Annotated in this window: 47 protein-coding genes and 1 tRNA gene (2 of these 48 cut by a window edge); 39 read left to right on the top strand and 9 right to left on the bottom strand. The window is 66.6% G+C overall.

From position 1 onward, the window contains the following. The 15 genes from NQ038_RS15665 to pyk form a co-directional block, all read left to right on the top strand. A protein-coding gene (locus tag NQ038_RS15665) for a PH domain-containing protein (protein ID WP_257046424.1) crosses the window boundary here: on the top strand, positions 1–107 show its final stretch. The gene continues 346 nt to the left of window position 1, outside the view; the window shows 107 of its 453 coding nt (coding positions 347–453); its start codon lies off the left edge, out of view; it ends in the stop codon at positions 105–107. Positions 108–132: 25 nt separating this feature from the next. Next, positions 133–1335 (top strand): CaiB/BaiF CoA-transferase family protein, encoded by a 1203-nt coding sequence (locus NQ038_RS10795; RefSeq protein ID WP_257046423.1) that lies wholly within the window; start codon positions 133–135, stop codon positions 1333–1335. A 39-nt stretch (positions 1336–1374) separates the two neighbouring features. Next, entirely contained in the window at positions 1375–2880 is a 1506-nt protein-coding gene (locus tag NQ038_RS10800) for an acetyl-CoA carboxylase carboxyltransferase subunit alpha/beta (RefSeq protein ID WP_257046422.1), read from the top strand. Next, entirely contained in the window at positions 2880–3650 is a 771-nt protein-coding gene (gene hisF, locus NQ038_RS10805) for an imidazole glycerol phosphate synthase subunit HisF (RefSeq protein ID WP_257062561.1), read from the top strand. The genes NQ038_RS10800 and hisF overlap by 1 nt, the downstream gene beginning before the upstream one ends. After that, the gene (hisI, locus tag NQ038_RS10810) at positions 3647–4018 is read left to right on the top strand and encodes a phosphoribosyl-AMP cyclohydrolase (RefSeq protein ID WP_257062562.1); all 372 of its coding nucleotides are present in this window, start codon (positions 3647–3649) and stop codon (positions 4016–4018) included. Before hisF ends, hisI begins: the two co-directional genes overlap by 4 nt. Before the next feature lie 40 nt (positions 4019–4058). Next, positions 4059–5510, top strand: a complete 1452-nt coding sequence (gene trpE / locus NQ038_RS10815) for an anthranilate synthase component I (protein ID WP_373456811.1) — start codon at positions 4059–4061, stop codon at positions 5508–5510. Next, positions 5507–6004: a Trp biosynthesis-associated membrane protein gene (locus NQ038_RS10820; RefSeq protein ID WP_257062566.1), complete on the top strand. Its 498-nt coding sequence runs from the start codon at positions 5507–5509 to the stop codon at positions 6002–6004. The genes trpE and NQ038_RS10820 overlap by 4 nt, the downstream gene beginning before the upstream one ends. 91 nt (positions 6005–6095) lie before the next feature. Further along, on the top strand, positions 6096–6377 hold the full coding sequence (locus NQ038_RS10825; protein ID WP_257056865.1) for an HGxxPAAW family protein: 282 nt from the start codon (positions 6096–6098) through the stop codon (positions 6375–6377). An 11-nt stretch (positions 6378–6388) separates the two neighbouring features. Continuing rightward, entirely contained in the window at positions 6389–7174 is a 786-nt protein-coding gene (locus NQ038_RS10830; protein WP_257062568.1) for an indole-3-glycerol-phosphate synthase, read from the top strand. A 45-nt stretch (positions 7175–7219) separates the two neighbouring features. Continuing rightward, entirely contained in the window at positions 7220–8446 is a 1227-nt protein-coding gene (gene trpB, locus NQ038_RS10835) for a tryptophan synthase subunit beta (RefSeq protein ID WP_257046415.1), read from the top strand. Beyond that, positions 8443–9267, top strand: coding sequence for a tryptophan synthase subunit alpha (gene trpA / locus NQ038_RS10840; RefSeq protein ID WP_257046414.1), 825 nt, complete (start codon positions 8443–8445; stop codon positions 9265–9267). Before trpB ends, trpA begins: the two co-directional genes overlap by 4 nt. 8 nt (positions 9268–9275) lie before the next feature. Further along, positions 9276–9641: a hypothetical protein gene (locus NQ038_RS10845; RefSeq protein WP_257046413.1), complete on the top strand. Its 366-nt coding sequence runs from the start codon at positions 9276–9278 to the stop codon at positions 9639–9641. 113 nt (positions 9642–9754) lie between these two features. Next, positions 9755–14401, top strand: coding sequence for a glutamate synthase large subunit (gene gltB / locus NQ038_RS10850; protein WP_373456812.1), 4647 nt, complete (start codon positions 9755–9757; stop codon positions 14399–14401). Next, entirely contained in the window at positions 14394–15839 is a 1446-nt protein-coding gene (locus NQ038_RS10855; protein ID WP_257046411.1) for a glutamate synthase subunit beta, read from the top strand. The genes gltB and NQ038_RS10855 overlap by 8 nt, the downstream gene beginning before the upstream one ends. 42 nt (positions 15840–15881) lie before the next feature. Next, complete coding sequence (gene pyk, locus NQ038_RS10860) at positions 15882–17366, top strand: pyruvate kinase (RefSeq protein ID WP_257062569.1); 1485 nt, start codon at positions 15882–15884, stop codon at positions 17364–17366. A 60-nt stretch (positions 17367–17426) separates the two neighbouring features. On the opposite strand, the gene NQ038_RS10865 is transcribed toward pyk, so the two are convergent. After that, a tRNA-Leu gene (locus tag NQ038_RS10865) sits at positions 17427–17508 on the bottom strand. A 119-nt stretch (positions 17509–17627) separates the two neighbouring features. Here NQ038_RS10865 and NQ038_RS10870 point away from each other — a divergent pair. Continuing rightward, entirely contained in the window at positions 17628–18242 is a 615-nt protein-coding gene (locus tag NQ038_RS10870) for a response regulator (RefSeq protein WP_257046409.1), read from the top strand. Positions 18243–18254: 12 nt separating this feature from the next. Here NQ038_RS10870 and NQ038_RS10875 read toward each other — a convergent pair whose 3' ends face one another. Then, positions 18255–18719, bottom strand: a complete 465-nt coding sequence (locus NQ038_RS10875; protein WP_257046408.1) for a hotdog fold thioesterase — start codon at positions 18717–18719, stop codon at positions 18255–18257. A 63-nt stretch (positions 18720–18782) separates the two neighbouring features. Between NQ038_RS10875 and polA the strand changes: the two genes are divergently transcribed. Further along, positions 18783–21464 (top strand): DNA polymerase I, encoded by a 2682-nt coding sequence (polA, locus tag NQ038_RS10880; RefSeq protein ID WP_257062570.1) that lies wholly within the window; start codon positions 18783–18785, stop codon positions 21462–21464. 231 nt (positions 21465–21695) lie between these two features. Continuing rightward, entirely contained in the window at positions 21696–22115 is a 420-nt protein-coding gene (locus tag NQ038_RS10885; RefSeq protein WP_257046406.1) for a MarR family winged helix-turn-helix transcriptional regulator, read from the top strand. Positions 22116–22122: 7 nt separating this feature from the next. On the opposite strand, the gene NQ038_RS10890 is transcribed toward NQ038_RS10885, so the two are convergent. Further along, complete coding sequence (locus NQ038_RS10890; RefSeq protein ID WP_257046405.1) at positions 22123–22980, bottom strand: class I SAM-dependent methyltransferase; 858 nt, start codon at positions 22978–22980, stop codon at positions 22123–22125. A 205-nt stretch (positions 22981–23185) separates the two neighbouring features. Between NQ038_RS10890 and rpsA the strand changes: the two genes are divergently transcribed. From rpsA to coaE, 3 genes are all read left to right on the top strand, one after another. Then, the gene (gene rpsA / locus NQ038_RS10895) at positions 23186–24658 is read left to right on the top strand and encodes a 30S ribosomal protein S1 (protein ID WP_257046404.1); all 1473 of its coding nucleotides are present in this window, start codon (positions 23186–23188) and stop codon (positions 24656–24658) included. A gap of 128 nt (positions 24659–24786) precedes the next feature. After that, positions 24787–26577 carry a hypothetical protein gene (locus NQ038_RS10900; RefSeq protein WP_257062571.1) on the top strand — a complete coding sequence of 597 codons (1791 nt, stop codon included), beginning with the start codon at positions 24787–24789 and terminating at the stop codon, positions 26575–26577. A 19-nt stretch (positions 26578–26596) separates the two neighbouring features. Further along, complete coding sequence (coaE, locus tag NQ038_RS10905) at positions 26597–27799, top strand: dephospho-CoA kinase (protein WP_257062572.1); 1203 nt, start codon at positions 26597–26599, stop codon at positions 27797–27799. Here the strand turns inward: coaE and NQ038_RS10910 are convergent. Continuing rightward, a complete protein-coding gene (locus NQ038_RS10910; protein ID WP_257062573.1) occupies positions 27796–28230 on the bottom strand; it encodes an OsmC family protein in 435 nt (144 codons plus the stop codon). The two genes, coaE and NQ038_RS10910, sit on opposite strands and share 4 nt — an antisense overlap. A 233-nt stretch (positions 28231–28463) precedes the next feature. Here NQ038_RS10910 and NQ038_RS10915 point away from each other — a divergent pair, with 233 nt between their 5' ends. The 7 genes from NQ038_RS10915 (at position 28464) to NQ038_RS10945 (ending at position 36959) form a co-directional block, all read left to right on the top strand. Next, a complete protein-coding gene (locus NQ038_RS10915; RefSeq protein ID WP_257062575.1) occupies positions 28464–29687 on the top strand; it encodes a branched-chain amino acid ABC transporter substrate-binding protein in 1224 nt (407 codons plus the stop codon). 100 nt (positions 29688–29787) lie between these two features. Beyond that, complete coding sequence (locus NQ038_RS10920; RefSeq protein ID WP_257046399.1) at positions 29788–30768, top strand: branched-chain amino acid ABC transporter permease; 981 nt, start codon at positions 29788–29790, stop codon at positions 30766–30768. Beyond that, positions 30768–31958, top strand: coding sequence for a branched-chain amino acid ABC transporter permease (locus NQ038_RS10925; RefSeq protein ID WP_257046398.1), 1191 nt, complete (start codon positions 30768–30770; stop codon positions 31956–31958). The genes NQ038_RS10920 and NQ038_RS10925 overlap by 1 nt, the downstream gene beginning before the upstream one ends. Before the next feature lies 1 nt (position 31959). Further along, positions 31960–32823 carry an ABC transporter ATP-binding protein gene (locus NQ038_RS10930; protein ID WP_257046397.1) on the top strand — a complete coding sequence of 288 codons (864 nt, stop codon included), beginning with the start codon at positions 31960–31962 and terminating at the stop codon, positions 32821–32823. Beyond that, positions 32816–33520 (top strand): ABC transporter ATP-binding protein, encoded by a 705-nt coding sequence (locus NQ038_RS10935; RefSeq protein WP_373456815.1) that lies wholly within the window; start codon positions 32816–32818, stop codon positions 33518–33520. Before NQ038_RS10930 ends, NQ038_RS10935 begins: the two co-directional genes overlap by 8 nt. 75 nt (positions 33521–33595) lie before the next feature. Next, positions 33596–35779, top strand: coding sequence for an excinuclease ABC subunit UvrB (gene uvrB, locus NQ038_RS10940; protein ID WP_257046396.1), 2184 nt, complete (start codon positions 33596–33598; stop codon positions 35777–35779). A gap of 202 nt (positions 35780–35981) precedes the next feature. Then, positions 35982–36959, top strand: a complete 978-nt coding sequence (locus NQ038_RS10945) for a TerC family protein (RefSeq protein WP_257056860.1) — start codon at positions 35982–35984, stop codon at positions 36957–36959. Positions 36960–37027: 68 nt separating this feature from the next. Here the strand turns inward: NQ038_RS10945 and NQ038_RS10950 are convergent, their stop codons facing one another. After that, positions 37028–37321, bottom strand: a complete 294-nt coding sequence (locus tag NQ038_RS10950) for a YciI family protein (protein WP_257046394.1) — start codon at positions 37319–37321, stop codon at positions 37028–37030. A gap of 106 nt (positions 37322–37427) precedes the next feature. On the opposite strand from NQ038_RS10950, the gene NQ038_RS10955 reads away from it, so the two are divergent. The 10 genes from NQ038_RS10955 (at position 37428) to secG (ending at position 51158) form a co-directional block, all read left to right on the top strand. Continuing rightward, positions 37428–39950, top strand: a complete 2523-nt coding sequence (locus tag NQ038_RS10955; protein ID WP_373456813.1) for a DEAD/DEAH box helicase — start codon at positions 37428–37430, stop codon at positions 39948–39950. A gap of 9 nt (positions 39951–39959) precedes the next feature. Then, positions 39960–42854, top strand: a complete 2895-nt coding sequence (gene uvrA / locus NQ038_RS10960) for an excinuclease ABC subunit UvrA (protein ID WP_257062576.1) — start codon at positions 39960–39962, stop codon at positions 42852–42854. Beyond that, positions 42844–44805 carry an excinuclease ABC subunit UvrC gene (uvrC, locus tag NQ038_RS10965; protein ID WP_257046391.1) on the top strand — a complete coding sequence of 654 codons (1962 nt, stop codon included), beginning with the start codon at positions 42844–42846 and terminating at the stop codon, positions 44803–44805. The genes uvrA and uvrC overlap by 11 nt, the downstream gene beginning before the upstream one ends. Then, the gene (rapZ, locus tag NQ038_RS10970) at positions 44795–45694 is read left to right on the top strand and encodes an RNase adapter RapZ (protein ID WP_257046390.1); all 900 of its coding nucleotides are present in this window, start codon (positions 44795–44797) and stop codon (positions 45692–45694) included. Before uvrC ends, rapZ begins: the two co-directional genes overlap by 11 nt. A 2-nt stretch (positions 45695–45696) precedes the next feature. After that, a complete protein-coding gene (yvcK, locus tag NQ038_RS10975) occupies positions 45697–46704 on the top strand; it encodes a uridine diphosphate-N-acetylglucosamine-binding protein YvcK (protein ID WP_373456814.1) in 1008 nt (335 codons plus the stop codon). Positions 46705–46750: 46 nt separating this feature from the next. Then, positions 46751–47734: a DNA-binding protein WhiA gene (gene whiA, locus NQ038_RS10980; protein WP_257046389.1), complete on the top strand. Its 984-nt coding sequence runs from the start codon at positions 46751–46753 to the stop codon at positions 47732–47734. Positions 47735–47820: 86 nt separating this feature from the next. Beyond that, positions 47821–48825 carry a type I glyceraldehyde-3-phosphate dehydrogenase gene (gap, locus tag NQ038_RS10985; RefSeq protein WP_257046388.1) on the top strand — a complete coding sequence of 335 codons (1005 nt, stop codon included), beginning with the start codon at positions 47821–47823 and terminating at the stop codon, positions 48823–48825. A 23-nt stretch (positions 48826–48848) separates the two neighbouring features. Then, entirely contained in the window at positions 48849–50069 is a 1221-nt protein-coding gene (gene pgk, locus NQ038_RS10990; RefSeq protein ID WP_257046387.1) for a phosphoglycerate kinase, read from the top strand. Beyond that, the gene (tpiA, locus tag NQ038_RS10995; protein WP_257046386.1) at positions 50069–50869 is read left to right on the top strand and encodes a triose-phosphate isomerase; all 801 of its coding nucleotides are present in this window, start codon (positions 50069–50071) and stop codon (positions 50867–50869) included. Before pgk ends, tpiA begins: the two co-directional genes overlap by 1 nt. 43 nt (positions 50870–50912) lie before the next feature. Next, on the top strand, positions 50913–51158 hold the full coding sequence (gene secG, locus NQ038_RS11000; RefSeq protein ID WP_257046385.1) for a preprotein translocase subunit SecG: 246 nt from the start codon (positions 50913–50915) through the stop codon (positions 51156–51158). Between the two features lie 106 nt (positions 51159–51264). On the opposite strand, the gene NQ038_RS11005 is transcribed toward secG, so the two are convergent. The 3 genes from NQ038_RS11005 to tkt are packed head-to-tail and all read right to left on the bottom strand — an operon-like array spanning position 51265 to position 56070. Then, the gene (locus NQ038_RS11005) at positions 51265–52860 is read right to left on the bottom strand and encodes a glucose-6-phosphate isomerase (protein WP_306427934.1); all 1596 of its coding nucleotides are present in this window, start codon (positions 52858–52860) and stop codon (positions 51265–51267) included. A 34-nt stretch (positions 52861–52894) separates the two neighbouring features. After that, a complete protein-coding gene (gene tal / locus NQ038_RS11010; RefSeq protein WP_257046383.1) occupies positions 52895–53992 on the bottom strand; it encodes a transaldolase in 1098 nt (365 codons plus the stop codon). Continuing rightward, positions 53989–56070, bottom strand: a complete 2082-nt coding sequence (gene tkt, locus NQ038_RS11015) for a transketolase (RefSeq protein WP_257046382.1) — start codon at positions 56068–56070, stop codon at positions 53989–53991. The genes tal and tkt overlap by 4 nt, the downstream gene beginning before the upstream one ends. A gap of 260 nt (positions 56071–56330) precedes the next feature. Between tkt and NQ038_RS11020 the strand changes: the two genes are divergently transcribed. Continuing rightward, positions 56331–57260 (top strand): heme o synthase, encoded by a 930-nt coding sequence (locus NQ038_RS11020; protein WP_257046642.1) that lies wholly within the window; start codon positions 56331–56333, stop codon positions 57258–57260. 3 nt (positions 57261–57263) lie between these two features. On the opposite strand, the gene NQ038_RS11025 is transcribed toward NQ038_RS11020, so the two are convergent. Further along, on the bottom strand, positions 57264–57671 hold the 3' portion of the coding sequence (locus NQ038_RS11025; protein WP_257062577.1) for a L,D-transpeptidase family protein. The gene runs 393 nt beyond the window's last position; 408 of the gene's 801 nt are visible here — the last part of the coding sequence; its start codon lies off the right edge, out of view — the gene reads right to left on this strand; the stop codon is at positions 57264–57266.

Raw genomic sequence — 57671 nt, forward strand, 5'->3', positions numbered from 1 at the left:
ACGGCACCACCTTCGCCCTGCACGCGATCCAGGTATCGGAGGGCGAACGGGCACAGGAGGCCTGCCGGGAGTTGCGTAGACTCGTGGATGTCCACGGGAGACCCTGACAACCGATTCACAGAAGGAGACACAATGCCGGACACACAGCCCACCGGGGCGCCTGGCCTGCCGCTGAGCGGCTACACCGTCGTCGACCTGTCCCGCGCCCTCGCGGGACCGCACGGCGGCCAGATCTTCGGCGACCTGGGCGCGCGCGTCATCAAGGTCGAGAATCCCAAGGGTGGTGACGACACGCGTCGTTGGGGGCCCCCGTTCGTCGGCCCCGAGGACGATCCGCAGGCCACCTACTTCTTCTCCTGCAACCGCAACAAGGAGTCGATCGCCCTCGACCTGAAGAGCGATGACGGCCACAGCACCCTGACGGAGCTGATCAAGCGCGCCGATGTGCTGATCGAGAACTTCCGCGGCGGCGTACTCGACCGGCTGGGCTTCTCCACCGCGCACTGCATGGAACTCAACCCGCGGCTGGTCATCGTCTCCATCACCGGCTTCGGCCACGACGGCCCCGAGGCCGCGCGCGCCGGCTACGACCAGATCGCCCAGGGTGAGGCCGGCCTGATGTCGGTGACCGGCCCCGGGCCTGAGGACATGCAGCGGGTGGGCGTGCCGATCGCCGATCTGCTCGGCGGCATCCACGGCGTGCTCGGTGCCCTGGCCGCCCTGCTCGAACGCGAGCGCACCGGCCGCGGCAAGATCGTGCGGACCTCGCTGATCGCGGGCATCGTGGGCGTTCAGGCATTCCAGGGGACCCGCGCGACGATCGCCGGGGAGACCCCCGAACCGCAGGGCAACCACCATCCCTCGCTGGCCCCCTACGGGCTGTTCCGCTGCGCCGACGGAGCTGTGCAGATCTCGGTCGGCAATGAGAACCTGTGGGCCAAGTTCTGCGCCGCCTTCGACCTCGACCCACAGGCCGAGGGCATGACGGGCAACGCCGAGCGCGTGGCCAATCGCCAAGCCGTGATCGAGGTCGTGGAGTCCGCCTTCGCCTCCTGGAACGCGGCGGATCTGCTGGCCAAGCTGGGCGAAGCGGGGATCCCCGCCGGTACCGTGCGCACCATTCCGGAGGTCTACGAGTGGGAGCAGGCGCTGTCCCAGCACCTCAAGGTCACGGTCGACCACCCGGTCCTCGGCGAGGTCGCGCTGCCCGGTTCGCCGCTGCGCTTCTTCGACGTCGAAGACGGCGCCGAGGTCGAAACCACTCGGCTGGCGCACACCGCCCCGCCGTTGCTCGATGCCAATGCCCAGGCGATCCGCAGCTGGCTCGACGCCTGATCCGGCAGTAACCACCCCGAACCCCTAGGAGGCACGCAGATGGCACAGCGCCTGAGCGCCCGAGAGCTCATCACAGAGGTCGTCGACGACGGCAGCTTCATCAGCTGGGACACCGCCCCGGTGACCCCGGCCGCCGGGATCAGCGAGTCCTATGCCGCGGATCTGGCCGAGGCCCGCCGCAAGTCCGGCGAGGACGAGGCGGTGCTCACCGGCGAGGGCCTGCTCGACGGGCGCCGGGTGGCGCTGGTCGTCTGCGAGTTCAAGTTCCTGGCCGGTTCGATCGGCGTGGCGGCGGCCGAACGCCTCGTCACGGCGATCGAACGGGCCACGGCGGAGGGGCTGCCGCTGTTGGCCGGCCCAGCCTCCGGGGGGACGCGGATGCAGGAGGGCACACTGGCCTTCCTGTCCATGGTCAAGATCACCACGGCGGTCAAAGCCCACCGCGCCGCCGGACTGCCCTTCCTCGTCTACCTGCGCCACCCCACCACCGGCGGGGTGTTCGCCTCCTGGGGCTCGCTGGGCCACTTCACCGCGGCGGAGCCGGGAGCCCTCATCGGGTTCCTGGGGCCACGCGTATACGAAGAGCTCTACGGTGAGAAGTTCCCCGAGAACGTGCAGAAGGCGGAGAACCTGTTCCGCAAGGGACTCGTCGACGCCGTGCTCAGCCCCGACCGGCTGGGCGCCTACGCCTCGCGGGCACTCGACGTGCTGTTGGCCAGCCAGGAGGTTCCGGCGCCGGTTGCGGAACCGGACACCGCACCGGATCCCGGCGCACCAGCCGCCTCCGCCTGGGACGTCATCACGGCCTCCCGCAATCCCGAGCGGCCCGGGGTCCGCGATCTGCTGCGCATGGCGGCAGACAACGTCCTGCCGCTCAACGGCACCGGCCAGGGCGAGAAGGACCGGGGCCTGCTGCTGGCCCTGGCGAAGTTCGGCGACGCCCCGTGCATCGTGCTCGGCCAGGACCGGTACCGGCAGAACTCGCGCTCTCCCATGGGCCCTGCGGCCCTGCGCGAAGCCCGGCGCGGCATGGCGATCGCAGAGGAGCTCAAAGTACCGCTGGTGACCGTCATCGACACGCCCGGCGCGGCCCTGTCGCAGAGTGCGGAGGAAGGCGGCCTGGCAGGGGAGATCGCCCGGTCGCTGGGCGACCTCGTGACGCTCAAGGCACCCACCGTCTCCGTGATCCTCGGCGAGGGCTCCGGCGGTGGAGCCCTGGCCCTGATCCCGGCCGACCGGGTCATCACCGCACAGAACGGCTGGCTCTCCCCGCTGCCGCCGGAGGGGGCCTCGGCCATCGTCCACCGCGACACCGCGCACGCGGCCGAAATGGCGGAGGCCCAGCAGGTCCAGGCCGATAGGCTGCTGGCCAATGGAATCGTCGATCGGATCGTCGCGGAACGCCCCGATGCCGCAGCCGAGCCGCGCGAGTTCGTGCAGCGGATCGCACAGACCTTGGAGTACGAACTGATCGAACTGATGCGGATCAACCCCGCGCGGCGCTTCTTCCAGCGCGTTGAGCGCTACCGCGGGCTGGGGCTGTAATGCCGGCGGTACGGGTCATCCCGTGCTTGGACGTCGATGCCGGACGCGTCGTCAAGGGAGTGAACTTCCAGGGCCTGCGCGATGCCGGGGATCCCGTCGAACTGGCCAGGCGCTACGGCGCCGAGGGCGCCGATGAACTGACCTTCCTCGACGTCACGGCCTCCTCGGCCGATCGCAGCCCGACCCTCGACATCGTCGCCCGCTGCGCCGAACAGGTATTCATCCCGCTGACCGTCGGCGGCGGCGTGCGCAGCGTGGCCGATGTCGACAGGCTGCTGCGGGCCGGCGCCGACAAGGTCGGGATCAACACCGCGGCCTTGGCCCGTCCGGCCCTGCTCACCGAGGTCTCCCGCCGGTTCGGAGACCAGGTCATCGTGCTCTCCGCCGATGTCCGCCGTGTGCCGGCGGGCGCTGCGCCGACCGCCAGCGGCTTCGAGGTCACGACGCACGGCGGGCGCACCGGCACGGGGCGCGACGCGCTCGAGTGGATCGCCCGGGCCGCCGAACTGGGGGCGGGCGAAATCCTGCTCAACAGTATGGACGCCGACGGCACGAAGGCCGGTTTCGACCTGGAGCTGATCCGCGCCGCCCGTGCCAGGGTCGACATCCCGCTCATCGCCTCGGGTGGCGCCGGGCGGATCGAACACTTCGCCCCCGCAGTCCACGCGGGGGCCGACGCGGTCCTGGCGGCCAGCGTCTTCCACTACGGCGATATGACGATTGCAGCGGTCAAGGACGCGCTGCGGGCAGAGGGGATCGAGGTCAGATGAACACTGTGGGGGAGTCCGGCCCGGACCCGGAGGCATTCGACCCGGAGTCGTTGACCTACAACTCGGCCGGCCTGCTGCCGGCAGTGGTGCAGGAGGCGGGCACCCGCGACGTGCTGATGTTGGCCTGGATGGACGCCGAGGCCCTGCGCCGGACCCTGGCCACCCGCCGGGCGACCTACTGGTCGCGCTCCCGCGGCGAGTACTGGGTCAAGGGGGAGACCTCTGGACACGTCCAACACGTGCGCCGGGTCAGCGTCGACTGCGATGGCGACACCGTGCTGCTCGAAGTGGAGCAGACGGGCGCGGCCTGCCACACCGGCACGGCCACCTGCTTCACGGGGAGGCGTATCGATGCGGATCACGCCTGATCTCGAGGGTTTTCGGGCCAGCGGGCGGGAGCACCGAGTCGTGCCCGTCTACACCACGGTGCTGGCCGATTCGGAGACCCCTCTGAGCATTTACCGGCGCATCGCGCACGGCCGGCCCGGCGGATTCCTGCTGGAGTCGGCCCAGCACGGCGCCTGGAGCCGGTACTCCTTCATCGGCCGGAACCCGGTGGCCACGCTGACGGCCGACGCCGGCGGTGAACTCGTCTGGCTGGGCACGGTGCCCACCGGCGCGCCGACGTCCGGGGACCCGGTCGCCGCCGCCGACGAGCTGCTGCGCGTGCTGCGCAGCGAGCCACATCCGGATCTTCCGCCGATGATCTCCTCCCTGGTCGGGTATCTGGGCTGGGATGCGGTACGGCGTTTCGAGCGCTTGGGACCGGGGCCCGCCGCCGATGCCCCGATGCCGCTGTTGAGCCTGTCGATTCCCGGAGACGTGGTCATCTTCGACCACTACACCTCCGAGCTGACACTGGTGGCCAATGTCATCAACGTCGACGGGCTGGACACCGGCATCGAGGCAGCCCACGCCGGCGGCGTCGAACGTCTGCACGGACTGTTGGACGATCTGCGGGCACCGCTGCCGGCGAGCATCTCCCAGTGGAGCCCGGCGGACCCGGTCGTGACCACGACGACCGCCCACGCAGACTACCTGGACTCCGTGCGCGAGGCCCAGCGCCGGATCGTCGACGGTGACATCTTCCAGGTCGTCATCGGTCAGCGCTTCACCACGGAGTGCCCCGCCGATCCCCTGGAGGTCTATCGTGCCCTGCGCCGGACCAATCCCAGCCCGTATATGTACCTGATGGACATCCCCGTGCCCGATGGGCCGTCTCTGGCGGTCGTCGGTTCCTCTCCCGAGGCGCTGGTGACCGTTGCCGACGGCCTGTTGTCGACCCACCCGATCGCGGGGTCGCGGCCGCGCGGTGCCACCGGCGCCCGGGACGCGGCGCTGGCGGCCGAGCTGTTGGCCGATGAGAAGGAACGTGCCGAGCACCTGATGCTGGTCGACCTGGCCCGCAACGACTTGTCGAAGGTGTGCGCCGCCGGCAGCGTCGACGTCACCCAGTTCATGGAGATCGAGCGCTTCAGCCACATCATGCACATCTCCTCGACCGTCACGGGCCGCCTGCGCGAAGGGCTGACCGGCATCGACGTGCTGCGCGCGACCTTCCCCGCCGGCACCCTCTCCGGGGCTCCGAAGCCGATGGCGCTGCAGATCATCGACGAACTCGAGCCGGTCGCCCGTGGCCTCTACGGCGGGGTTGTGGGGTATCTCTCATTCAGTGGGAACCTCGATATGGCGATCGCAATCCGCACCGGAGTCATCAGACAGGGCCTCGTCCACGTCTACGCCGGTGGTGGAGTCGTCGCCGACTCGGTGCCGCAGGCCGAATACGAGGAATCACAGAACAAGGCCGCCGCCGTGCTGCGGGCGGCCGCGGCGGCAGCAGGACTGCAGGAGGACGTATGACCAAGGGCAGGGGGGTCCTGGCGCTGTTGGTGGCGGCGGGACTGATGTGGATCGTTGCGAGTCGGCCCTGGACACCGGCAGTCGTCGACAATGCGCAGACCATCGCCGGGGTGGCCGGGACCTCGACCAGCCAAGCCGGAACGTCGCCGCTGCTCATCGCCTGTGCTGCGATCGTGGCGGTGTGCGCACTCCTGCTGGCCCTGTTGCGCGGTTTCGGACGCCAGGTGATGGGCGTACTGGCGGGCCTGGCGGGCCTGGGTTTCGCCGCCGAGGCGATCGCCGTGCTCGCAGCCGGCGGCGCCACCGCGTGGCCCTGGGCGGGACTCGTCCTGGGCCTGCTCACAGCGGGGACCGCCGGTTGGGTCTGTGCTGCGGCCCGGACCTGGAAGACCAGTTCGCGCTATGAGCGCACGACGGTGGGCTCGGACCCCGATGATCCGGCCGCCACCTGGGACGCCCTGAGCCGTGGCGACGATCCCAGCGAGCGGGACTGATCGGTCCATATTCGGCGCCCGGCTTTTCGCTTCTGCAGCGGCGCGTGAAATAATGACCCCGTAGACCCCTGTGTAATTCTTTGGAGGAATGATGTCAGCTTTGGCCACCCGCAACGGTGCAACGGACCTCGACAAGTCGAGCATCGACTACGAGGCGATCCAGGACCCGGGAGAGGGTCACTCCATCGCCGGGTGGACGGGCACGACGATCATGCTCATCGGCACCATCGTCGGCGTGATCGGCAACCTGATCTTCAGCTGGCCCGTCTTCTGGGCCGGTGCGATCATCCTGGTCGTGGGCTTCGTGCTGGGCAACATCCTGAGCAAGGCCGGTTTGGGCGCCAAGCCCCACCACCACACGCTGAACCGCTGAGGGCGGCTGCGTTGACGGTACTCGACGACATCATCGTCGGCGTCCGCGCCGATCTTGCAGCCCGCCGCGCGGACCTCGGTCTGGCCGAGGTCCGCGCCCGTGCGCTCACCCGGGGCCCCGCCCGGCGCCTGCGGCCCGGGCCCGGCCTGATCTGCGAGGTCAAACGCGCCTCCCCGTCCGCCGGCGCCCTTGCGGTCATCGACGATCCGGCGGCCCTGGCAGCGGCCTATGCGCGCGGGGGCGCCGCCGCGATCTCGGTCCTGACCGAACGCCGCAGGTTCCACGGCAGTCTGGCCGACCTCGACGCCGTGCGCGCAGCGGTGGACGTGCCGATCCTGCGCAAGGACTTCGTCGTCGACGAATACCAGGTCTATGAGACACGCGCCCACGACGCCGACCTCCTCCTGCTGATCGTCGCCGCGCTGAGCGACGACCAACTGTCCCATCTCTACGGACTGGGCCGCGAACTCGGCCTGACCGTACTGGTGGAGACGCATACGCCCGAGGAGATCGACAGGGCCGCCGCACTGGACCTCGAAGGCGCTCTGCTGGGGGTCAATGTGCGCAATCTCAAGGATCTGAGCGTGGACACCGGACGATTCGCGCCCCTGGCGGCACTCGCGCCCACCGGCCCGGTGCTCGTCGCGGAATCCGGGGTCAGAACCGCTGCAGACGTCGCCGCCTACGCCACAGCCGGTGCGGGCCTCGTGCTCGTCGGCGAGGCCCTGGTCAAAGCGGGCGAACCGGCGGAGGCAGTGACCTCCTTCACCGCCGCTGCCCGGGCGTCGCACGGCTAGGACGCCAGGGCCCGCCCCCACCATCAACTGAGGAAAGTGACTCCCATGTCAGACACCGTGCCAGCGCCGACTCTGCCCAGTGGCCCGTATTTCGGGGACTTCGGCGGCCGGTTCATCCCCGAGGCCCTCGTCCCGGCCCTGGACGACATCGCAGAGGCTTGGCAGAAGTCCCTGGTCGACGATGAGTTCCAGGCCGAGCTCAAGCGCCTGCAACTGGACTACATCGGCCGGCCCAGTCTGCTCACCGAGGTTCCGCGGTTCGCTCAGCATGCGGGCGGTGCCCGGGTGTTCCTCAAACGCGAGGACCTCAACCACTCCGGCAGCCACAAGATCAACAATGCGATCGGCCAGGCTATGATCGCCAAGCGCCTGGGCAAGACGCGGCTGATCGCCGAGACCGGGGCGGGACAGCACGGGGTGGCCACGGCCACCGCCGCGGCCCTGTTCGGCCTCGAATGCACCGTGTACATGGGCTATGTCGACACCCAGCGCCAGGCCCTCAACGTGGCCCGGATGAGGTTCCTCGGCGCACAGGTGGTCGCCGTCGAGCAGGGCACCAAGGTGCTCAAGGACGCGATCAACGAGGCCATGCGCGACTGGGTGACGAATGTGGAGGACACCCACTACGTGCTCGGCACCGCCGCTGGCCCGCACCCCTTCCCGGCGATGGTCCGCAGTTTCCAGCAGGTCATCGGGACCGAGGCGAGGGCACAACTGGCCGCCATCACCGGGGGCCTGCCCGACGCCGTCTGCGCCTGTGTGGGCGGCGGCTCGAACGCGATCGGCTTGTTCTCCGCCTTCATCGACGAACCCACGGTGCGTCTCTACGGCTTCGAAGCCGGTGGCGAGGGCATCGAATCGGGCCGTCACGCGGCCAGGTTCGCCGGTGGGCGCCCCGGAGTGCTGCAGGGCGCGGCCAGTTATGTGCTGCAGGATGAAGACGGACAGACCCTGCCGTCCCATTCGATCTCCGCGGGGCTGGACTACACCTCGGTCGGCCCCGAGCACGCCCATCTGTTCGAAACCGGTCGGGCGACCTACGCCCCGATCATGGACGGCGAGGCGATGGACGCTATGCGGCTGTTGGCCCGCACCGAGGGAATCCTCCCGGCCATCGAGTCCTCACACGCCCTGGCCGGCGTCCTCAAGGTCGGCCGGGAGCTCGGTCCGGACGCCGTGATCGTCGCGAACCTCTCCGGGCGCGGCGATAAGGACATGACGACCGCTGCCACATGGTTCGACCTGATCGACGAAGGAGCACAGCAGCTATGAGCACGCCAATCGAAGGCGCCGCCGGTCCGACCCACCGTGGGCGGCGTACCGCCGAGACCCTCGACGCGGCCAGGGCCGCCGGCCGCACCGCGGGCCTGATCGGCTACCTGCCGGTGGGCTACCCCGATGTGCCGGGCTCACTGGAGGCGGTTCGCGAACTCGTCGCCGGCGGGGTCGACATCGTCGAGGTCGGGATGCCCTATTCGGATCCGGGGATGGACGGACCGGTCATCCAGGCCGCCTCGGAGGCCGCGCTGCGCGGCGGAGTGCGCACGCGCGATGTGTTCCGCGCCGTCGAAGCGGTGGCCGAGGCCGGCGGTACCGCCGTCGTCATGAGCTACTGGAACATCGTGCTGCAGTACGGGGTGGAGAACTTCGCACGCGATCTGGATTCCGCCGGCGGCGCCGGCATCGTCACCTCGGACCTGATCCCGGAGGAGGCCGGCGCCTGGACCGCGGCCAGCGACGCCTACGATCTCGACCGGATCTTCCTGGCAGCGCCGTCCTCGACGACCGAGCGGCTGGCCACGATCGTGGGAGCCCACCGCGGCTTCGTGTACGCGGCCTCGACCATGGGTGTGACCGGCACCAGGAGCAGCGTCGACACGCACGCCCGCGAATTGGTCGCCAGGGTCCGCACGGCCGGCGCTGCCCACGTGTGCGTTGGCCTGGGGGTCTCGAGCGCCGCACAGGCCGCCGAGGTCGCCGAGTACGCCGACGGAGTGATCGTCGGCTCGGCGCTGGTCAAGGCGCTGAGCAGTGGAGGACCGGCGGCCGTTGGAGCTTTGGCCCGCGAACTGGCGGAGGGAGTCGGGAGGTGAATCCGGCGGTGACGATCGCCATAGTCGCATGCGTCTTCGTCATCGCGGTGCTGGCGGGAGTGCTCCTGGCCCTGCGGCGGTCGAAAGCGGCAGCTGCCGCCGAGGACGCGGCCCTCGACGCGGCGGAGCGCCAGCAGGCGGCGCAGGGACCAGAGCTGGTCGGCTTCGGCCCGCAGACCTCCTCATTGCCGCAGATCACCCCGGAAATGCTGCAGCCCGGCGGCTCCACACAGGTTCCCGGCGGCGCGGCAGAGGACCCCGAGATATTCGGACAGCGTTCTTTTGGCTTTTTCGGAGCCGTCACCTCGGCTATCTCAATCGTCCCTCAGGTCGACCGTCTGCCGCAGTCCTCGAGACCGAATGATGAACCGTGAATTAGACATGAACGCGAATAGTTGTATCCTGGCCTCCCACATTTTTAAAATGTGACCTAGGGGACAGCGCCGTCCTCGCTTGTAGATGATTCGAGTGATTGGAGGACGGTGCTATGACTGGTGACCCCAGACCGTCTGTGCCCTTGTTCACGGATATGCCTGACAAGCAGGGACTGTACGATCCCGTGGCCGAACACGATGCCTGCGGCCTGGCGATGGTCGTGCGCTACCGGGGTGCGGCCGACCACCAGGTCGTCCAGCAGGCACTGACGGCGCTGCGCAATATGGAGCACCGCGGCGGCGTCGGCGGAGACGAGGGCACCGGTGATGGCGCCGGCATCACGGTCCAGATCCCACACGGCTTCTTCACCGACGTCGTCGACTTCGATCTGCCGGAGCCGGGCCACTACGCCGTCGGCACGGCCTTCCTCGACTCCGCGGATCCGGCCGCGGGCCAGGCGACGGTGACCAGTTTCGCCGAACAGGAGGGCCTGCGCATCCTCGGCTGGCGCGACGTCCCCGTGGTCCCCGACGTCGTCGGGCGCAGCGCCCGCGCCGTAATGCCGCAGTTCAAACAGGTATTCCTGGCCCTGGACCCGCGGATCCCGGTGACCTGCGATGAACACGGGAATCCGGCTCCCATGGAGCTGGAGCGCCGTGCCTGGGCCACCCGTAAGCGCTCCGAGCACTCGGGGGTGTACTTCCCCTCCCTGTCCAGTCGCACCCTGACATACAAGGGGATGTTGAGCACCGGCCAGCTGGCGCCCTTCTACCCGGACCTGGAGTCGGGCCGATTCATCTCCAAGATCGGCCTGGTCCACTCGCGGTTCTCCACGAACACCTTCCCGTCCTGGCCCCTGGCCCAGCCCTTCCACATGATCGCCCACAACGGCGAGATCAACACCGTGCGGGGAAATCGCAACTGGATGCGCGCCAGGGAGAGCCTGCTGTCCTCGGTCGAACTGGCCAGCCCCTGGTCGGACGGTTCGAACCGCGACCTGTCCCGGCTCTTCCCCATCGTCGATCCGGGTGGATCCGACTCCGCATCCTTCGACGAGGTCCTCGAACTGCTCGTGATGTCGGGCCGCTCGCTGCCCCACGCCATCATGATGATGATCCCAGAGGCGTGGCAGAACGATCCGCTGATGAGCGAACAGCGCCGGGCCTTCTACGAATACCACTCGATGCTCATGGAACCGTGGGACGGGCCCGCGTGCGTCGCGTTCACCGACGGCACCCTGGCCGGAGCCGTGCTCGACCGCAACGGCCTGCGTCCGGCCCGTTATGTGATGACCGAGGACACGATCGTACTGGCCAGCGAGGTTGGCGTCGTCGACCTGCCGGACGAGCAGATCGTCAAACGCGGCCGCCTCATGCCAGGGCGCATGTTCCTCATCGACACGGCAGCCGGCCGGGTCATCTCCGACACCGAGATCAAGAACGAACTCGCCACGGCCCAGCCCTACCGCGCCTGGCTCGACGATGCGGCGATCGACCTGGCCGACCTGCCCGACCGCGAACACGTCGTCCACCCGCAGAGCTCGGTGGAGCGCCGCCAGCGCACCTTCGGCTATACCGAGGAGGATCTGCGCCTGCTCATCGGCCCAATGGCGACCACCGCCGCCGAACCCCTGGGTGCGATGGGCTCCGACACCCCGATCGCCGCCTATGCACAGCGTCCCCGCCTGCTGTTCGACTACTTCGTGCAGAACTTCGCCCAGGTGACTAATCCGCCACTGGATGCGATCCGCGAACAGCTCGTGACCTCGCTGAAGTCCTCGACCGGCTCCGAGCACAACCTGCTCTCCGGCGGGCCGGAGCACACAGCACGCGTACTCCTGCCACACCCGGTGATCAACAACGACGAACTCGCGAAGTTCGAACACATGAGCCCCAAGCGGTTCGCCGGCCTGCGCTCGGCCCAGAGTCCGACGAAGGTGCTGCGCGGGCTCTACCGGCCCGGCGGCGGGGGAGTCAACCTGGCCCGCCGGATCGAGGAACTGTGCACCGAGGCCTCCCGCGCAGTGGCAGCCGGCGCCCAGTTCATCATCGTCTCCGATCGCGATTCGAATGCGGAATTCGCCCCGATCCCCTCCCTGCTGCTGACCTCGGCCGTCCACCAGCACCTGATCAGGGAGCGCACCAGGACCAGGGTCTCCATCATCGTGGAGGCCGGCGACGTTCGCGAGGTCCACCACGTCGCAACCCTCATCGCATTCGGCGCTTCGGCCGTCAACCCCTATTTGGCGATGGAATCGGCCGAGTACATGGTCAGGCAGGGCCGCCTGCCCGGCATCGACGAGGCCACCGCCGTCACCGGAGTGCTCAGGGCCCTGGGCAAGGGCCTGCTAAAGATCATGTCCAAGATGGGCATCTCGACAGTGCAGTCCTACCACGGGGCCCAGACCTTCGAAACCCTGGGCCTGAGCGAGGATTTCGTCGAACGCTACTTCACCGGCACCTCGGCCCGCCTGGGTGGCATGGGCGTGCAGGGAGTCGCCGCAGAGGTCGAGGCGCGCCACGGCGCGGCATATCCCGGCGAACACCCCAGACTGCAGGACCGGGTGCTCGAAACCGGCGGGGAATACCAGTGGCGCAGGGAGGGCCCGCCCCACCTGTTCAATCCGGAGACGGTCTTCAAGCTCCAGCACTCCACCCGCACCGGCCGGATGGACGTGTTCCGCGAATACACGAAGAAGGTCGACGACCAGGCCGCGGAGCTCATGACCCTGCGCGGGCTCTTCGACCTCAAGCCGGGACCGGACGGACCCATCCCCCTGGACGAGGTCGAATCGGTCTCCAGCATCGTGAAGCGCTTCTCGACCGGGGCGATGAGCTACGGCTCACTCTCGCAAGAGGCCCATGAGACCCTGGCGATCGCCATGAACCGCCTGGGCGCGAAGTCGAACACCGGCGAGGGCGGCGAGGACGCCGACCGGCTGATGGACCCCGAACGCCGCTCGGCGATCAAACAGGTCGCCTCCGGCCGCTTCGGCGTGACCAGCCTGTACCTGACGCAGGCCGACGACATCCAGATCAAGATGGCCCAGGGCGCCAAACCGGGCGAGGGCGGACAGCTCCCACCCTCGAAGGTCTACCCCTGGGTGGCCAGGACCCGCCATGCCACCCCCGGCGTCGGCCTGATCTCGCCGCCACCGCACCACGACATCTATTCGATCGAGGACCTGGCGCAGCTGATCTACGACCTCAAGCGGGCCAACCCCTCGGCCCGGGTCCACGTCAAACTGGTCTCGAGCGTGGGCGTGGGCACCGTCGCCTCCGGCGTGGCCAAGGCCGCAGCCGATGTCGTGCTGATCTCCGGCCACGACGGCGGGACCGGCGCCAGCCCGCTTAACTCCCTCAAGCACGCCGGCGCCCCATGGGAGCTGGGCCTGGCCGAGGCACAGCAGACCCTGCTGCTCAACGGGCTGCGCGAACGCGTTTCCGTCCAGGTCGACGGTCAGCTCAAGACCGGACGCGATGTCGTCATCGCCGCCCTGCTCGGCGCAGAGGAATTCGGCTTCGCAACGGCACCTCTGGTGGTCTCCGGATGCATTCTGATGCGCGTGTGTCACCGGGACACGTGTCCCGTGGGCGTGGCCACCCAGAACCCAGAACTGCGCTCGCGTTTCTCCGGCAAACCGGAGTTCGTCGTGAACTTCTTCGAATTCATCGCCCAGGAGGTCCGCGAGTATCTGGCCGAACTGGGCTTCCGGAGCCTCGACGAGGCAATCGGCCAGGTGGAGCGTCTCGATATGAAGAGGGCGATCGGGCACTGGAAGGCGCAGGGACTGGACCTGGGCGATGTGCTCCACGTCCCGCACACCATCGACGGTGCCGTCGCCGCGGTGCGCAAGCACACGACGGGGCAGAACCACCGGATCGAGGAGCACTTCGACCAGCAGTTCATGGCGGAGGTCGAACAAGCGCTGAAGACGCGCGAACCCGTGACGTTGACCGCCCATGCGACGAATGTGGATCGCTCGATCGGCACCCTGCTCGGACACACGGCGACCCTGTCCTGCGGGACAGAGGTCCTTCCCGAGGACCTCATCAGGGTCGAACTCGATGGCTACGCCGGCCAGTCCCTGGGCGCCTTCCTGCCGGCTGGAATCACCCTGCGACTGCGGGGTGACGCCAATGACTACGTCGGCAAGGGTCTGTCGGGGGGCACGATCGCGGTGGCGCCCGCTGCCGGAGTACGGGGCCTGCCACAGGAGAACGTCATCGCCGGCAATGTGATCGGATACGGTGCCACCGGTGGGCGTCTCTACCTGTCCGGACAGGTCGGTGAGCGCTTCCTGGTCCGCAATTCCGGGGCCACCGCAGTCGTCGAGGGCATCGGAGACCACGGGCTGGAGTACATGACCGGCGGAACCGCTGTGATCCTGGGTCCCGTCGGTCGGAACTTCGCCGCCGGGATGTCCGGCGGCACCGCCTATATGTTGGACTTCAATCCCGGTCGGATCAACGCGGCGGACAGGAGGGCCGGGAAATTCCAGCTCAGTGCGCTCTCGGACTCCGATGCGCTGTTCATCCGCGAGATCCTCGTGGCGCACGCGGATCGGACCGATTCCCCGCTGGCCGGCGGACTGCTGGACCAGCTCGAACGCGGCGAGGACGTGATGAGCCGCTTCACCAAGCTCGTTCCCGTCGACTACGCCAGTGTGCTGGAGATCCAGCAGATGTTCACCGGTTCCGGCCAGGACCCCGAGGGTGACGAGGCCTGGAACAAGATTCTGGAGGCTACTCATGGCTGATCCACGCGGATTCCTCAAGGTTCGCAACCGCGAACTGCCGTCCAAGCGACCCGTAGCACTGCGGTTGCTCGATTTCAAGGAGATCCCGACAGACCTCGGGGACTCCGCCTTCGTCGGGCAGGCCGGACGCTGTATGGACTGCGGCATCCCGTTCTGCCATCAGGGCTGCCCACTGGGCAACCTGATCCCCGAATGGAACGACGCGATGTACCGTGACGAGCTGCCGCGGGCGCTCAAACTCCTGCATGCGACGAACAACTTCCCGGAGTTCACGGGGCGGGCCTGCCCCGCACCGTGTGAGGACTCGTGCGTGTTGGGGATCAACCAGCCGCCGGTGACGATCAAGAACATCGAGGTCACGATCATCGATCGGGGCTTCGCCGCCGGCCTGGTCCGCCCGGAGACCCCCGAGCGGATCTCGGGTAAGACCGTGGCCGTCGTCGGTTCGGGCCCCGCCGGCCTGGCCTGTGCCCAGCAGCTGACCCGGGCGGGGCACACCGTGGTCGTCTACGAGGCCGATGATCGGATCGGTGGCCTGCTGCGCTATGGCATCCCCGATTTCAAATTGGAGAAGCCCACCATCGACCGCAGGATCGAGCAGATGCGTGCCGAGGGCACCCGCTTCCGCACCGGGGTGCGGATCGGAACGGATATGTCCTGGTCCGACCTGCGCGAGCGCTTCGATGCGGTGTGCGTGTGCACGGGTGCGACGGTTCCCCGTGATCTGCCGGTGCCCGGCCGGGACCTGGCCGGAGTCGAGTACGCGATGGACTATCTGGTGCCGGTCAACCGGGCACAGCACGGTGACGAGGTCGACATCATCGACGCCAAGGGCAAGAACGTCATCGTCATCGGGGGCGGCGATACCGGATCGGACTGCCTGGGCACAGCACTGCGCCAGCAGGCGAAGTCCGTGACCACCCTCGCCATCGGCGCCCAGCCGCCGGTCGAGCGGCCGGCCGAACAGCCCTGGCCCACCACGCCGCGCGTCTTCGAGATCTCCTCGAGCCACGAAGAGGGCGGGACGCGCGAGTTCCTGGCCTCGACCGTGCGCTTCCTCGGCGATGACGCGGGCCACGTCCGTGCGGTCGAGGTTGCCGAAACCCAGTTCGTCGACGGCCGGCGGGTTCCCACCCCGGGGACCGAGCGGGAGATCCCGGCGGACCTGGTGCTCATTTCGATGGGCTTCACCGGTCCGCAGTTGCCGGCTGCGGAAACGGGCATCCGGTCGCAGGGCAGTACCCTTGCCAGGGACGCTGCGTGGCAGAATCCGGCCGAGGGCGTCTTCGTCGCAGGTGATGCCGGGCGCGGGCAGTCGCTCATCGTCTGGGCGATCGCCGAGGGTCGTGCGGCGGCCGCCGCAATCGATCAGCACCTCACGGGTTCGACCCTGCTGCCGGCTCCCGTCACACCCGATCAGCAGGCATTGCGAGCCTGAGCGGGCGGACACGGATGGACCGGAGCGTATAGGGTTGAGCGTATGAGGCATGCAAAGATCGTGGCGACCCTGGGTCCCGCGCAGAAATCCTATGAGGACATCCGTGCCCTGATCGAGGAGGGGGTCAACGCCGCCAGGTTCAACTTCAGTCACGGCAGTCATGCCGACCATCAGCGGCTCTATGACTGGGTCCGCCGCGCCGCGGCGGACACTGGTCGTGCGGTTGCAGTGTTGGCGGACCTGCAGGGGCCGAAGATCCGACTGGAGACCTTCGCGCAGGACGCCCCGGTCGAACTGGTCAAGGGCCAGACCTTCACCATTACCACCAGGGACGTCCCCGGCAGCGCGGAGGTGGTGGGCACGACCTACCACGGTCTGCCGGGCGATGTGCAGATCGGCGATCCACTGCTGATCGACGATGGCCGGGTGCGCCTGCGCGCCGTGGAGGTCACCGATACCGATGTCGTCACCCAGGTGGAGATCCCCGGCCGGGTATCCGATCACAAGGGCATCAACCTGCCGGGTGTGCCGGTTTCGGTGCCGGCGATGAGCGAGAAGGACGTGGCGGACCTGCGGTTCGCCCTGAACATGGGCGCCGACTGGATCGCCCTGTCCTTCGTCCGGTCGCCGGAAGATGCGGACCGGGTGCGTTCGGTGATGGCCGAGGAGGGCATCACGGTGCCCATCATCGCCAAGATCGAGAAGCCGCAGGCGGTCGAGAACATCCGCTCGATCGTCGACGCCTTCGACGGCATCATGGTGGCCCGCGGCGATCTGGGCGTGGAATTGCCACTCGAACAGGTGCCGATCGTGCAGAAGCAGACGGTGGAGCTGTGCCGCAGGCAGGCCAAGCCCGTGATCGTCGCCACCCAGATGCTCGAGTCGATGATCGGCGAACCCCGTCCCACCAGGGCCGAGGCCAGTGACTGCGCGAATGCGGTGCTCGACGGCGCCGACGCCCTGATGCTCTCGGGGGAGACCTCGGTGGGCGAATACTGGCTGGATTCGGTGCGCACCATGGCGCGGATCATCGAATCGACCGAAGACCACGGTCTGGACCGGGTACCCCCGTTGGGCACCGAGCCCCACACCAGGGGTGGTGCCATCACGGCTGCGGCGGTGCTCATCGCCAAGCAACTGAACATCGGCGTGCTGTGCACGTTCACCCAGTCGGGTGATTCCGTGCGCCGAATGGCCAGGCTGCGGCCGCCACGGCCCATCCTCGCCTTCACCCCGATCGATCGGGTGCGCAATCAGCTGGCCCTGTCGTGGGGAGTTGTGGCCTTCAAGGTGGCCGCCGTTCACCACACCGATCAGATGGCCAAACAGCTCGATGCCGTACTGCTGGGGGAGGGCCTGGCAGAAGAGGGCCAGTACGTTGTATTGGTCGCGGGTTCTCCGCCCGGAATCATCGGTTCGACCAATGCCCTGCGGGTGCATCGGCTCGGCGACGCGGCCAAGGGGCTGGCGCCGGCGTATGACGATTCGCAGGTGACCTCGGAGGATCCGCTGGCCGGATACAAATAGGAGGAGCGAGAAAGGGGGCCTGCCCGGTTGGAAACAACCGGGCAGGCCCCCTCGTGTTCGTACCGGATGTGGGACTCGAACCCACACATCTTTCGATAACGCATTTTGAGTGCGCCGCGTCTACCGATTCCGCCAATCCGGCCGGGTACCCCGTAATTACATCACATGTCGGGGCCACCGCGCCAATCCCGGCCCGGGTCGTGCCGAGGACCACCGGGCCGTGGCATTGGTCCTCGGGCCTCAAGGGCTTAAGATGTAACGGTGACTTCCAGTGAAACGAATGCCGAACAACAGCCGGTCCGCCGCGTCGTCGTAGCCGAAGACGAATCCGTCATCCGCCTCGACATCGTCGAGATGCTCCGGGAGGTCGGCTACGATGTGGTCGGCGAAGCCGCCGACGGGGAATCCGCCGTCCACCTGGCGGAGGAATTGCGTCCCGATGTCGTCGTGATGGACATCAAGATGCCCAAGCTCGACGGGATCTCGGCCGCCGAACGTATCACCCGTGCCCATATCGCGCCGGTCGTCCTGCTCACGGCCTTCAGCCAGCGGGAGCTGGTGGAGCGGGCCCGTGACGCCGGCGCCATGGCCTATGTCGTCAAGCCCTTCACCGCCGCCGATCTGGTGCCCGCGCTGGAGATCGCCCTGAGTCGGCATGCGGAGATGGCCGCCCTCGAGGCCGAGATCGCCGACCTGTCCGATCGCTTCGAGACCCGTAAGCTGGTCGAGCGCGCCAAGTCCGCGCTTATCACCAATATGGGCCTGACGGAGCCGGAGGCCTTCCGGTGGATTCAGAAGACCTCCATGGACCGTCGCCTGACGATGCGAGAGGTCGCGGAGACCGTGATCGAGCAGATCGGCAAGGCCAAGAAGTGAGGGCCGGGGTGCTCAGTACTTTTTCTGAGAACTGAGCACCATATTGCTGATTCGCACGATCGACAGCAGCCGGCCGGCCTCATCGGTCATCCGCACCTCGTGGCTGAACAGGCTGCGACCGCCGTGGAGCACTTCGGCGCGCCCATAGACGTAGCCCGAGGTGATGGAGCGCAGGTGGGTTGCATTGAGGTCGACGCCCACCACATTGTGCCCGCCGGCGCGCAGTGCGGCATGTGTGGACCCAAGTGTTTCGGCCAACACGACGTGGCCACCGCCGTGGAAGAGTCCGGCTGGCTGAAGATTCCCCTCGACCGGGACGCGCGCAGTGATGAAGTCATGGCCCAGCTCGAGGTACTCCATACCCATCCGGGCGTTGAGAGTGCCGGGGAAGCCGACTTCGTTGTACTGGGCGATGATCTGCGCGTACTCCTCCGCCGTGGTCTGCGCGTCGATCGTGGGCAGTGTGAAATCAGACATGTGTCTCCTTCTAGGTTCTGTTGCTCAGAGTAGCAGGGGCCGCCGACCCGCTAGGCTAGACGCGTGAGTGACGAGAAACTGCTGCTGATCGACGGACATTCCCTGGCCTATCGCGCCTTCCACGCCCTGCCGATGGAGAACTTCTCCACGGCGACCGGGCAGACCACCAACGCGGTCTACGGATTCACCTCGATGCTGCTCACCGCAGCCGAACGCGAGGCGCCCACCCACATCGCGGTGGCCTTCGACCTGGGGCGCGAGACCTTCCGACTGGCCGAATACTCCGAGTACAAGGCGGGCCGGAAGAAGACCGCCCCGGAGTTCCACGGCCAGGTCGAACTGATCAAGGACGTGCTGGGCGCCCTGGGCGTGCCGGTCCTCGAGCTCAAGGGCTATGAGGCCGACGACATTCTGGCCACCATGGCCGGGGTCGGCGCGGCCGCCGGCTACGACACGTACGTGGCATCCGGGGACAAGGACTCCTTCCAGCTCTCGCGCATAGCAGCCGAGGACCATGCTGCGGTGACCATCCTGTATCCCAAGCGCGGTTTCACGGATCTGACTTATATGACCCCGCAGGCCGTCGAGGACAAGTACGGAGTCAGCCCGGCGAATTACCGTGGACTGGCCGCTCTGGTGGGGGAGAAGGCTGACAACCTGCCCGGCGTGCCCGGGGTGGGTGAGAAGACCGCGGCGAAGTGGCTGGGGCTCTACGGCGATCTACCCGGGGTTCTCGCCCATGCCGACGACATCAAGGGCAAGGCCGGTCAGAATCTGCGCGACCATATGGCCGATGTCGAGCGCAACTACCGGCTCAACCGCTTGATCGACGATTTGGCGCCGGCGGACTTCGGACTGGCCGAGGGCCTCGAGGCCGCTCGCCTGGGTCATGGCGAGAGGGCCCGGGTCGGTGAACTGTTCGACCAATTGGAATTCAGACAGTTCGGAGAGCGCATCGCCGCGTTCCTGGACCCCGCCGATCGGGCGCCGAGCGTCCCTGCGGTCGAACTACCCGAGGTCCGTGTGCTGGCTGCCGATGATGTTCTGCAATGGTTGGACGGTCTCGACCCGGCTGCGCCCCTGGGCCTGGCCTGTGATGCGGATCCGGCCGGCCAGGACGCCGATGTCCTCGCCCTGGCACAGGACCGGAACATCGGCGTGATCGAACTGCACTCCCTGCCGGAGGCGGTACTGCGCGCCCTCGACGGCGTGCTGGCGGGTGCCGAGGACCTCGCGTGCCACGATGCCAAACCGCAGGTCAAAGCCCTGGTCCACCGTGGTCTGGGGCAGATCAAACCGCATACGGATACGGAACTCGTCGCGTACCTGCTCACCCCCGATGCCAGATCCTATGATTTCGCCGAACTCACAATGCGTCACCTCGGCCTCGACCTGACCGGCGATGCCGAACCCGGGACGCTCGACCTCGACGCCGGGAAATCGCTGGGGTTGCGGGCCTGGGCGGTCATCGGCCTGGCGAGCGCTCTGCGCGCGGAGCTGGACCGGGTGGCCGAGGTGTCCCTGCTCGATCGGATCGAGCGCCCCACCCAGGAGGTGCTGGCACGGATGGAACTCGCCGGCATCGGAGTCGATGGACCGGCACTGTCTGCGCTGATCGACGAGTTCGGGACCCAGGCCGACTTGTCGGCCCAGCAGGCATACGAGGCGATCGGTCACGAGGTCAACCTGGGTTCGCCCAAACAGCTGCAGGTGGTGCTGTTCGATGAACTCGACATGCCCAAGACGAAGAAGACGAAAACGGGTTACACCACCGATGCCGACGCCCTGACGGATCTCTACATTTCAACAGATCATCCCTTCCTTGGCCACTTATTGGCCTACCGCGACACGATCAAACTCAAGCAGACCGTGGTGGGCCTGCAGAAGACGGTCGCCGGCGATGGCCGGATCCACACCACGTATCTGCAGACGGTGGCGGCCACAGGGCGGCTGAGCTCGAAGGATCCGAACCTGCAGAACATCCCCGTTCGCTCGGATGCCGGCAAACGGATCCGCGGCGTATTCGTGCCCGAGGCCGATGCCGGCTACACCGAGCTGCTCAGCGCTGACTATTCGCAGATCGAAATGCGGATCATGGCGCATCTGGCCGGTGACGAGAGTCTGATCGCCGCCTTCAATGCGGGGGAGGATCTGCACAGTTATGTCGCGGGCGAGGTCTTCGGTGTGCCCGCTGCCGAGGTGACCCCTGCGATGCGCTCGAAGGTCAAGGCGATGTCCTATGGCCTGGTCTACGGACTGAGCGCCTACGGACTGTCGCGGCAGCTGCGGATCGGGGCGGGGGAGGCCCAGGGGCTGATGGACGATTACTTTGCGCGTTTCGGTGCGGTCAAGGAGTATCTGGAGGCGATCGTCGAGGAGGCGCGCGGACGCGGGTACACGGAGACCATGTACGGGCGCCGACGGTATCTGCCGCAGTTGAACAGCGACCGCAGGCAGCAGCGGCAGATGGCCGAACGTGCCGCGCTGAACGCCCCGATCCAGGGCAGTGCCGCCGACATCATGAAGATCGCGATGCGCAGGGTGGACCGTGGTCTGCACGAGGCCGGTCTGCACAGTCGGCTACTGCTGCAGGTGCATGACGAAGTCATCATCGAAACCCATGCCGATGAACGCCAGGAGGTCGCCCGGATTGTCACGGAGGCAATGGGCCAGGCGGCTACCCTGCGGGTTCCGTTGACCGTCAACATCGGCCATGGTGGGACCTGGGAGGACGCCGCCCACTGAGAAACGGCGCGGGCGGCGCCGGGCCCGCACACCAGACGTGCTGCCGGTCCCGACCGCTGTTACCGGCGTCCCCCGACCCCTGAGACACGGTTGAGAAGGCCCGGCGCATTGAGCGCCGGGCTTTTGCACTCCCAGGACGCCCATATGATCCTGATATAAATGGTAATCGGCTATATAATACTGAGGGTAATCATTCAGCTGTGAATGATTACAGTTGTTATTATGTTCCGTATGACGGACGAGAAGTTGGCGGATTCGGCGAGTCTGCGCCTGGCGGCACTGGGGGAACGACTCACGCGGGCGCTGGGCCGACGCCTCGAATCGGTCGGGCTGACCCCTCGGCAGGCCGCCTATCTGGCGGCGCTGGAGGAGGGGCCACTGTCACAGCGGGACATCGCAGGCGCACTGTCCGTGGCGCCGAGTCTGGTGGTGACCCTGACCGATCAGCTCTCGGCGTCCGGTGCGGTCACCCGCACCAGGGGCGAGGCCGACCGGCGGGTGCAACTGGTTGCACTGACCGACCACGGGCGTGATCGCGCGGCCGCCGCGGCTATCGCAGCGGCCGCCGCGGATGCGGACTTCACGGCCGGGCTGTCCCAATCCGCCAGGCTCGGACTCGATGTCCTGCTGGCGGAACTCGGTTCGCGCTGAGCCGGGATCAGTCCTGGGGTAGATGGACGGAGAAGATCGCGGTGCCAGGCATCAGGGCACCGCGCAGCGGCGACCAGCCGCCCCAGCTGGTCGTATTGTCGGCAGGCCACTCCGGCTCCGTGAGCTTCGTGAGCTGGAAGCCGGCGCCGACGAGCAGGGAGATCCAATCGCCCATCGTGCGGTGGTGCTCGGCGTAGACGGGGTTGCCCTGGGCGTCGAGTTCGACATAGGGAGTTCTGTCGAAGTAGGAGTACTCGACGGTCAGGCCGGCCTCGCCGGGCACATCGGGGAAGATCCAGCGCAGCGGATGGGTCACGGAGAACGTCCAGGTGCCGCCGGGACGCAACACCCTGGCGACCTCCGCCAGAACCTGGTCGGCGTCCTTGACGAAGGGCAACGCACCATACGAGGAGAACGCGATATCGAAGCTGCCGGACGGGAAAGGCAGGTGTCTGGCGTCGGCCTGGAGGAAGGTGGGCGGCGTCGCCGCCTGGCTCAGCGGCTTCTCCCGCTGGAGACGGGACGCCTGTTCGAGCATCCCCGAGGACAGGTCGATACCGGTCGCCACAGCGCCGTTCTCCGCCAGCCACCGCGAGCACTGCCCGGCTCCGCAGCCGACTTCCAGCACCTGTTTGCGGGCCACATCGCCCAGCAGGTGCACATCGGCTTCGCGGACCCCCTCCGGGCACCAGATGAAATCGCTGGCGCCCAGGAAGCTGCCGTGCTCGGCCAGATATGCTTCGGCCGAGCCGTCCCAGTAGGAACGGTTGGCCCGCACCGAGGATTCCGCGTCGATCGCCAGGTATCCCCCGGAGATGGTCTGCTGGTCGGGCTCATGGGGATCGCCGAAGTCGTCGTCGTTCAAAGTTCCTCCGAAGTGCGGGGTGGATATCGGCCGGAAAGGCTGACAGAAGGTTTATAAACTCCGTAGAAGATGCTACAGTTGACAGCTGTATGCCGCATGTGCGTGTATACGCGTCCATATTGTCAACAACAACTTCTCGATTCGGGCCGCGGGATCCGCTCGTGTCCTGGACCGGATGTCAGTCCACTACGGAGTCTCTACCTTCATGACCACCACCACGCCGGACACGGCGAACAACTCGCAGATCGCAGTCAACGACATCGGATCTGCCGAAGACTTGCTCGCGGCCGTCGACGCGACCATCAAGTACTTCAACGATGGCGACATCGTCGAGGGCACGGTCGTCAAAGTCGACCGCGACGAAGTCCTGGTCGACATCGGCTACAAGACCGAAGGCGTCATCCTTTCGCGCGAACTGTCGATCAAGCATGACGTCGACCCTGCCGACGTCGTCGAGGTCGGAGACCCGATCGAAGCCCTCGTCCTGACCAAGGAGGACAAGGACGGACGTCTGATGCTGTCCAAGAAGCGTGCGCAGTACGAGCGCGCCTGGGGCGACATCGAGAAGGTCAAGGAAGAGGACGGCGTCGTCACCGGCACCGTCATCGAGGTCGTCAAGGGCGGCCTCATCGTCGACATCGGCCTGCGCGGCTTCCTGCCCGCCTCGCTGGTCGAGATGCGCCGCGTCCGCGATCTGGCCCCCTACATCGGCCAGCAGGTCGAGGCCAAGATCATCGAACTCGACAAGAACCGCAACAACGTGGTCCTGTCGCGTCGCGCCTGGCTGGAAGAGACCCAGTCCGCGGTCCGCCACGACTTCCTGCAGACCCTGCAGAAGGGCCAGGTCCGTCCCGGCGTCGTCTCCTCGATCGTCAACTTCGGTGCCTTCGTGGACCTGGGTGGCGTCGACGGGCTGGTGCACGTTTCCGAACTGTCCTGGAAGCACATCGACCACCCGTCCGAGGTCGTCTCGGTCGGCGACGAGGTCACCGTCGAGGTCCTGGACGTCGACATGGATCGCGAACGTGTCTCCCTGTCGCTCAAGGCCACCCAAGAAGATCCCTGGCAGCACTTCGCCCGGACGCACGTCATCGGTCAGATCGTGCCCGGCAAGGTCACCAAGCTGGTTCCCTTCGGTGCGTTCGTGCGCGTCGAGGACGGCATCGAGGGCCTGGTCCACATCTCCGAGCTGGCCGTGCGCCACATCGATCTGCCGGAGCAGGTCGTCTCGGTCGACGAAACCATCTACGTCAAGGTCATCGACATCGACCTGGACCGCCGCCGCATCTCGCTGTCGCTCAAGCAGGCCAACGAGGGTGTCGATCCCGAGGCCGAGGAATTCCTCGATCCGGCTCTGTACGGCATGGTTCAGGAATACGACGAAGAGGGCAACTACAAGTACCCCGAGGGCTTCGACCCGGAGACCAACGAATGGCTCGAGGGCTACGAGGCCCAGCGCGAGGAATGGGAGCAGCAGTACGCCGCAGCCCAGGCCCGTTGGGAAGAACACAAGAAGCAGGTCGCCAAGGCCATTGCCGCCGATGCCGAAGCCGCAACCGGTTCGTCCGAGGCAGCTCCGGCCCAGGCGTCCTACGCCTCCGAGTCCACCTCGGACGCGGGCACGCTGGCCAGCGATGAGGCACTCGCTGCTCTGCGCGAGAAGCTCGCGGGCAACTGAGCCGTGTGAGTCAGTCCGACCGGCCCAGCCGGTCTGAGTGACAAGGGCCCCGCCTCCCGGGAAACCGGGAGGCGGGGCCCTTGCGCGTCCCCTCGTCTCCTCCCAGCCCGGTATGAGACGGTTGTTCGGTGTTGACTTCAGGAATCGCCCGCTCCCGTGCACTCATCGCCTGGACCGGTTTCCTTCTTCTGTTACTCGGCTGGGACCTCATCATCTTCGGTCCGCTGCTGGCCCATCCGGGCAGCCGGGTGTTCGCCGACAACGACGACTCCTCCCTCTTCGTCTTCTGGTTCGCCCACGCAGCCGACGTCGCCGCAGGCTGGCTGGGGATGGACCACCTCGAGGCCAATGCGCTGTATACGACCGCGTTGAACTATCCGATCGGGGTCAACGGCGGATGGAACACGACGGTGTTCCTCATCGCCCTGCCGCTGGCCCCTGTGACCTGGCTGTGGGGTCCGCTCGTGGCCTATAATCTGGCAATCGCGGCGGCTCCGGTGCTGTGCGCCCTGGCCGCCGCTGCTCTGGCCGCACAGTTCCTACCCCGGTTCTGGTCATTCACTGCGGGGTTCTTCTATGGTTTCTCCACGTTCGTCATCGCCCAGTCATCCGGGCACCTCAACCTGTCCAGCGCGGTGCTGGCACCCCTGGTCGGACTGGGGCTGATCCGTCTACTCCGTGCCCGGCGGCACCGTGCGGTACTCGGTTGGTCTGTTTTCCTGGGCATCATCATCGGCTGGCAGTTCTACATCTCCACGGAGGTACTCGCCGGAACGTTCCTGGCCTACTGTGCGGTCGTGGCGGTCTGGCTGTGCTGCGACTTCCGGCGCCTGTGGGCGGCCCGCCGGCGGCTGTGCGGTGGATTGGTGCTGGCGGCCGCCATCGCGCTGGCCATCGGCACGCCCCTACTGGCGACGATGTTCGGTCTGCCGGGGGCGCCCCGGGGTGCGATTCGGCCCCATGGGGTCTGGAACGCCGATCTGCTGGATCCCGTGGTACCGGGACGCTACACCCTGCTGGGCGGTGGCGAGACCCGGATTCCCCGGGTGACGGGACTCGACCCCTCCGAGATCGGCGGATATCTGGGCATTCCGTGGCTCATGATCATCGCCTTGGGAACCCTCATCCTGTGGCGCAATCGCGTCTACGGACGACCGGTGAGGATCCTCGCGCTGTCGACTGTCCTGGTGTTCCTGCTGTCGATGGGCTCACCGCTGTTCGCCTGGGGACGAGCCATGGCCCCGGGCCCGTTCGGGCTCGTCGAAGCACTTCCGGTATTGGGCAATGTACTGCCCATGCGGCTGGCCGGTCCCGTCGCCTTGGGTGCTGCATTGCTGCTGGCCATCTCCCTGCGCGGACTCTGGCACCTCGGAGCCCGGTGGTCCCGGCCGTACTGGGCCAGGGGGCTGACCATCGCCGGCCTGGTCGCTGTGCTCGTGACGACCACGAGCGGGCCCGTTCCCGTGCGCACGCCTCTGATCCCAGAGTTCTTCCGCGCGGGTGCGGGCGCTGTGCCGCAGGGCGCCGTGGTCAAGATCCTGCCGCGCCCGGTGGCCGGTGACCAGGCGGGCGTGGCCGAGGCCATGCTCTGGCAGGCCGAGGCCGGCAACCGGTTCCGGCAGACCGGGGGCTATTTCATCGGCGGGGACAGCCAAGCCCCCATCCGCTATATGGCCGATTCCGATGCCCTCGACGGCCTGCTCGACGAGTCGCGCGACCACCGACTGCCGAGTGGCGATTCCGCTGAGATGCGCCGGGCGGTGGCGGAGCTGCGCGCCAGGGGAGTCCAGTACGTTCTGCTGGTCGCGGACTCCCCGTACCGGCCCTGGGACGTGCCGGAACTCGCCGGTGCCATGTCCCAGGCCGTGGGGCGCCAGGCGCGAGCCGACGGCGGGGTGTATATCGTGGACATACGATGACAGCGGTCTACTGGGGCCGGTGGCGAAGACGAAGGAGAACGGCATGCTCAGGATCGGACTGACCGGCGGGATCGGCGCCGGCAAGACCACCGTGGCCCAGCTCTTCCGCGAGCGCGGCGTTCCCGTCGTCGATGCGGATCGAGTGGCCCGCGAGGTGGTCGAGCCGGGGATGCCGGCGCTGGCGGCCCTCGCACACGAGTTCGGCCCGGCGGTACTCGATGCCGATGGTGGGCTGAACCGGGCGGAACTGGCGTCCAGGGCCTTCGCCGATCAAGCACACACCGATGCGCTCAATGCGATCATGCATCCGGCAATCGCCGCACGGAGCCGAGAACTGTTCGCCAGTTATGAGCGAAGCTCGATCGTCGTCCACGATGTCCCCCTGCTGGTCGAGAACGATCTGGCACCCGACTACCAGCTGTCGGTCCTGGTGGATGTACCCGCGGACATCCGCCTGGAGCGGCTGGTCGCCGGGCGTGGCCTGGACCCGGCCGATGCGCAGGCCAGGATCGCACGCCAAGCCGATGATGAGACCCGACGCGCGGTGTGCGACATCCACTTGGACAATGCGGGGGACCTGAGCCGGGTGACGGACTCCTTCGGCAAAATCTTCGACCTGCGCCTGTCGCCGTTCGCGGAGAACCTGCGCTTGGGCCTGGCCGCGGCCCGTGGTCCCGTCGAGCTGCGCCCTCGAAGCTGGCCGGCGGAGACGGCGCGGACTGTTGCGCGGATCCGACGTGCCACCGCACGGCTGGGCCTGTCCGGGATCGAGCCGAGCGGGCCGGGGGCCGTTGCCGACTTGCCCGCGCTGGATCTGATGGAGTTCCACCTGCGTGTGGACCGGCCCGCGGACCCGCGCCTGGAAGTGGCGCTCGAACAGGCCGGGTTCGTGCCTGCACCGGGGGATTGGTCCGATGACTGGGAGGACGGAACACCCGTCGAGGCGCTGCGGCGCTTCGCCTCCGCCGATCCGGGGCGGCCCACTGTGCTCTATGTCGGCGGACCGGGCTCCCGCGCCTTCGACTTCGCGGTGTGGCTGCGCGAGCTACTGCGCAGTGATGCCGCCGAGCGCGCCTCCTTCGCCGGCCAGCTGGCCGAAATCGCCGATGAGCACGCCGGCGCCGACGATTGGGGCGGCTTCGTCGAGGACTGCGCTCCTCTTATCCTGCCCGCCTACCGATCCAGGTTCCGCGCCGAGCGGTCCCGGCCTTCCGAGGACTAGGCCAGATCGGCGCTGAGCCGCAGCGGCACCCGGTGCAGCACACGGGCGATGGGACATGCCCGTTTGGTCCGTTCGGCGCAATTGAGCAGCTCGGCCCGCACCAGCCCCTCGGCTCGCACGATCACGGTCAGGTCGATTCCCGTGACCCCCTTGTCCTGATCGAACTCGACTTCGGCGCCGGCTGTGACGACCTCGGGTGAGATTCCCTGAGTCGCCAGCGCATTGGCCAAGGTCATGGCGTAGCTGCCCGCCAGGGCAGAGGCCAGCAACTCCTCGGGAGTGGTCGTACCACTGGCAGGGTCCTCCTCGGCGATCCTGGCCTCCCATGACAGCGGCAGCGTGACCGTCCGGGAGCCGGTCAGGTCGACGCTGCCGGTGCCGGTCCCCAGGGTGCCGCGCCATGTGCCGGTGGCGCTCGAAGTATGCGTCATGCTTGTTCATCCTCCATCTCACAGATCGTCATGATGTACTCAAGCTTTTCACAAACCCGCATTCGCTGGAGACGTGTTACCCACGTTACATAGCGTTATGATTCTGTAATCACAAATCAGGCCTACCTGTGACTCATGTCTCATGCCATGCGCTACTCTGGCAACATCCTGAGATTCTGGATGTTTGGAATGTGATGCTCCTCGCATTACACGATGAAAGATATGGGTTCCTGATGAAGAGAAACTCCCTCGCGATCACGCTCGCGGCCTCCGTGAGCGCTCTGGGCCTGGCCCTGACCGGTTGCGCCAACCAATCCAGTGGCGCCTCCTCCGATGAAACCGGCGAAGCAGGCGGACTCCCCGTCGTCGACACGATCGACGTCCCCGAAAACGTCGTCAAGGCAGCCGGGAAGGGCGATGCCAAGTGCGACTCCGACACCACCATCGCCTACGTCGGCGCACAAACCGGCGACAATGCCCAGCTGGGCCTGAACATCTCCAATGGCGTCCAGCAGGCGATCAACGAACACAATGAAGCGAACAAGGACTGCCAGGTCAAGCTCGTCAAGCTCGACACGGAGGGCGATCCCTCAAAGGCCACCGGACCCACTTCCCAAGTCGTGAAGAACTCCAAGGTTCTGGGCGTCGTCGGGCTGCCGTTCTCCGGCGAGTCGAAGTCGACCGGCAAGGTCTTCGAAGACGCGGGCCTGGTCCACATCACCCCTGCGGCCACCGGTCCCGACCTCACGGCTAACGGTTGGAAGACCTTCTTCCGCGGCTTGGGCAACGACACAGTCCAGGGTCCGGCCCTGGCGCAGCTGGCGGAGAAGATCGGCAAGTCCAAGGTCTGCCTGATCCAGGACGATTCCGAATACGGCATGGGCCTGGCCAAGCAGACCAAAGAGGCTCTGGGGGACAAGGTCGTGTGCGAGGACAAGGTGCTGACCAAACAGCGCGACTTCGCCCCGACCGTGACCAAGGTGATGTCGGCCAAGGCCGACGCCGTCATCTACTCCGGCTACTACGCCGAGGGCGCGCCCTTCGACAGCGCGCTGGTCGACAAGGGCTATGAGGGCGTCTTCATCGGCCCAGACGGCGTGAAGGACGACACCTTCGTCAAGCAGGCCGGCGATGCCGCGAAGAACGCCTACTTCACCTGCGCCTGCGTGCCGGGCGATCTGATCCCCGAATTCTCCAAGGGCTACGAGAAGGTCTCCAACGGCAAGGCACCGGGCACCTACTCGGTCGAGGGCTACGACACCGCGACCGTGCTGCTCTCGGGCATCGACGCGGGCAAGACCGACCGCAAGGGTCTGCTGGACTACGTCACCTCCTATGACGGCGTCGGCTACGGCAAGACCTACAAGTGGGACGACAAGGGTGAGCTGACCGATAAGGCGGTCTACGGCTACAAGACCACCGAGGGCACCATCAAGTCCGTCGGCAAGATCGACTGATCCACCTTCCACTACGACGACCTGTAGCGGAAACCGCACCCCGGGCGACGCCCAGGGTGCGGTTTCCGGTTCGGGTCCCCACGAACCGAAAGCGATCCTTATGGATTCTTGGCTGACATTCGACTTCGGGGTCTTCACCGACCCCGGCCTGTTCCTGTCGACGATTTTCGATGGACTGACCCTGGGCTCCATCTACGCGCTCGTAGCCCTGGGCTACACCCTGGTCTACGGAGTGCTCAACCTCATCAACTTCGCGCATTCGGAGGTCTTCATCTCCGGTGCCTTCGCAGTCTCCTTCTTCCTCACGGCCCTGGGCTTCGGCGCATCCGCCCCGAATCTGCCATTGGGCCTCCTGGTCCTCGACCTTGTGCTGGCCGGGCTGGTCGCCATGGCGGTATCGGCACTGGTGGCCCTGGCGATCGAACGCATCGCCTACAAACCGCTGCGCGATAAGGGCGCACCCCGGCTGGTCTTCCTGATCACCGCGATTGGCATGTCCTTCGTGATCCAGTACCTGTTCTTCCTGTGGCGCGGACCCAGCCCGGAGCCGAAGACCAAGATGTTCGTCCCCAAACCGATCTTCGACATCTTCGGCGGCATCATCGATTCGCTGCAGCTGACCATCGTCATCGCCGCGGTGCTGATGATGATCTGCGTCGATCAGATCGTCGGCCGGACCAAGCTGGGGCGCGGTATCCGCGCGGTGGCCGAAGACCCCGACACCGCCACCCTGATGGGCGTGAACAAGGAGCGCATCATCATGGCGACCTTCGTCATCGGCGGTGCTCTGGCCGGCGCGGCAGCCCTGTTCATGATGATGAAGACCCCGGACGGCGCTAAATACGACGGTGGTTTCATCCTCGGCATCAAGGCCTTCACCGCAGCGGTACTTGGCGGCATCGGCAATATCCGCGGCGCCCTCCTGGGCGGTCTGCTCATCGGCGTGATCGGAAACTTCGGCGCGGCCTTCCTGGGCAACGCGCAGTGGACCGACGTCATCATCTTCGCCGTGCTCATCCTCGTCCTGATGATTCGCCCCACCGGCATCCTGGGCTCCAACCTCGGAAAGAAGCGTGCCTGATGAGTATGCACAACCCGAACGAATCGTCCAAGGCCCTGCAGAAGGCCGCGGCCAAAAGCCTCAAGCACGAGCGCAAGGACCTCAAACCGGGCGGCCTGCGCACCTGGTGGTCGGACCGCAGCCGGTTCCAACAGTGGATGGTCCTCCTGGTGCCCGTGGTCCTGGCCTTCCTCCTGCCGGTGATCAACCCGCCGTTCATCACCACGGAGCCGGGCAACGACTTCGCCATCACCTGCTTCAACATGGCCGTCTACGCCCTCGTCGCACTCGGACTCAATGTGGTCGTCGGCATGGCCGGACTGCTGGACATGGGCTACATCGGCTTCTTCGCCGTCGGCTCCTACGTCGCGGCCCTGTGGACCTCGAGCGATTCCACGATGATCCACATCCCCTACCTGTGGACGTTGCCCCTGGCGATGGTCGTGACCATGGTCTTCGGCATCGCGTTGGGCATTCCGACCCTGCGGCTGCGCGGGGACTACCTGGCGATCGTGACCCTGGGCTTCGGCGAGATCATCCGCATCCTGGCAACCATCCTGCCGCCGCTGAAGGGCCAGTCGGGCTTCCAGAACATCGGCGCGCCCCCCGGGTCGATCGACGGTCAGCCGATCTTCTTCACCACCAACGGTCTGCCCTGGTACTGGCTGACCCTGGTCATCATCATCATCGTGACGATTTTGCTGGGCAATTTGGAGCGCTCCCGCGTGGGCCGGGCCTGGATCGCGATCCGCGAGGACGAGGACGCCGCCGAGACCATGGGCGTGCCGACCTTCAAGTTCAAGCTCGCCGCGTTCGCCACCGGAGCCGCCCTGGGCGGTCTGTCAGGGGCGCTGATGGCCGGCCAGGTGGGCTTCGTGAACAATCAGAAATTCGATGTGCAGACTTCTGTGCTCTTCTTGGCCGCTGTCGTCCTCGGTGGCCAGGGCTCGAAGCTCGGCGCTATCGTCGGCGGCGCTATCGTCGCCTACGTGCCGATGCGCTTCACCGAGATCGCGAACTACAAATTCCTCATCTTCGGCATCGTGCTCGTCGTCCTCATGCTGTTCCGCCCCCAGGGGCTGATCTCGATTCGGGCCAAACTGTTGACCTTCGGCTCCCGAATCCGCAGATTCGTGCGCAAGGACCAGGACGGCAGTCCATCACGGGCCGGGAGAAGATCCAGTATCGAACCAGGGGCGGAGGAGGCCTGAGATGAGCGAGACCACAACACCCGAGTTCGAGATCGATACGGACGCCGAGGTCGCCAGCGAGCGCTCGATTGCGGTTGCCGAGGGCGAAACCCTGGTCGAGGTCAAGGGCCTGACCGTGAAGTTCGGCGGTCTGACGGCACTCGACAACGTCACCTTCGACATCAAGCGCGGTGAGATCCTGGGCCTCATCGGCCCCAACGGCGCGGGCAAGACCACCTGCTTCAATGCCATGACCGGGGTCTACAAGCCATCCTCCGGCGACGTCCGCCTGGAGGGCAAGAGCCTACTGGGGAAGAAGAAGTACCAGATCACCCGCGCCGGCTTCGCCCGCACCTTTCAGAACATCCGACTGTTCTCCGAGATGTCGGCGCTGGAGAACGTCGCCGTCGGGTTGGACGCACGCCATAAGACCGGCATGTTCTCCGCCATGTTCCGGCTGCCGGGGCACTATCGGGAGGAGCGCCAGATCATCGACCGGGGCATGGAGCTGCTGGAGTTCGTCGGCATCGCCGACCGTGCCCTGCACCCGGCCAAGGACCTGCCCTACGGGTACCAGCGCCGCCTGGAGATCGCCCGCGCCCTGGCCACGGACCCGAAAATCCTGTGCCTGGACGAACCCGCCGCCGGCTTCAACCCCAAGGAGAAGGAAGAGCTCATGGAGCTCATCCGCACCATCCGCGACGAGGGCTATACCGTGCTGCTGATCGAACACGATATGAAACTCGTCATGGGCGTGACCGATCGAATCGTCGTCCTGGAATTCGGCAAGAAGATCGCGGACGATGTACCCAAGGCCATTCAAGAGGACCCCGCGGTCATTGCCGCATACCTGGGACAGGAGGCAGATGACGATGCCAGTGCTTGAGATCAACGACCTCGAAGTCAAATACGGCCGCATCAGGGCCATCGAAAAGCTCGACCTGCAGGTGGACAGGGGAGAGGTCGTCACCCTGATCGGCGCCAATGGCGCCGGCAAGACGACGACGATGCGCACCGTCGCGGGCCTGCTCAACCCCTCCCGCGGCTCGATCGTGTTCAACGGCCAGGACATCACGAAGATCAAGGGCCATAAGCGGGTCGGCATGGGAATCTCCCTGGTGCCGGAGGGCCGCGGGATCTTCCCCGGAATGACCGTGGTGGAGAACCTCGAGATGGGCACCTACTCACGCTCGGGCAAACGTGCGGCGAATGCCTACGACCGGGTCTTCGATCTGTTCCCCCGGCTCAAGGAGCGCAGGACCCAGCTGGGCGGCACCATGTCCGGTGGCGAACAGCAGATGCTGGCGATCGCCAGGGCACTCATGGCAGAACCGGAAGTACTGCTGCTCGACGAGCCCTCCATGGGCCTGGCACCGCAGTTCATCCGACAGATCTTCAAGATCATCAAGGAGATCAACGCGCAGGGCACCACGGTGCTGTTGGTCGAACAGAACGCCAACCAGGCGCTCGCGATCGCCGATCACGCCCTGGTCCTGGAGACCGGCGCGATCACGCGCACGGGCACCGGTGGCGAACTACTGGCCGATGACAGCATCAAAGAGGCCTACCTGGGCATCGGATAGGACACGGGGCCGGGGAGAACCACTCCGTGGTAGAAAACATATTCGAATAACCGGCGCGGGCGTTATCCTGGTGGCATGGCCGAAGAAACCACCGGGACAACGCCCGCGCACCCCGTTGACACGAGTGAACGCACAGCCGTCGATCAGCCGCGTCCACAGGTGGGCCACCGTCCCCACGTCACCCGCTCGGTGGCGCCCTTCGAAGTCATCAGCGAATACCAGCCCGCCGGCGACCAACCCACCGCGATCAGGGAGATCAGCTCGCGCCTGGAGAGCGGCGAGAAGGACATCGTGCTCCTGGGTGCTACCGGCACCGGCAAATCGGCGACCACCGCCTGGCTGATCGAACAAGTCCAGCGCCCCACCCTGGTAATGGCCCCGAACAAGACCCTGGCAGCCCAGCTGGCCAACGAGTTCAAACAACTCCTGCCCAACAATGCGGTCGAATACTTCGTGTCCTACTACGACTACTACCAGCCCGAGGCCTACGTCCCCCAGACGGACACCTTCATCGAGAAGGACTCCTCGATCAACGACGAGGTCGAACGACTGCGCCACTCCGCCACCAACGCCCTGTTGACCCGCCGGGACACCGTCGTCGTCTCCACCGTCTCCTGCATCTACGGCCTGGGCACCCCGGAGGAATACGTCGACCGGATGGTCTCCCTGGAAGTCGGGCAGGAAGTCGACCGCGACGACCTGCTCAAACGCTTCGTCGGTATGCAGTACACCCGCAACGACATGGCCTTCACCCGCGGCACCTTCCGCGTCCGCGGAGACACCGTGGAGATCATCCCGCAATACGAGGAGCTGGCCCTGCGCATCGAATTCTTCGGCGACGAGATCGAAGCGCTCTACACCCTCCACCCCCTGACAGGGGAAATCGTGCGCACCGAGGAGATCATCCACATCTTCCCCGCCAGCCACTACGTCGCTGGCGAACAGCGGATGGCCAGGGCCATCGGCGATATCGAGGACGAACTCCAGACACGCCTGGCCGAACTGGAGAAACAGGGCAAGATGCTCGAAGCCCAACGCCTGAAGATGCGCACCACCTACGACCTGGAGATGATGGCCTCCATGGGTTTCACCTCGGGTATCGAGAACTACTCCAGACACATCGACGGCCGTGCCGCCGGCACCGCCCCGAACTGCCTGCTCGACTACTTCCCCGAGGACTTCCTCCTGGTCATCGACGAATCCCACGTCACCGTCCCACAGATCGGCGGCATGTACGAAGGGGATATGTCGCGCAAACGCACCCTGGTCGAACACGGCTTCCGCCTGCCCAGCGCCATGGACAACCGACCGCTGAAATTCGACGAGTTCCTCGAACGCGTCGGCCAGACCGTCTACCTCTCCGCCACCCCAGGGGACTTCGAAACCGAACGCGCTCGCGGTACCGTCGAACAGATCATCCGCCCGACCGGACTGCTCGACCCCAAGATCACGGTCAAGCCCACCCGCGGCCAGATCGACGACCTGATCGGAGAGATCAACACCCGGGTCGAACGCAATGAACGCGTACTGGTGACGACCCTGACGAAGAAGATGGCCGAGGACCTCACCGACTACTTCCTGGAAAACGGCATCCGCGTGCAGTACCTCCATTCGGACGTCGACACCCTGCGCCGCGTCGAACTGCTCAGCGAACTGCGCGCAGGGGAATTCGACGTCCTCATCGGCATCAACCTGCTGCGCGAGGGCCTGGACCTGCCCGAGGTGTCCCTCGTGGCGATCCTCGACGCGGACAAGGAGGGCTTCCTGCGCTCCGAACGTTCGCTGATTCAGACGATCGGGCGCGCGGCCCGCAACGTCAACGGCGAGGTCCACATGTACGCCGACCGGATCACCCCGTCGATGCGCACGGCGATCGACGAGACGGAGCGCCGGCGGGCGGTGCAGAACCAGTACAACATCGACCACGGCGTCGACCCACAGCCCCTGGTGAAGAAGATCGCCGATATCACCGAACGCCTGCAGCGCGAGGACGAGGACACCCGCGAACTGCTCACCGAATTCGACTACGGCAAGGGCAAGCGCGGGTACAACTCGACGCTCAGCGATGAGCAGCGGGCCAAGGCCGGGCGGGCGGCCGGGGGAACTCCGACGGGGGACCTGGGCGAGCTCATCGCCTCTCTGACCGAGCAGATGCACAATGCGGCGGCCGAACTGCAGTTCGAATTGGCCGCGCGGCTGCGCGATGAGCTGGCGGATCTGAAGAAGGAGCTGCGGCAGATGCAGCGCGAGGGCATCTGAGAACCTCAAGGTGGTCTGCGCGCGTGTAGAATATACGGGCAAGGAAGGGGAGTATCCCGCAACAGCGGTCTCGTCATCACGACCTCCGGTTGATACCGGGGTCCGGGGCCGCGGGCGCATCCAGTATGCGCGGGAGAGACTTTCATGTTCGCGGCCGTGACGCACACGCTATACACGGCGCAGAAACCTCCGAAAGGCCCCAATGCACACCCAGCTACCCCTGTGGTTCGAGACGGGATCCCTCGTGGTCCTCGTCCTCATCCTCGTGGTCGACCTGCTCATCATCCTCAAACGCCCCCACGTGCCCAGCATGAAGGAGGCCGGCCTGTGGGTCGGCTTCTACGTGGTGCTGGCGCTGGTCTTCGCCGGACTGTTGTTCGCCCTGGGCGACTCCACCCACGGCGGTGAATTCCTGGCCGGCTGGCTGACCGAGTACTCGCTGAGCATCGACAACCTGTTCGTCTTCGTGCTGCTCATGTCGAAGTTCTCCGTGCCGAAGAAGTACCAGCAAGAGGTGCTCATGGTCGGCATCATCGTCGCGCTGATCTGCCGCGGTGCCTTCATCCTGCTGGGCTCTGCGATCATCGAGGCCTTCGTCGGAGTGTTCTACCTGTTCGGCCTGTTCCTGCTCTACACGGCCTTCAAACAGGCCTTCGGGAAGGAAGATGATGAGAACGCCGATGACAACGGCATCGTGCGCTTCATGAAGAAGCGCTTCCGCCTGACCGACGAATACGATGCCAACAAGCTGCGCACCACCATCGACGGGCAGAAGTACTTCACCCCGATGCTGCTGGTATTCATCGCGATCGGCACGACCGACGTCATGTTCGCCCTCGACTCGATCCCCGCGATCTTCGGTATCACGAAGAGCCCGTACCTGGTCTTCTGCACCAACCTGTTCGCCCTGATGGGCCTGCGCCAGTTGTACTTCCTGCTCGGCGGCCTGCTCGACGCGCTCGAATACCTCAAATACGGGATCGCCGCGATCCTCGCGTTCATCGGCGTCAAACTCATCCTCCACGCCGGACACGAAACCTGGTTCCCCTGGATGCCGGATATCAACACCTGGGTGTCCCTGGGCTTCATCGTCGCGGCCCTGGGAATCGCGACGATCATCAGCCTCATCAAGATGAAGCGCACGCACACCACCGTGGTGTTCGGGTCGATCGACAAGTAAACCCCGCGCGACGCACTGGGGCCGCCCTCGAAGATCCGAGGGCGGCCCCAATGCACTCTCCGTCCGACTCAGGCGGGGTTGGCGAACCCGCCGAACACCGGCTCCCACTGGCGGATCGTGGTCGTGGCGATCACGCCCAGGCTGGCGTACGGATCCTGCGTGAGCAGATCCTCCACGGCAGCGCGGTCCTTGGCCTCCATGACGAACAGTCCGCCGGGGACACCATCATCGGCCAGGGGACCGGAGGCCAGGATGACACCGGCCTCGTTGAGTCGACCCTGCCAGGCCCGATGAGCCGGACGGTTCGCCATCCGCTTCTCGGTATCCGGTCCGTATTCATAGGTCACGGCGAAAACTGCCACGGCCCCTCCTTCGATCGGGAATAATAGAAGAGACACACGGTGTTCCGTGAGTCCATACCGAGAGTCTATCCAGCGAGCCGGTGAAGAAGCGCACGGCACGCGAAGAATGAGAGAGTGCCCCGTGGCGAGTCTGCGTCCCATCCCCGAAGAGTACGCGAACGCCGATTCGGTCTACGACGCCTTCACCGACTACTGCACCGAACTGGGCCTGGAACTCTACCCCGCCCAGGACGAGGCCATCCTCGATGTGCTGGCAGGCGACAACACGATCGTCGCCACCCCCACCGGCTCCGGGAAGTCGATGGTCGCCCTGGCCTCCCTGTACTACGCCCTGTGCACCGGCCGCAGGGCCTTCTACACCGCCCCCATCAAAGCCCTGGTCAGCGAGAAGTTCTTCTCCCTGACAAAAGTGCTCGGCGCCGAGAACGTCGGCATGATCACCGGCGACACCTCCGTCAACGCCGAGGCCCCCGTCATCTGCGCCACCGCGGAGATCCTGGCCAATCAGGCCCTACGCTCCGGCGGCATGCTCGATGTCGGCCTGGTCGTGATGGACGAATTCCACTACTTCGCCGACCCCCAGCGCGGCTGGGCCTGGCAGACGCCCCTGCTGACCCTGCCCCAGGCACAATTCGTGCTGATGAGCGCGACCCTCGGGGATATGTCGAAGATCGCCGGCGGCATGGAAGAACTGACCGGCCGTGACACCGCCTACGTCACCGGCACCCAGCGCCCGGTGCCCCTGCGCTACGAATACTCGGAAGAGCCGCTGCACGAGGAACTGCAGAAGCTCGTCTCCGCAGGCCAGGGCCCCGTCTACGTCGTGTCCTTCGCCCAGAACGCCGCAACCGAACTGGCCGGCTCCCTGACCAGCATCAACCTTGCAGGCAAGGAACAGAAGGAACGGATCAAGAACGAGATCAAGGGCTTCGGATTCTCCAAGGGCTTCGGCAAGACCCTGCAACGCCTCCTGACACACGGCATCGGAGTCCACCACGCCGGCATGCTGCCCAAATACCGCCGCCTGGTCGAACACCTCGCCGCCGCGGGCCTACTCTCCGTCATCTCCGGCACCGACACCCTCGGGGTGGGCATCAACGTGCCGATCCGCACCGTCGTCCTGACCGCCCTGACCAAATTCGACGGCCGACGCTCCCGCCGCCTGCGCGTGCGCGAATTTCAACAGATCGCCGGCCGCGCCGGCCGCGCGGGCTTCGACACCGAGGGCTTCGTCGTCGCGCAGGCCCCGGCCCACGTGATCGAGAACAACAAGGCCCTGGCCAAGGCCGGCGACGATCCGAAGAAGCGCCGCAAGGTCAAACACAAACAGCCCCCTGCCGGCTTCGTCGGCTGGTCCAGGGAGACCTTCGACAACCTCGTCGGGGGCACCCCGGAAGAACTGACCAGCCACATGCGCATGACCCACTCCATCCTGGTCAACCTGCTCGCCCGCCCCCACGCCGGTATGCAGACGGTCAAGGACTTCATCGACTCCACCCACGAATCGGAAGCCGCCAAACTCGACATGTACCTGCGGGCACTGGGCATCGGCCGCTCCCTGCTGAACGCCGGAGTGCTCTCCCGCCACCCCACCGAGAACGGCATCGTGGAATTCCGCCCCGACGCCGACCTCGGCCCGCAGTTCGCCCTCAACCAGCCCCTGTCACCCTTCGCCCTGGCCGCCCTCGAACTCTTCGACTCGGAAAACGCCGACCAATGGGCCTACGACGTGCTCAGCGTCATCGAAGCGACCACACCCGTCCAGTTCGCCGTCCTCAAGGGACAACTCGACCGGATCAAACGCGACGAGCTGGCCCTGCTCAAAGCCGACGGGGTCGAATACACCGAACGCATGGCCATCCTCGACGAACTCGACTACCCCAAACCCAACGCCGAAATCCTCGAAGAGGCCTTCTCCACCTACGTCGAATCCGCCCCCTGGCTCGCCGACCTCAACCTCGAACCCAAATCCGTGGTCCGCGACATGATCGACCAGGCCATGAACTTCTCCCAGTTCGTCTCCTACTACGGCCTGGCCCGAGTCGAAGGCGGCCTGCTGCGCTACCTGACCGACGTCTACCGAGCCCTCGTCCAAAACGTCCCAGAAGAGTACGTCGACGAAAACCTCCAACGCATCGTCGACTGGCTCGGCGAGACCATCACCCGGGTGGACTCCTCCCTCGTCGAGGAATGGGAACAACTGCGCGCAGCCGGCGCCCAGACCGAGGCCCTGCCCCTCGACATGGCCGACACCAGGCTCAGCGCAGACGAACCCCGGCTGACCCGCCTGGTGCGCAACGAGATGTTCCACCGCGTCATCCTGGCCGAACGCGGCGCCTACGACGCACTCGGCGCCCTCGACGCGGACAACGGCTTCGACACACACGCCTGGGAGGACTCCGTCGAACCCTACTTCGATGAATACGACACCATGGGAACCGGGCCCCAAGCGCGCTCGCCCGAACTATTCCACCTGCGCAAAGACGACCGGACCTGGCACCTGCGTCAGGTCTTCGACGACCCCGCCGGCGACCACGACTGGGCCATCAGCGCCGACGTCGACCTCGACGCCACCGATACAGCCGATGAACCCGTCCTCACCATCACCCATGTCGGACCCACGGAATAGAGTTGAGACGTGACCGCAGAAACCAGCACCACGAACGCCCAGGGCATCAGCCACCTCGACACACTCGTCGTCCAGGGAGCCAGAGCCCACAACCTGCGCAATGTCGACATCAGCGTGCCCCGCGACGCCATGGTCGTCTTCACCGGCCTGTCCGGCTCCGGTAAATCCTCCCTGGCCTTCGACACCATCTTCGCCGAAGGCCAGCGCCGCTACGTCGAATCCCTGTCCTCCTACGCCCGCATGTTCTTGGGCCAAATGGACAAACCCGACGTCGACCTCATCGAAGGACTCTCCCCGGCAGTCTCCATCGACCAGAAATCGACCTCGCGCAACCCGCGCTCGACCGTTGGCACCATCACCGAGGTCTACGACTTCCTGCGCCTGCTGTGGGCCCGCATCGGCGTACCGCACTGCCCCGTCTGCCACGAACAGATCACCAGCCAGACCCCACAGCAGATCGTCGACCAACTCGAAGAACTCGAAGACCGCACCAAATTCCTCGTCCTCGCCCCAATCGTGCGCCAGCGCAAGGGCGAATTCGTCGACACCTTCTCCCACCTGCAGGCCGCCGGCTTCTCCCGCGCCGTGGTCGACGGAAACCAGATCAGCCTGAGCGACCCGCCCAAACTCGCCAAACAGATCAAACACGACATCTCCGTCGTCGTCGACCGCCTTATCGCCAAGCCCGGCATCCGCCAACGCCTGACCGACTCCGTGGAAACCGCGCTGCGCACCGCAGATGGCCGAATGGACGTCGAATTCGTCGACGACGGCACGACCAGGACCTTCTCCGAACACCTCTCGTGCCCCAACGACCACCCCCTGGCCCTCGACACGATCGAACCGCGCACCTTCAGCTTCAACTCGCCCTTCGGCGCCTGCCCCGTCTGCGACGGCATCGGCACCAAACTCCAAGTCGACGAGACCCTCGTCGTCCCCGACGAGGACCTGGCCATCGCCGACGGCGCCATCGCACCCTGGTCATCGGGCAAGACCACCTCCCAGTACTTCAACCGGATGCTCGACGCCCTGGGCACCGACATGGGCTTCGACCTCGTCACCCCGTGGAAGGACCTCAAACCCTCCCACCGCAAAGCCATCCTCGAAGGCAAGGACTACAAAGTCCACGTCAAATACCGCAACCGCTTCGGCCGCGAACGCAGCTACTCCACCGGCTTCGAGGGCGTCTTCCAATACATCCTGCGCAAACACCAGGAAACCGAATCCGACAACGCCCGCGAACGCTACGAATCGTATATGCGCGAAGTCCCCTGCGCCGCATGCTCGGGCACCCGCCTGCGCCCAGAGGCACTCAGCGTCTTAGTGGGCGGGAAGTCCATCGCCGAGGTCTCCGCGCTCGCGATCGACCAGGCGGCCGCATTCCTGGCCGGACTGGACCTCAACGCCAGGGATGCGCAGATCGCAGCCCAGGTGATGAAGGAGATCAACGCCAGGATGGGGTTCCTGCTCGATGTGGGACTGGACTATCTGACCCTGGCGCGCACCGCAGGCACCCTGTCCGGCGGCGAGGCCCAGCGGATCCGGCTGGCCACCCAGATCGGCTCGGGCCTCGTCGGCGTGCTCTACGTGCTCGACGAACCCTCGATCGGCCTGCACCAGCGGGACAACCGCAGGCTCATCGAAACACTGTTGAAGCTGCGCGATCTGGGCAATACGCTCATCGTCGTCGAACACGACGAGGAGACGATCGAGGCGGCCGACTGGATCGTCGACATCGGCCCCGGCGCCGGCGAACACGGCGGCGATGTCATCTACTCCGGCCCGGTCGCCGGCCTGACCTCCGCGCCCCGGTCGATCACGGGGGACTACCTGGCCGGTCGCCGCGCCATCGGCGTGCCCGCCCGGCGTCGACCGATCGACCGCTCGCGTACGGTGACGGTGGAGCGGGCCAGGGAGAACAACCTCAAGGACGTCACAGTGTCCTTCCCACTGGGCGTATTCACCGCCGTCACCGGAGTGTCCGGTTCGGGCAAATCGACGCTGGTCAACAACATCCTGTACACGGAACTGGCCAACCGGCTCAACGGGGCCAAGAAGGTCCCCGGCCGGCACAAGCGGATCACCGGGGTGGACCAGCTGGACAAAGTGATCCACGTCGACCAGTCACCCATCGGACGCACCCCGCGGTCGAATCCGGCGACGTACACCGGAGTGTTCGACCACATCCGCCGGCTGTTCGCCGAAACCGAGGTGGCCCGCGTGCGCGGTTACCAACCCGGCCGGTTCTCCTTCAACGTCAAGGGCGGCCGGTGCGAGAACTGCCACGGCGACGGCACGATCAAGATCGAGATGAACTTCCTGCCCGACGTCTACGTCCCCTGCGAGGTCTGCCACGGCGCCCGGTACAACAGGGAGACCCTGGAGGCGAAGTTCAAGGACAAGTCGATCGCCGAGGTCCTCGATATGCCGATCGAACAGGCCGCGGAGTTCTTCGCCGCAGTACCTGCCATCGCCAGGCACCTGAACACCCTGGTGGAGGTGGGCCTGGGCTATGTGCGCCTGGGACAGCCGGCCACCACCCTGTCCGGCGGCGAGGCCCAGCGCGTCAAACTGGCCAGCGAACTGCAGAAGCGCACTCGCGGGCGGACGGTCTACGTCCTCGACGAGCCGACCACGGGTCTACACTTCGAGGACATCAGGAAGCTGCTCCTGGTCCTGCAGGGGCTGGTCGACAAGGGCAATACGGTGATCGTGATCGAACACAACCTCGATGTCATCGCCGCCGCGGACCACATCATCGACATGGGGCCCGAGGGCGGCCGCGGGGGCGGCACCGTCGTGGCCACCGGGACACCGGAGCAGGTCGCACAGGTGGCCGAATCGCATACGGGCCGGTACCTGGCGGCACTGAGCGAGATCGCGGGGCGGATCAGTGGATCCTAGTCTGTACCGCCCGGCCACAGGGGAGATCCCGACCTCGGCCGGGGTGTACAAGTTCCGCGATGAGAACCGGCGGGTGATCTACGTCGGCAAGGCGAAGAACCTGCGCAACAGGCTCAATTCGTACTTCGCCAACCCCGCGGAGCTACACCCGCGCACCTTCACCATGGTGCATACCGCCGCCAGCCTCGAATGGACGGTGGTCAACAACGAGGTCGAGGCGCTCCAGCTCGAGTGGACGTGGATCAACGAGTTCAATCCGCGGTTCAACGTCATGTTCCGCGACGACAAGTCCTACCCGTATCTGGCCATCACGATGAAGGACACCTACCCCCGGGTCTTCGTCACCCGCGGCAAACGCAAGCCGGGGGTCAAGTACTTCGGGCCCTTCACCGCGGTCTGGGCGATCCGCGAGACCCTCGACCAGCTGCTCAAGGCGTTCCCCATGCGCAGCTGTGCCAAGGGGGTGTTCGACCGTGCCGAACGATCCGGGCGGCCCTGCCTGCTGGGCTACATCGACCGCTGCAGCGCGCCGTGCATCGGCCGGATCGGTCCGGAGGAACACCGGGTCCTGGCCCAGAACATCGTCGACTTCATGAATGGCCACACCGGCCGATTCATCTCCACCCGTGAGAAGGAGATGCGGGAGGCCTCTGCGGCCCTCGAGTTCGAACGCGCGGCCAAACTGCGCGATGAGATCACCGCATTGAAGAAGGTCATCGACAAGTCGGCGGTGGTCCTGCGGGTCAGTGCCGACGTCGACGTCTTCGGCCTGGTCGCAGAGGAACTCGAGGCCAGTGTCCAAGTCTTCCACGTGCGCTCCGGGCGGATCAGGGGACAGCGCGGCTGGATCATCGAGCGCCTCGACGAACTGGGTCCCGCCGAACTCACCGCGGACTATCTGCGCCAGGCCTACACCGGAGTCGACCCCGAGGCCGTCCCCAAGGAGATCCTGGTCGACACCCTGCCGACCGATCAGGACGCGTTGCAGGCCTGGCTGAGCGGGCTGCGCGGGGCGGCGGTGACCATCCGGGTGCCCCAGCGCGGGGAGAAGCTCGCCGTGTTGCAGACGGTGCTCAAGAACGCCCGAGAGGCCCTCGACCTGCACAAGCGCCGCAGGGCCTCGGATCTGACGACCAGGTCCCAGGCACTGACCGAGATCCAGACGGCCCTCGACCTCCCGGAGCCCCCGCTGCGCATCGAGTGCATCGACAACTCGCACATGATGGGCCAGAACGTGGTCGGCTCACTCATCGTCTTCGAAGACGGCCTGCCCAAGAAGAAGGACTACCGGCGGTTCTCGGTGACAGGTGAGGCGGCCCGCGACGACACCTCCTCGATGTACGATGTGGTCTCGCGTCGTTTCTCCCGCTACCTCGAGAGCCTCAATGACGATACCCCCGACCAGCGTTTCGGCTATCGGCCCTCACTGCTGGTCGTCGACGGCGCTCTGCCCCAGGTCCACGCCGCCGAGGCGGCTCTGTCCGACCTCGGCATCACCGACATCTCCGTGGTCGGCCTGGCCAAGCGCCTGGAGGAGGTCTGGGTGCCGTGGGACGAGTTCCCGGTCATCCTGCCGCGGAACTCCGAGGGCCTCTTCATGCTCCAGCGTGTGCGCGACGAGGCCCACCGGTTCGCCATCACCTACCACCGCCAGCGCCGGGGCCAGGCGATGCGCACCTCCGTGCTCGACGGAGTGGACGGCCTGGGGTCGGCCAAGCGCAAGGCTCTGCTGACCCACTTCGGGTCCGTCAAGCGGATGCGTACGGCCACGGTGGACGAACTCACCGAGGTCAAGGGCGTCGGTCCGGCCCTGGCACAGCGCATCCAGACCGTCCTGGGAGAAGACTCAGACAGTCCGGACCCCGGTTCGGCTACCGTAGGCAACGACGGGGCCCCACCGGAACCGACGCCACAGAACCACCCGAACCCAGGAGCCGACGATGAACAGTGAGCCCAGCCAGCAGACGGCCGAACCCGGCGCCAGCCGGGTCCTCATCGTCACCGGTATGTCCGGGGCGGGTCGGTCCACTGCGGCCAAGGCCCTCGAGGATCAGAACTGGTATGTGGTCGACAACCTGCCACCGCAGCTGATCGCCCCGCTGATCGAACTCGTCGCCCGGGCCGATGCCAGGCTGCCGCGGGTCGCCGTGGTCACCGATGTGCGTGGCCGGACGAACTTCCAGCGGCTCGACGAGGTGCTGGCCGACTACCGTGCCCGTGGCCTCCACGTCGAGGTGCTGTTCCTCGACGCCAGCGATGAGACGCTGGTCCGCCGGTTCGAATCCGTCCGCCGCCCCCACCCCCTGCAGGGCGAGGAGACCCTGTCCGATGGCATCGAGGCCGAACGCGCTCAGCTGGCCACCGTGGCAGACGGGGCCGACTACCGGATCGACACCACGGATCTCAACGTCCATCAGCTGACCGCCGAGATCCGCAGCCGGTTCGGCGATCCGGAACAGCCCGCGCTGCGTCTGACCGTTATGAGCTTCGGCTTCAAGTACGGACTGCCCAAGGACGCGGACCACGTGGCGGATGTGCGCTTCCTGCCCAATCCCTACTGGATTCCGGCGCTGCGCGAACACACGGGGCAGGATCCGGAGGTCTCCGACTTCGTGCTCGCGCAGACCGGAGCCGGGGAATTCGTCCGCGGCTACGCCGGGGTACTCGAGACCGTGATCGCCGGCTATCTGCGCGAACAGCGGGGATATGCCACCGTCGCGATCGGCTGCACCGGGGGCAAACACCGCTCTGTGGCGATCGCCAGGGCCCTGTGCGATGAGCTCGCGACTCGCACACAGGCTGCGGTCTTCCTCAAACACCGTGATCTGGGGAGGGAGTGACGATGGCCGATATTCCCACCGAGGAACTTCCCATGTATCTGCGCCGTGGCTCCGGCGGACAGGGTGTGAGCATCGCCTCGTTCGGCGGCGGCCACGGCCTCTACGCCTCCCTGCGCGCATTCCGCCTGCTGACGGACAATCTCACCGCCATCGTCACAGTTGCCGACGATGGGGGATCCTCTGGTCGTCTGCGCGAGGAGTTCGGGGGCCTGCCACCGGGCGATCTGCGGATGGCGCTGGCCGCTCTGTGCGATGACGGGGAGTGGGGACGGACCTGGCGCGACATCATCCAGTTCAGGTTCTCCTCCGCCGGGCCGCTGAACGACCACGCCGTGGGCAATCTGCTCATAGCCGCCCTCTGGCAGAAGTTCGGCGACCACGTCGAGGGCCTGGACTGGATGGCCCGGCTGCTGCGGGCCCATGGTCGAGTACTGCCCATGTCCTCGGTGCCGCTGACCATCGAGGCAGACGTCAGCGAGGCAGGCTCCACCACGGTGGTGCGGGGGCAGGCGGAACTCGCCGCCACCCGTGGCGATGTCGGCCAGGTCAGACTGCTGCCGCAGGATCCACCGGCGCGCATCGAAACGCTCGAGGCGATAGCCGGCGCCGATGTGATCAACCTGGGACCGGGCTCCTGGTATACCTCGGTGATGCCGCATCTGCTGGTGCCCGAACTCGCTGAGGCGATCTACTCCTCGCAGGCACTCAAACTGTTGACGTTGAACCTGCCGGGCGCCAAGGCGGAGACCGCCGGGATGAGCCTGGGAGACCATCTGCACAGCCTGCACGAGCACGCACCCCGTCTGCGCTTCGACTCGATCATCGTCGACGATCGCGCAGCGGCGACCGAACCCCGCCTGGCGGGCCTGGCAGGGTCTCTTTTCTCCGCGCAGCTGTGGCGGCGCCCCGTGCGGGCCACCCACTCCGGCGTGCACGACAGCCTGAAGCTGGCGGCCTGCTACCGTGACGTGCTCGGCGATGCCGGCATCGCGGTGGTCGAACAGTGGTAGGGACGAACGAATCGCGTCGCGCAGCGACGCGCGGAAAGGAACGACCATGGCGTTGACGGCGAAGGTCAAGGACGAACTTGCCCACTACCGGGAGACCCGGCCACAGGCGCGCAAGGCAGAGGTCGCGGCGACTCTGCGCTTCTCCTCGGCCCTGCACCTGGTGGCAGGGGCCATCGTGATCGAGGCGGAGGTCGACACGGGTGCGGGCGCCCGCCGCCTGCGCTCGGAGATCAAGGACCTGTTCGGCCATGTCGCCGAGGTCGTCGTGGTCGGCGGCAGCGGGCTGAAGAAGTCCACCCGCTATGTGCTGCGCGTCGTCACGGACGGGCCGGCGCTGGCCCGGCAGACGGGTCTCATCGACGGTCGGGGCAGGCCCGTTCGTGGGTTGCCGTCCGCGATCGTCAACGGCACGATCGCCGACGCCCGCGCCGCCTGGCGCGGTGCCTTCCTGGCCCATGGATCGCTGACCGAGCCCGGCCGCTCCGGCGCGCTCGAGATCACCTGCCCCGGCCCCGAGGCCGCACTGGCCCTGGTGGGCGCGGCGCGGCGTTTCGACATCGCAGCCAAGGCCAGGGAGGTCCGCGGCGTCGACCGGGTCGTGATCCGCGACGGCGAGGCGATCGGCGATCTGTTGACCTCGATGGGGGCGGAGTCCACCCGTCTGGAATGGGAGGAGCGGCGCCTGCGCCGCGAGGTGCGCGCCACCGCCAACCGCCTGGCCAACTTCGACGACGCCAATCTGCGCCGTTCGGCCCGTGCGGCTGTCGCGGCAGGGGCCAGGGTGGAACGCGCGCTCGAGATCCTGGGCGCAGACGTACCGGATCATCTCAAGTACGCCGGCGAACTGCGCTTGGAGCACAAACAGGCCTCATTGGAGGAACTCGGCCAGCTGGCGGACCCGCCGATGACCAAGGACGCGGTCGCCGGCCGGATCCGCCGGCTCCTGTCGACAGCGGACAAGAAAGCGGCAGAACTCGGTATTCCGGGGACAGAGGCCAATCTCACCGCCGACATGCTCGACGAAGTCTGAAGACGGACGGCGGTTCGGACGTTTATGCTGGTAGCAGTGCCGATCGGCACTCGAGAGCAGCACCCATCGGCAGACTGAGGGAGACTATGGTCACTCGCGTAGGAATCAATGGTTTCGGGCGCATCGGCCGGGCATTCACCCGGCACTGGCTCGCCGGCGATCACGACATCGAAATCGTCGCGATCAACGACCTGACCGACAACGCCCATCTGGCACACCTCCTCACCTACGACTCGGTGTGGCGCCGACTGCCCGCCAAAGTCGAAAGCGATGAGGAATCCTTGACCGTCGACGGGCACCGGATCCACGCCACCGCCCACCGGGATCCCGCGGAGATCCCCTGGGGCGACATGGGCGTCGACATCGTCATCGAATGCACGGGCAAGTTCACCAAACGGCAGGCCGCGGCGGCCCACCTGGCCGCCGGCGCCAAGAAGGTCCTGATCTCGGGGCCCTCGAAGGACGCCGATGCGATGCTCGTGCTCGGGGTCAACGAGGGCGATTACGATCCGGCCCAGCACGACATCGTCTCCAATGCCTCGTGCACCACCAACTGCCTGGCTCCTTTGGCCAAGGTGCTGCACCGCGAGTTCGGCATCGCCTCGGGCATTATGAACACCATCCACGCCTACACCGGCGATCAGCGGCTGGTCGACGGGCCCCACAAGGACTTCCGCCGGGCCCGCGCCGCGGCCGTCAACATCGTGCCGACCACCACGGGCGCTGCGGCTGCGGTCGCTAGGGTGATCCCGGAGCTGGCCGGCCGCCTCGACGGCTTCGCCACCCGCGTACCCGTCATCACCGGTTCCCTGGTGGACCTGACGTTCCTGCCGGAACGCCCCACCACCGTCGCCGAAGTCAATGCCGCGGTCGCCGCAGCGGCGACCGGCGAACTCGCGGGTGTCCTCGACTACACCGAGGACCCGATCGTGTCATCCGATATCGTCATGGACAGCCACTCGTCGATCTTCGACGCGGGGCTGACCAGACAGGTTGGCGACCAGATCAAGGTCGTGTCCTGGTACGACAACGAATGGGGTTACTCCCGTCGTCTGTACGACCTGGCCGACCTGGTGGCTGGAAAACTCTGATATCCCCTAGGAAAGGCCCTCCATTGCAGAAACTGACCGACCCCGCCCAGTTCGCGGGGCGCCGTGTCATCGTGCGCAGTGATCTCAACGTCCCCATGCGAGACGGCGCGATCACCGACCCCGGACGCATCATCGCCTCGGCTCCCACTCTGAGGTCCCTGGCCGAGGCCGGGGCGAAGGTGATCGTGATGGCCCATCTGGGCCGGCCCAAGGGCGCCGTCGACCCGCAGTACTCTCTGGCTCCCGTCGCCCCTGCACTGGCCGAGGCCGTTGGCCGGCCGGTCGCCTTCGCCGGCGACACCGTGGGCCCGCAGGCCCGGCGGATGGCCGCCGAACTGGGCGACGGGGAGATCCTGCTGCTGGAGAACCTGCGGTTCAACCCCGGTGAGACGAGCAAGGACGAGGCCGTCAGGCGCGAGTTCGCCGGCCAGCTGGCGGAGCTGGCAGAGGCCTATGTCTCCGACGGCTTCGGCGTGGTCCACCGCAAGCAGGCGAGCGTCTACGACATCGCCACCCTGCTGCCGCACTACGCCGGGGGACTGGTGGCCGCGGAGGTCGAGGTGTGCAGCCGGCTGCTCCACGACCCGGCACGACCCTATGTGGTGGTGCTGGGCGGTTCCAAGGTATCGGACAAGCTGGGCGTCATCGACTCCCTGCTCGAACGGGCCGACACCCTGGTGATCGGCGGCGGCATGCTCTTCACCTTCCTCGCCGCGCAGGGCTATGCGGTGGGCGCCAGCCTGCTCGAAGCCGATCAACTCGAGCGGGTCCGCGGCTATCTGGACAAGGCACAGGAGGTGGGCGTCGACCTGGTGCTGCCCACCGATATCGTCATGGCCGAGTCCTTCGCCGCTGATGCCGCGCATGCGGTTGCCGGCATCGACGCGCTCGAGTCCACCCCCGCCGGTGCCAAGGCGATGGGCCTGGACATCGGACCGGAGACGGCCGCCCACTACGCCCAGCTGGTCGCCGAGGCACAGACGGTGTTCTGGAACGGTCCCATGGGCGTCTTCGAATTCCCCGCCTTCGCCGCCGGCACCAGTGCGGTGGCAAAGGCGCTGAGCAATGCCAATGGGGGACCGGAGACCGGCCGGCTGACCGTCGTCGGCGGCGGCGACTCCGCTGCAGCCGTGCGCTCCCTGGGCTACACAGAGGCCGACTTCGGCCACATCTCCACGGGTGGGGGAGCCAGCCTCGAATTCCTCGAGGGCAAGACTCTGCCGGGGCTGGAGGTGCTCGACTGATGGCCAAGAAGACCAAGCCCGAGCGCCTACCGCTGCTGGCGGGCAACTGGAAGCTCAACCTGGACCACTTCGAGGCCATCGCCACCGTGCAGAAACTGGCCTGGGCGCTCGACGATGCGAAATTCGACTACGAGGCCGGCGAAATCGCGGTGCTCCCACCGTTCACCGACATCCGGTCGGTCCAGACCCTCATCGCAGGCGACAAGCTGTCTTTGAGCTATGGCGCGCAGGACCTGTCGGTGCACGATTCCGGTGCCTTCACCGGAGAGGTGTCGGGCCGGTTCCTCAAACGGCTCGGCTGCCGCTATGCGATCGTCGGGCACAGTGAACGCAGGGCCTACCACCAGGAGACGGACTCCGTCGTGCAGGAGAAGGTGGCTGCTTGTCTGCGCCACGAGTTGCTGCCCATCCTGTGCGTGGGAGAACCTCTGGAGGTCAGGGAGGCCGGCGAACACGAGGCTCATACCCTGGCCCAGCTCAGTGCCGCTCTCGAGGGGCTCACAGCAGAGGCTCTTGCAGGACTCGTCGTCGCCTATGAACCGGTCTGGGCGATTGGCACAGGACGCACTGCCACCGCCGAGGACGCCGCCACCATGGCCACCGCGATCAGGGGCAGGCTGGAGGAACTCTATGATCCCTCCTTCGCCGCCGGCGTCAGGATCCTCTACGGTGGTTCGGTCAAGGCCGAGAACGTCGCAGCAATCATGGCCTCGGCCGATGTCGACGGCGCCCTGGTGGGCGGGGCAAGCCTGAGCGCCGCGGACTTCAGCGCCCTGGCCGTGGCAGCCCAGCGCGGCTGATCGTATTACACCAATCCGACATCGAAATGTTAGGCTTGTCTGCGTGGAAATTCTAAGCATCGTCCTCACGTGCATCCTCGTGCTCACCAGTCTGCTGCTGGGACTCTTCGTGCTCCTGCACAAGGGCCGTGGCGGCGGCATGTCCGACATGTTCGGCGGCGGTATGAGCTCGAATCTGGGTTCGTCCGGCGTGGCCGAACGCAATCTGAACCGCATTACGACCTTCGTCGCCATCGTATGGGTCGCGGCGATCGTGCTGCTGGGCCTGATCATGCGCTTCGGCAACTGAGCCGATCAGAGCGAAAGCGGGGCCGGACCTCTCCGAGGAGAGGTCCGGCCCCGCTTTTGTCTGCCGACCGCGGCCAGGCGGTCGGCGCAGGTCCCGTGGCCGGGTTCTACAGAGCCCCCACCAGGTCGACCAGCTCTGCCAGCCCGGTGGACAATTCGGTCAAGTGGATCCGCAGCACGGACCGGCCCAGACCTTGCAACACCTGGGCATCGCCGGCGGCCTGCGCGGCGATCAACTGGGACAGGGTGAAATCCCGTCCCGGCACCGCCAGATCTGCTGTGGAACCGGCAGTGATGGACAGGAAGTGCCCGTTGGGGTGACCGCCCTTGTGGTACTGGCCGGTCGAGTGCAGGTAGCGGGGACCGAACCCCAGAGTCACGGGGACCCCGGTGGCGCGCTCCAGCCGGGTCCGCAACTCCTCGAAGCCGGCGGGGTCGGCCAACCGATCGACGAAGGCCTGGATGGCCACATAGTCATGGGCACCGAGTTCCGCGGTGAAGGCCGCGAGCGACTCCCGTGTGGCGGATGGGGGAGTGGGCAGCGCCGCCACGCCCTCGCCCAGCAGCGCACGGGTGGCGGCCTTGGCCGATTCGACATCCGGCTGATCGAAGGGGTCGAGGTCCAAACAGATTCCCAGAAGGGCTGTGGCGTACTCCCAGATGAGGAACTGGGCTCCCAGCTCCCCGGACCCGGCGATGGCGTAGAGGGCGCTGCGCGGGGTGGAGCCCTCCGTGGCGGCATCGTACACGGCATAGGGCGTGGCGAAGTCCGGCCCCGCTGTACGCAGTCTGACCGCCTGTTCTGCGGTCGTCGACAGCGGTAGCACGCCGCGGCCGAGTTTTCCGGTGGACTCCGCGATGAGTTGCTCGAGCCAGGCGCCGAAACCGGGAGTTCCCGGATCGTCGAGGACGAGTAGCTTCTCAGCGCCCGCCGCATGGGAGGCGGCCAGGGTCGCGGCGATCCACAGTGCGGGGTTCTCCACCGAGTCCTCGCCCAGCTGCGCTGCCACATCGTTCGCCGCTGCGAGCAACCCGCGCACCTCGGCGCCGGCCAGGACACTCGGCACCAGGCCGAAGGCACTGAGAGCCGAGAACCGACCACCGACCCGCGGATCGGCCAGGAACACCCGGTAGCCCTGGTCGAGGGCCAACCGGTGCAGTGGCGAGTCCGGATCGGTGATCGCGATGATGCGGCCGGCAGGGTCGACCCCCGCCGCCTCCAACAGGGACACCGCGATGCGCCGGTGGGTGTCGGTCTCCACGGTTCCGCCGGACTTCGATGCGATGACGTACGCAGTCGATGCGACCCGGTCGCCGAGTGCGGTGAGGACCTGGTCGGGAGCGGTGGAGTCGAGCACTGTCAACTCCACTCCCGCCGTGGCGCAGATGAGCTCCGGGGCCAGGGAGGAACCGCCCATTCCGCACAACACGATGCGCTGGACCCCGGCCTCGCGCAGTTCCGCACGGACCGTCCGGGCCCTGGCCACCACGGACTGGGCCCGGACGGCCAGGTCGACCCAGCCCAGGCGCTGCGCGGCCTCGGCGCTGGCGTCCGGACCCCACAGGCCGGCGTCCTGTGCTCTCAGGCGCGAAGCCGCGCGCGCCGCGATGAGCCGCCGCAGATGCGGTCCGACCGCGTCGTGCTCCGGCTGGGAGAAGGTATAGCCCTGTGCTGCATGGATGACCATGGTCTCACCTTTCATGGACGTGTCATAGCGGAATCGTGCGCCGGTCGGTTCAACGTCCCAGCTGCTGCGAGACACCTGCGACGAGTTCGTCCCAGCTCGCGTCGAACTTCTCCAGACCCTCGGCCTCGAGTTTGTCCATCACCTCCGCATAGTCGACACCGACTCCGGCCAGGGCATCGAGGTCCGCATCGGCCTGGGCGTATCCGCCAGAGACCGTGTCGCCGTGGACCTCGCCGTGATCCGCGAAGGCCAGCAGAGTCTTCTCCGGCATCGTATTCACCGTTCCGGCGGCGACGAGCTCACTGACGTACATGGTGTCGGGATAGGCGGGGTTCTTCACCCCTGTCGATGCCCACAGGGGCCGCTGCTGGTTCGCACCGGCGGCGGCCAGGACGTGGAAGCGCTCGGAGGAGAACTGCTCGACGGCGATGCGGTGGGCCAGCCGGCAGTTGGCCAGGCCGGCCCGGCCCCGCAGTTCGAGTGCCTCGGGCGTGCCGATGGCCTCCAGCCGGCCGTCGACCTCCGTATCCACGCGGGATACGAAGATCGAGGCGACGGAATGGATCTGCGAAATGTCGAAACCGGCCTCTTTGGCCCGTTCCAGACCATTGATGTAGGCCTCGACGACGCGCCGGTAGCGGCCGAGTGCGAAGATCAGCGTGACATTGACGCTGATGCCCGCCGCGACGACCTGGGTGATGGCCGTCAGGCCCTCCTGCGTCGCGGGGATCTTGATCATCGCATTGGGCCGGTCGATGATCTTCCACAGCTTCTTGGCGTAGGCGATGGTGCCCTCGGTGTCCCGGGCCAGGCCGGGCGGGACCTCGATCGACACACGGCCGTCCTGGCCGGCTGTGGCATCGTAGACAGGCCGCAGCACATCACAGGCTGCTGCGACGTCGGCGCACGTGAGCGCATCGATCGCATCCTCGAGGGAAGCGTCTGAGGCGGCCAGCCGGCCCACCTGTTCGGCGTAGGCGTCCGAATCCGCCAGAGCACCTGCGAAGATGGTGGGATTCGTCGTCACCCCGACAATCGACTGTTCGTCCACGGCCCGGGCCAGCTCCCCGCTGGAGAGACGGCTGCGCGAGAGGTCGTCGAGCCAGATGGAGACCCCGGCGGTGGACAGTTCCTGCAGTGCGCTCATACCAGCTCCTTGACTGCGGCCATGGATTCCTCCGCTGCGGCCACAACGGCCTGGGCCGTCAGCCCGAACTCGCGGTAGAGCGTCTTGGCATCGGCCGATGCTCCGAAGTGTTCGAGCGACACGGCCCGGCCCTCGGTGCCCAGGTAGCGGTACCAGCTCATGGCACCGCCGGCCTCGATGCTGACCCTGGCGCGGACCGCGGACGGCAGCACCGAAGCGCGGTAGTCGGCGTCCTGCCGGTCGAACCACTCCATGCACGGCACGGAGACGACGCGGGCGGCGACCCCGCTGCCGGTCAGCGTCTCCGCTGCGGTCAGGGCGATCTCCACCTCCGAGCCGGAGGCCAGCAGGATGACGTCGGGGGTACCGTCGGTGTCCTTGAGGATATAGGCGCCCTTGGAGGTCAATTCGGCCGGTGCCAGGGTGGCGCGGTCGAGGATCGGCAGGGCCTGGCGCGAGAGGACCATCCCGGTCGGGCCATCCGTGCGATCGAGCACCGTGCGCCAGGCGACGGCGGTTTCGTTGGCGTCGGCGGGACGGACCACGTCGACGTTCGGAATCGCACGCAGCGAGCTCAGGTGCTCGATCGGCTGGTGGGTGGGCCCATCCTCGCCCACCCCGATCGAGTCATGGGTCCAGACGAACACATTGGGCACCTGCTGGAGCGCGGCCAAGCGCACGGCTGCGCGCTGGTAGTCCGAGAACACCAGGAAAGTCGCGTTGTAGGGCCGGGTCGGTCCGTGCAGGGCGATGCCGTTGCAGATCAGGCCGGCGGCGAATTCGCGCACGCCGAAGTGCAGATTGCGACCGTAGACATTGCCGGGGAACGCCTTGGAACCGCGGTCCTCGGGCAGGAAGGACGCCTCACCGTTGATGAAGGTGTTGTTCGAACCGGCCAGGTCGGCCGAACCGCCCCACAACTCCGGCATCAGCGGTGCCAGCGCGTTGAGGACCTTGCCCGACGCGGCGCGGGTCGCCATCGGCTTGTCTGCGGAGTCGAACACGGGAAGCGCCCCGTCGATCCCCGCGGGCAGGCGTCCCGCCAGCAGGCGGTCGAAGAGCTCCGCGCGGTCCGGGTTCTCCTCGCGCCATGCGTCGAAGCGCTCGTTCCAAGCGGCGTGGGCCGCGGCCCCGCGGTCGAGGACCTGCCGGGAGTGTTCGAGCACTGCGGGGGCGACCTCGAAGGTCTGCTCCGGGTCGAAGCCCAGAATCTCCTTCGTCGCACGGATCTCCTCGTCACCCAGCGCCGCACCGTGGGCGGCCCCGGAGTTCTGCTTCGTGGGCGCCGGCCACGCGATAATCGTCGAGAGCCGGATGAAGGAGGGACGGTCGTCGGCGCGGGCGGCCCGGATGGCCGCGTCGAAGGCCTCGATGTCCTCGGAGTAGTGGCCGTTGTTCACGAAGTCGACATGCTGGACGTGCCAGCCGTAGGCCGCGTAGCGGGCCTCCACGTCCTCGGTGAAGGCGATCGAGGTATCGTCCTCGATCGAGATCCGGTTGTCGTCCCAGATCAGGATGAGGTTGCCCAGACGCTGGGTGCCGGCGAGGCTCGAGGCCTCACCGGAAACGCCCTCCTGTAGGCAGCCATCACCGGCGAGCACGTAGATATCGTGGTCGAAGGGGGACTGGCCGGCCGGTGCGGCGGGGTCGAACAGACCGCGTTCGCGGCGGGCCGCCATCGCCATGCCCACGGCCGAGGCGATGCCGGAGCCCAACGGCCCGGTGGTGATCTCAACGCCGGGGGTGTGCCCGACCTCCGGGTGGCCAGGGGTCAGAGAGCCCCAGGTGCGCAGGGCCTTGAGATCGTCGAGCTCAACGCCGAAACCCGCCAGGTAGAGCTGCACGTACTGGGTCAGCGACGAGTGTCCTGCCGAGAGCACGAAACGGTCGCGGCCGATCCAGTTCGGATCGGCGGGGTCGACGTTCATGGCCTTCTGGTAGAGGTAATAGGCGACGGGCGCCAGGCTCATCGCCGTGCCCGGGTGGCCATTGCCCGCCTTCTGGACGGCGTCTGCGGCCAGTAGACGTGCGGTGTCGACTGCCTGCCGGTCCAGTGCGGACCAATCAAGAGCGCTCATGTGGTTTCGGATCCCCTTAGATTCGGCTTTCGTTCCGGACCAAGTTTATCCGACGGTGCCGCGGCGCGGGCCGCCGCGGGCGGTCTGATCGGGTGCGACGCCGCCGATAGGCTCGGCTAAGTGGAGGTGACGTCTACGCGGAGTAGAATTGCTCGGATAGTGCCCATGGACCGTGAAGGCATCTCTCATGTTCACAACGCCTAAGGAAGTGACCCGCACACGTGACTGCTGATCAGCGCAGGGGAACGGACGAAGCGCCACTGCAGCGCACCATCGACGAACGCAAGCGGGCGGGACGCCCGCGGGGCAAGGTGGGCGCCTATATCGCCCTGACCAAGCCACGCGTGATCGAGTTGCTGCTAGTCACCACCGCCCCGGTGATGTTCTTGGCAGAACGGGGTCTGCCCAATCTGTGGCTGGTGCTCACGACGATGATCGGCGGCGCCGCTGCCGCCGCTTCGGCCAGTGTGTTCAACTGCATCATCGACCGCGATATCGATGCGAAGATGCACCGGACGGAGAACCGCCCGCTGGTCACCGGTGAGGTGTCCCTGACGGGGGCCTTCGTGTTCGCCTTCGTGCTGGGCATCGGGTCGATCTTCTGGATGGGCGGTTTCACCAACTGGCTCGCCGCCGGTCTGACCGCCGCCGCGATTCTGCTCTATGTGGTCTTCTACACGATCCTGCTCAAGCGCCATACCACGCAGAACATCGTGTGGGGTGGGGCCGCCGGATGCATGCCGGTGCTCATCGGCTGGGCTGCGGTGACCGAACAACTGGCGTGGGAACCGGTCCTGTTGTTCCTGGTCGTCTTCTTCTGGACGCCGCCGCACTATTGGCCCCTGGCCATGAAGTACAAGGCCGACTACGATGCAGCCGGCGTCCCCATGCTGCCCAGCAAGGTGCCGCCGGCAAATGTCGGTCGGCAGATCGTCTGGTACAGCTGGGCCATGATTGCGGCCTCGCTGGCGCTGATCCCCGTCGGGCACATGGGCCCGGTCTACATCGTCGCGTCCCTGGGTGCCGGCGCCTGGTTCCTGTGGGAGGCCTATGGCCTGGTGAACAGGGCCAAGCACGGCGCGACCGGAACCGGTCTGAAGGCCATGCGGTTGTTCCACGGATCGATCACGTACCTGTCGCTGCTGTTCCTGGCAGTCGCAATCGATCCGCTGCTCAATCCCTTCGCCTAGCGGTCAGTACACCCAGACCTTCGTCTTCTTCGGCGTGGATCCGGACTTCCAGATCCAGTCCATTGCAGGGTTGCTCACGCGCACACAGCCGTGTGATGCCGGCTGGGCCGGCACCGACCACCATTCGCCGTGGACCGCGATCCCGCCGTTGAAGTACTTGGGCCGATACAGTTTGCCCAGTCGCGCGTGGCGTACCCCATTGATCTGCCTGTACACCTTGTACTTGCCCTTGGGTGTGCGCCAACCGGACCGGCCGGTGGAGGCGTTGATGGTCCGCACCACTTTGCCGTCCTTGACGACGTAGAGCAGCTGCCGCTTCAGCGATACCTCGATATAGCGGCCCTTCTTCGATTTGGCCGTGGGCCGCACACCCTGGTCCAGCTTCTTCCAGGTCTTCTGGTTCAGCTTGCC

Origin of the sequence: Brevibacterium sp. 50QC2O2 (assembly GCF_024580675.1) — a bacterium.
GTDB lineage: Bacteria > Actinomycetota > Actinomycetes > Actinomycetales > Brevibacteriaceae > Brevibacterium > Brevibacterium moorei.

What these genes read in the sequence shown, in the direction of transcription:
- NQ038_RS10795 (WP_257046423.1), top strand. Translation starts at nt 133, where the DNA reads ATGCCGGACACACAGCCCACCGGGGCGCCTGGCCTGCCGCTGAGCGGC.
- NQ038_RS10800 (WP_257046422.1), top strand. Translation starts at nt 1,375, where the DNA reads ATGGCACAGCGCCTGAGCGCCCGAGAGCTCATCACAGAGGTCGTCGAC.
- hisF (WP_257062561.1), top strand. Translation starts at nt 2,880, where the DNA reads ATGCCGGCGGTACGGGTCATCCCGTGCTTGGACGTCGATGCCGGACGC.
- hisI (WP_257062562.1), top strand. Translation starts at nt 3,647, where the DNA reads ATGAACACTGTGGGGGAGTCCGGCCCGGACCCGGAGGCATTCGACCCG.
- NQ038_RS10820 (WP_257062566.1), top strand. Translation starts at nt 5,507, where the DNA reads ATGACCAAGGGCAGGGGGGTCCTGGCGCTGTTGGTGGCGGCGGGACTG.
- NQ038_RS10825 (WP_257056865.1), top strand. Translation starts at nt 6,096, where the DNA reads ATGTCAGCTTTGGCCACCCGCAACGGTGCAACGGACCTCGACAAGTCG.
- trpB (WP_257046415.1), top strand. Translation starts at nt 7,220, where the DNA reads ATGTCAGACACCGTGCCAGCGCCGACTCTGCCCAGTGGCCCGTATTTC.
- trpA (WP_257046414.1), top strand. Translation starts at nt 8,443, where the DNA reads ATGAGCACGCCAATCGAAGGCGCCGCCGGTCCGACCCACCGTGGGCGG.
- gltB (WP_373456812.1), top strand. Translation starts at nt 9,755, where the DNA reads ATGACTGGTGACCCCAGACCGTCTGTGCCCTTGTTCACGGATATGCCT.
- NQ038_RS10855 (WP_257046411.1), top strand. Translation starts at nt 14,394, where the DNA reads ATGGCTGATCCACGCGGATTCCTCAAGGTTCGCAACCGCGAACTGCCG.
- pyk (WP_257062569.1), top strand. Translation starts at nt 15,882, where the DNA reads ATGAGGCATGCAAAGATCGTGGCGACCCTGGGTCCCGCGCAGAAATCC.
- NQ038_RS10875 (WP_257046408.1), bottom strand. Translation starts at nt 18,719, where the DNA reads ATGTCTGATTTCACACTGCCCACGATCGACGCGCAGACCACGGCGGAG.
- NQ038_RS10885 (WP_257046406.1), top strand. Translation starts at nt 21,696, where the DNA reads ATGACGGACGAGAAGTTGGCGGATTCGGCGAGTCTGCGCCTGGCGGCA.
- rpsA (WP_257046404.1), top strand. Translation starts at nt 23,186, where the DNA reads ATGACCACCACCACGCCGGACACGGCGAACAACTCGCAGATCGCAGTC.
- NQ038_RS10910 (WP_257062573.1), bottom strand. Translation starts at nt 28,230, where the DNA reads ATGACGCATACTTCGAGCGCCACCGGCACATGGCGCGGCACCCTGGGG.
- NQ038_RS10915 (WP_257062575.1), top strand. Translation starts at nt 28,464, where the DNA reads ATGAAGAGAAACTCCCTCGCGATCACGCTCGCGGCCTCCGTGAGCGCT.
- NQ038_RS10920 (WP_257046399.1), top strand. Translation starts at nt 29,788, where the DNA reads ATGGATTCTTGGCTGACATTCGACTTCGGGGTCTTCACCGACCCCGGC.
- NQ038_RS10925 (WP_257046398.1), top strand. Translation starts at nt 30,768, where the DNA reads ATGAGTATGCACAACCCGAACGAATCGTCCAAGGCCCTGCAGAAGGCC.
- NQ038_RS10930 (WP_257046397.1), top strand. Translation starts at nt 31,960, where the DNA reads ATGAGCGAGACCACAACACCCGAGTTCGAGATCGATACGGACGCCGAG.
- uvrB (WP_257046396.1), top strand. Translation starts at nt 33,596, where the DNA reads ATGGCCGAAGAAACCACCGGGACAACGCCCGCGCACCCCGTTGACACG.
- NQ038_RS10945 (WP_257056860.1), top strand. Translation starts at nt 35,982, where the DNA reads ATGCACACCCAGCTACCCCTGTGGTTCGAGACGGGATCCCTCGTGGTC.
- NQ038_RS10955 (WP_373456813.1), top strand. Translation starts at nt 37,428, where the DNA reads ATGAGAGAGTGCCCCGTGGCGAGTCTGCGTCCCATCCCCGAAGAGTAC.
- rapZ (WP_257046390.1), top strand. Translation starts at nt 44,795, where the DNA reads ATGAACAGTGAGCCCAGCCAGCAGACGGCCGAACCCGGCGCCAGCCGG.
- yvcK (WP_373456814.1), top strand. Translation starts at nt 45,697, where the DNA reads ATGGCCGATATTCCCACCGAGGAACTTCCCATGTATCTGCGCCGTGGC.
- whiA (WP_257046389.1), top strand. Translation starts at nt 46,751, where the DNA reads ATGGCGTTGACGGCGAAGGTCAAGGACGAACTTGCCCACTACCGGGAG.
- gap (WP_257046388.1), top strand. Translation starts at nt 47,821, where the DNA reads ATGGTCACTCGCGTAGGAATCAATGGTTTCGGGCGCATCGGCCGGGCA.
- tpiA (WP_257046386.1), top strand. Translation starts at nt 50,069, where the DNA reads ATGGCCAAGAAGACCAAGCCCGAGCGCCTACCGCTGCTGGCGGGCAAC.
- NQ038_RS11005 (WP_306427934.1), bottom strand. Translation starts at nt 52,860, where the DNA reads ATGAAAGGTGAGACCATGGTCATCCATGCAGCACAGGGCTATACCTTC.
- tal (WP_257046383.1), bottom strand. Translation starts at nt 53,992, where the DNA reads ATGAGCGCACTGCAGGAACTGTCCACCGCCGGGGTCTCCATCTGGCTC.
- tkt (WP_257046382.1), bottom strand. Translation starts at nt 56,070, where the DNA reads ATGAGCGCTCTTGATTGGTCCGCACTGGACCGGCAGGCAGTCGACACC.